The sequence below is a fragment of the Pseudomonas sp. PDM18 genome, assembly GCF_014852585.1.
Lineage (GTDB): Bacteria > Pseudomonadota > Gammaproteobacteria > Pseudomonadales > Pseudomonadaceae > Pseudomonas.
The window spans coordinates 171,068-227,308 of record NZ_JACVBX010000010.1; the positions used below are offsets into that span (position 1 = coordinate 171,068).

The following is a 56,241-nucleotide window of genomic DNA, read 5'->3' on the forward strand; positions in this document are numbered from 1 at the left end:
CTGGGTGCAGACGCCATAGGCGGTCTTGTCCGTCGTGCTGGCCGCGACTTCCTGTTCGCGTGGCAGGAAGCGCTGCCACAGTTGGCCGATGCTGTCGCCCGGCGCACTGCCGCGGTAGTCCATGCCCACTACTTCGAAGGCGGGCAGTTCGATGATGCGGTATTTCATGGGCGACTCCTGAGATGGCTGTAGGGATGATAGACGGCCATCGTGTAGCGGGAATATCCCCGGCGTCGGCGACTATGGCGACGGCCTAATGAAAAAGGCCCCCGCCGTCGGGCGAGGGCCTTGTCGTCACGGAGCAAACGCCGTCACGGCTGGTAGTCGCGCTCGTGGCGATCCAGTTCGGAACAGGTCATGAAGCCCGATCCGTCCACCCGGCCACTGCCGTCGAAGCTCACGTAGAAGGGCTGTTGCTGCCCGTCCTTGCTGAGGATGTAGCTGTTGCAGCTGCCCGGCTTCATCAGGCGCTTCTGGGTTGCCGATGGGGTGCCGCCGATCTTCAGGACTTCTTCCTGGCTCATCCCTTTCTCGACGTTGCGCACCAGCGGCTCATCGCGATAGGTGATGTAGTTGACCGGGTTCTGCACCTTGGTGGAAGCGCAGCCCGCCACCGAAGCCAGTACCAGCAGCGCCAGCAGTGATCGCTTGTACATGGTGTTCTCCTTGGTTGAGCAACTCACTCGCTCAACTTGGAGCCCAGGCCATGATCCGGCGTTCAAGAAATCTGCGGGGAGGGGTTCACTGGGCCTCTTTCACGGCCTCGTCCAGGCGTTGCTGGTTCTGTACGTTAGCCGCATCGATCTGCTGTTTGAGCTGCTGCATCTGCTGCTGGGCCTGTTGCGCCTGTTGCGCCTGCTGGGCCTGCAGGTTGGCAGTGGTGGCCGCCGTGGCGGCAGTCTCGCCCAGGCCGCAGGCGGAGAGGACTGCGCACAGGAGCAGCAGGCTGGTCAGTTGGCAGGGGCGCATGACGGACTCCGGGCGCGAGGGGTATTACCGCCACACTAGCGCATGGCGGCATGTCCGTCAGTGAGCGCCTGCTCAGCCGTAGCGCTTCATCGCCTCGATGGCCAGGCCGTTGCCGATCCCGCCGAAACGGTCGCCGTCGACGTGACGTGCGTTGGGTAGCATCGCTGCCACGCTCTGGCGCAGCGCCGGCACGCCGGAGGAACCGCCAGTGAAGAACACCGTGTCGACCCGCGTCGGGTCCACGTCGGCGGAATTCAGCAGGTCGCTGATGCTGCCGCGCACGCGCTCCAGCAGCGGGCCGATGGCGCCTTCGAACAGCTCGCGGCTCAGCTCGGCGACCAGGCCCGGCTCGACGCGCGCCAGGTCGATGTCGCGGCGCTCGGTGTCGGACAGTTCGATCTTGCTGGCTTCCACCTGCATCGCCAGCCAGTGGCCGGCGCGCTGCTCGATAAGCTTGAACAGGCGGTCAATGCCGGTGGCGTCGACGATGTCGTAGCGCATGTTCTGCAGCGCCAGCTGGGACTTCTGCGCGTATACCGCGTTGATGGTGTGCCAGGTGGCGAGGTTGAGGTGGTAGCTGGTTGGCATGAAGGCGTCGCTCTTCATCTTGCTGCCGTAGCCGAACAGCGGCATCACGCCCTGGATGCTCAGCTGCTTGTCGAAGTCGGTACCGCCGATGTGCACGCCGCCGGTGGCGAGGATATCGCCCTGGCGGTCGGCCACTTCGCGGCGCTCTGGTGACAGGCGCACCAGAGAAAAGTCCGAGGTACCGCCGCCAATGTCGACGATGAGCACCAGCTCTTCGCGCTCGATGCTGCGCTCGTAGTCGAAGGCTGCGGCGAGCGGTTCGTACTGGAAGGACACGTCCTTGAAGCCGAGCTTCTGCGCCACGGCCACCAGGGTGTCCTGCGCTTCCTGGTCGGCCTTGGGATCATCGTCGACGAAGAACACCGGACGACCCAGCACCACGGAATCGAACTCGCGACCGGCGACCGCTTCGGCGCGCTTCTTCAGCTCGCCGATGAACAGCCCTAGCAGGTCCTTGAACGGCATGGCGCTGCCCAGCACGGTGGTCTCGCTTTTCAGCAGCGAGGAGCCCAGCAGGCTTTTCAGCGAACGCATCAGGCGGCCTTCATAGCCTTCCAGGTATTCGTGCAGGGCCAGGCGGCCGTAAACCGGACGGCGTTCCTCGACGTTGAAGAAGATCACCGAGGGCAGGGTGATCTTGTCGTCTTCCAGGGCGATCAGCGGTTCGGCGTCCGGGCGCCACCAGCCGACGGTGGAGTTGGAGGTGCCGAAGTCGATGCCCAGGGCGCGGGCCGCAGTGGTCGGGAACATGGTGCAGGATGTCCGGAGAAAAAACGGCCGCGCAGTGTACGCGAGCGCTGTAGGAAAATCAGGGTATCCGTCGGGAAGCGATGGTGGCAAAGAGGGCTTGGGGAGTAGCTTGTAGTTTTGCTACATTGTGTTCCTGTAGTTTTCCTACAAGAGTTATCCACTATCTGATTTCCGTTCTCCCACCCGTACAAGCAGTTGGATCCCACCATGCACAGAGCCTCCTTCCACGAATTGCGCAAGGATTTCCGCGCCTTACTGAATTCTTCAGCCTGCTATCACACCGCTTCGGTGTTCGATCCAATGTCCGCGCGCATCGCCGGCGACTTGGGGTTCGAAGTGGGCATCCTGGGCGGTTCTGTAGCTTCACTACAAGTTTTGGCGGCGCCTGATTTCGCGCTGATCACCCTGAGCGAATTCACCGAGCAGGCCACCCGCATCGGCCGTGTCGCCCGCCTGCCGGTGATCGCCGATGCCGACCACGGCTACGGCAACGCGCTCAACACCATGCGTACCATCGTCGAGCTGGAGCGCGCTGGCGTGGCCGCGCTGACCATCGAGGACACCCTGCTGCCGGCGCAGTTCGGCCGCAAGTCCACCGACCTGATCCCGGTCGAGGAAGGCGTCGGCAAGATCCGCGCGGCGCTGGAAGCGCGCATCGATTCGGAAATGGCGATCATCGCCCGCACCAACGCCGAAGTGCTGGAAGTGGACGATGTGATCCGCCGCACCCTGGCCTACCAGGCCGCTGGCGCCGACGGCATCTGCATGGTCGGCATCCGCGACTTCGATCACCTGGAAGCCATCTCCCGCCACCTGTCCGTGCCGCTGATGCTGGTGTCCTACGGCAACCCCGAGCTGCGCGACGACGCGCGCCTGGCCGAGCTGGGCGTGCGCATCGTGGTCGACGGTCATGCCGCCTACTTCGCGGCGATCAAGGCCACCTACGACTGCCTGCGCGAGCAGCGCGGCGTGCATGCCTCCGACCTGACCGCTTCGGAGCTGGCCAAGAAATACACGCTGCCCGAGGAGTACCAGATCTGGGCGCGCGAATACATGGAAGTCAAAGAGTAGGACCGCCTGTTCTGTTCTTTTCTGCCCTGGGCCGCTCAGCGACGCGGCAGATGCGCCAGCAGGTATTCGACCTGGGCGTTGAAGGGATAGAGCAGAGTGCCTTCGGGTTTCTCCGCCTTGCGCAGGTAGCTCCAGCGCGAGAGCAGGGAGTCCCGGCTGGCACCGGCGGGTAACGCCGCCAGACGTTCGCCGATCTGTACCTGCAGTTCCCCGATGCGTGCCGCATCCTCCCCGCTTTCCTTCCCCAGCAAACGCCCGTTGGCGCGCCGCGCCTCTAGCAGTGCCAGCTCGCGCAATTCGTCTTCAAGCCCCTGTCGCACCGGCTCCCGCGCGAGGATGAAGGTGTCGAACAATCCGGCCACCTCTCGTGTCTGCGCGACTGCGTTTTGCAGGTCCACGTCCTTCTGCGAGTAAGCCGCGCGCACCTGCTCCAGTGTTTGTCGATAGAGCTGCCAGAGGTCCTTCAGGTTGGCCGCATTCTTCTGCTGTGACAGCTGCTGCTCGAAGCTTGGCGCGAGGCCATCCAGCCGCGTGAGGAAACGATCATCGCCGGTGGCGCTGTACAGCAGCAGGTAGCGCTCCATGTCGCGCAGGCCGGCATCCACGGCGTCGGCATTGGCGGCGCGCGGCAACAGGCCGGCGAGCAGGAGGCTGGCGATCAGGGTGCAGGCTTGGCGCATGGCGGGGTTCCGATAGTCAAAGGTCTCCCAATTCTCGGCAGGCATGCCTGTGCGGGCTATCAGACGTATCTGGTTCACCAGCGACGCGTTCGTCGCTTAGCGCGCCATCGCCCTTGCAATCACCAATGCCGCCCTGCATATCTTCTGGAAAACACGACTATTCCACGGGAGGTTGCCATGGCCAGCGGCTGGGCAAACGACGGAGCGGTTCAGGAGCAGATCGACAGCACCATCGAGGACGCCATCGCACGGGCGCGCAACCAGATGCCAAAGGGCGAGAGTCTGACCCATTGCGAGGAATGCGATGCGCCTATCCCCGAGGCGCGGCGCAAGGCTATCCCCGGCGTGCGCCTGTGCGTGAAGTGCCAGGCCGAGCACGACAAGGAGCAGGCCAACTACGCCGGCTACAACCGCCGCGGCAGTAAGGACAGCCAGTTGCGCTGACGCACTTTGGCTGGATATGAAAACGGCGCCCTTGGGCGCCGTTTCGATTTTTTGAATCGCGGTATTGCTGGCGAGCCTGGAGTTCCCTTGTAAGAGCACTTGTCTGCTTTCCGGCGAGTTTGTGCCGACGTTTCCCCCTCACCCCAGCCCTCTCCCCGAGAGAGAGGGAGCAGATTGTGCCGGCTGATGCGGTAGTTTCATCCTGCACCGAACGGTCCCTTCTCGCTCAGGGGCGGGGTCCGCAGCCAGGCTGAAGGCAGTTCCGAGCCCTGGAGTACCACTGTCAGCGAGCCATGCCCGAGATCGCGCGCATGGCACGCTTCTACAGGCGTGTGCCCGGATCGAGCGGCACCAGTACGCTGAAGGTGATGATGCCGTCGGCCTGCTCCACCTCGATGCGGCCGCCGTGGGCGCTGACGATGGCCTGGGAGATGTACAGGCCGATGCCCAGCCCGCTCTTGTTGCGGCCATGGCCACCGACGTCCTGCTTGAACGGCTCGAAGAGGTTGGCGATGCGCGGCTCGTCCAGCGCTTCGGCTTCGTTGAGGATGCTCAGCCGCGCCAGTTCATCCTGGCGGCGCAGCTCCACCAGCACCGGGCGACCGGGACGGCCATGGTGGCGGGCGTTGCTCAACAGGTTGGCGATCACCTGCAGATAGCGGTCCGGGTCGACCTGCGCCTGTACGTCATCCTCGATGGCGGTCTCGATGGACAGGCCGGGATAGGCCACGTCGGTTTCCTGGACGATGTCGCGCACCAGTCGCGAGAGGTCGGCGGCCACCGGCTTCACCGTCATTCCCGCGCCGCTCTGCAGCCGGCTCATTTCCAGTATCTGGCTGATCAGGCGTTCCATACGGGTGCTGGAATAGGTGATGTGCTGGCGCAATTCGGCGTTGCGCACGTCGCTGGAGGAAAGCATCGCTGCCGCCATGGAAATCGATTGCAGCGGGTTGCGCAGGTCGTGGCCGAGTACGGCGATCAGGCGCTGGCGCATGCGGTCGATTTCGCCGGCCCGGTTCAGGCACAGCTCCACCAGTTCAGTGCGCAGCTTCTCGGCGATGGAGAGGTCGATGCCGGTCCAGGGCATGGAGCGCCCGCGAACCACTTCCTCCCAGGCTTCGAACGAGCCGCGGGGAGTCAGGCGCGCTCCGGAGGGCCCGGTCTTGATGATTTTCTCCGGCTTGCCGCCCCAGCGGATGCGATGTACCTGCTCCAGGCGCAGCCAGACGATCCAGCCCGACTCCTGGCGATGGAAACGGATGGCCATGACGCCGCAATAGCGTGGGTCGTGCAGATCGTTGGGCAGTACGAGGCGCTGGTCGCTGTGGAACAGATCCAGCTCCTCGTTCTGCTGCAGTTGGGCGACGATCGCCACTGCCAGGTCGTCGAAGTCACCACCGATGCTGCTGGCGCGCCCGCCGAGCATCACCACCGCGCCATCGCACGGCAGCAGGTCGGCGATGTTGGCGCCGGGGCGCGACAGGGCGCTGAGCAGGTCGTCGGAGTCGCGGGTGCGGCGCAGCAGCGCCTGCTGGCGCTCGGAGGCCTGGCGCAGCAGTTCGCTGACGCGGCTCTGCTCCAGGCGCTCGACCATGGCGCTGCACACCTGGGAAAACACCTGGAAGGACATGCGGATCGGATAAGGTACTACCTTCGGGCTCATGTGGTGACAGGAGAACAGCCCCCACAGGCGCCCGCCGACCACGATGGAAATGCTCATCGAGGCGCGCACGCCCATGTTGGCGAGGTACTCGCAATGGATCGGCGAGACGCTGCGCAGGGTGCTGAAACTCAGGTCGAACGGCTTGCCGCTGCGCGGGTTCAGCGTGGGGCGCACGGCCACCGGCTGGTAGGCCGCATCGCCGATCAGGCGCACCGGATTCTGCAGGTACAGGCGCCGCGCCTGGGCGGGAATGTCCGAGGCCGGGTAGCGCTGGCCCAGGTAGCTTTCCAGGTCCTCGCGGCGGGATTCGGCGACCACTTCACCGGAGTCGTCCTCGTTGAAGCGGTAGGCCATGACGCGGTCGTAGCCGGTCATCCGCCGCACTTCCTCGGTGACGCTGACCAGCAGACTCTCTACGTCGTTGCGCAGCTGCAGCTGGCTGACCAGGCGCTGGGCGTTGAGGGCGAAGGTGGTGAAGGACGCGGTGCCGGCGGCGCGCCGCTCGAATTCCAGGTAGCGCACGCCGTCATGGCTGTGGCCGATCACGTCGAAGAAGCGCCGGTTGATCCGCGCTTCCACACTGTTGACCCAGGGAACTTCGTCGCTGAGCCCTTGGGCGAGCATTGCCAGCACGCCGGGGCCGACGTCGGCCTCCGCCAGCGGCTCGCCCAGCGTCGGGGCGATGCCCAGCAGGGGGCCGAGATTGTCGCTGAAGCCGAGCACGTTGCCCTGCTCGTCGAGGGCGATCAGCGCGCCGTGGGGCTGGATCGCGCCGGGCACATGGATGGGTTCGTCCTCGCAGTTGGCGAGGGTGACCGTCTGTTCGCTCATGTCGGGACCGCCTGGCGCGGTGCGGTGTCCAGCACCCAGTCGCGGAACGAGGTGAAGGCGCGCACCGCGGCAGCCTGGGCGAGGGCAATCTCTTCGGGCGTAGTGACATGCTCGGCCAGCAGGCGCTGGAAGGCGGCCCAGCGCTCGCCGGTGTGTTCGCCGTAGCCTTGCAGCCAGCGCAGTGGCAGAGGTTCGAGAGGGGCCTTGAGGCGCTTGTAGAGCACCCGTCCGCCCAGGGTCGCGCCCTCAGCGACATAGGCGATGCCGAAGGCTTCGGCGAGGTTGTTCGCCACCGGTGCAGCGGGGCAGTCGGGCCGGTCGGCGGTGACCTGCGGGCCTGCCTGCAGGTCGGCTTCCAGCCATCGGCTCTTGCCGCGACGCAGGAGTGCATCTTCGGCGTCGGGCCAGTGTGGCCAGAGAGCTTGCTCCAGCGGCCGCATCCAGCCCAGCACGCGTGCAGCGTGGTCGAGGTAGTCGGCACGGGTCAGTGCGAAGGTAAGCGGCGAACGGCTGTCTAAGTCGGCATGCAGTTCATGGGTGGCGGCGCGCAAGGCAGCCAGCGCGGGCGAGATGCCCGGGCGTTCGTTCGGTTGCGAAGTCATCGCCGTCATCGCGGGTCCACCTTTTCTTCGAGCTGCGAAGCATAGCAGCTCGTGCTGCGCGACCAGGGCGGCGAGAGAAAAATTGATCGAATAGTCAGGAGCGTCGCGTTGACGGCGACTTGTTTGATCGCGAGTGGGCGACAGCGCCTGTACAGCAGTGCGCGGTGCGCATGAAAAAAGGCCGCCGCAGTTCGCTGCGGCGGCCCTGGTTCACGGCGGGGTCAGAAGTTGACCTTCAGGCCCAGCGTCACCGCCTGGTCGCGGTAGCCGTTGTCGCCGAACTGTTTGCCCACTTCACCCCAGACGTTGACCCGGCTGTTCACCTTGCTGGTGGCGCCGAGTTTGACTTCGAAGATGTCGCTGGCGCCGTCCATTTCGAACTTGGTGCTGCCCATCTTCGCGCCGAAGTCGTCGGTGTTATGGATCCAGTTGGTTTCCACATAGGGCTCCACACCATAGGTGTTGGCGAAGCCGCCTTCCTTGTTGCTGCGCACGGCGGCGCGGGCACCAAGCCGGGTCATGATGTTGCCGTCGCCCTGGCCGGTGACCTTGGTGCCATTGGCCTCGCGGTGGCTGTCGGCCTTCACGCCCATGTAGACGACCTGTGCCTGCGGCTGGACGTAGTAGCTGGCGCTTTCGGTCTTCGCCACGGTGAAGGTTTTGCCGGCCTCGATGGAAGCGGTGATGCCCTTGGCGTCGTATGTCTCCTTGGCCAGTTGCTCGCCGCGAACTTCGGCATCGAAATCATTCCACAATATCCAGCTGTCGACGTAGGCGCCGTTTTCATCGTCCTTGTTCTCGTACCAGGTGCCATAGACGCCCAGGCTGTAGCCGTCGATCTCGCCGCGCGAGCTGTAGCCGGTGATGCGCGACTTGGTCGTGGAGTTGCCGTTGGCGTAGCCGGCCATCACGCCGACGACCCAGTCGCCGTTGTCGGTCTGCTTGCGGTACAGGTCGCTGCCCAGTTGCAGCACGTAGCGGTTGGATTCGGTCTTCAGTTGCCCGCTGTTGTCTTCCCAACGGCTGGAGCCGTCGACGTTGCGCATCCAGAGCATCGAGGTGACCTGCTTGCCGGTGTCCGGATCGACGTAGGTCAGGTTGCCGGTGCGGTCATGCAGGCGGTGCAGGAACATTGTGTTCGCCGCCGCGAGGTTGGCGGTGTAGCTGCCGCCTTCGGGCTGGCGCACGCGGTCCTTGTCGTTGGGAGTGGGTTTCTCCGGCACCGGGGCGGTCGGGCCCGGATCGACCGGGCCGGGATCTTCCGGACCCGGATCAACGGGACCTGGGTCTTCGGGACCGGGATCGACGGGACCGGGGTCTTCGGGGCCTGGGTCGACAGGATCGGGATCTTCCGGCTCTGGTTCGGTCGGCCTGTACGAGGTCAGGTACCAGTCGCTGTCCGCGCCGGTCGAGCCGACGAAGCTGCCGCCGCGGCGCAGCATGTACTCGTAGCCGCCCTCGGTCACCCGGTCGGATTTGAACTCGCCGGCCGAGGTACCGCCGACGGTGATCATCTGGATGCCTTCCAGGGTCTCGGCGCCGGGGCCGTCGGTATTGTTGACGGTCACGCGGGTCTCGCCCGAGGTGTTACCGGCCACCGCCAGCTTGTCGGTCTCGGAGGTGTCGTCACCCAGATAGGTGTTCATCACCAGGTGGCCGCCGCCGCTGAAGTCGCCATCCACTGTCAGGGTCTTGTAGGTGTAGGCACCGTGTTCGTCGTGGCGGTCGTAGACCAGTTGGGCTCCGTCGGTGAGAGCCAGGTTGGTGAGGTTGGAGTTGCCGGTCATGAACCAGTGGCTGCTCGCGCCGTCCATCGCCAGGTTGATCACGCCGTCGGTGGCGGTGCTGGTGGTGCCGTTGAGGTAGGAGCCGGCGGCCATGTTCAGGTCGATGACGCCGGTCTTATCGGCATACAGCCACATGCCCTTGCGGTTCTGTGCATCGGCTGCAGCGCTGCTGTCGAGGTGATACACGGAGGCGGCTTCCGAGCGGATGAGCGAATCTGCTCCGGAAGCGTAGAGCGCGCGATTGCCGTCTGCGACAGTGACGCTGGTATCGCCCTGCAAGTACACCTGCCCACCGCGATCGCCGTTCTTGTCCGCTGCCGTCTGGGCATAGATGCCGTAGGCGTTGGTCTTTTCGGTGGTGATGCTGGTATCGCCCAGGCGAATCACGCCGCCGCGATTGGCATACACCGCGTGCGCGGAGCTGCCCTTGGAGACAATGGTGCTGCCGTCGCCGAGGATCACCTCTGCGTCGCCCCAGTAGGTGTTGGCCGACAGCGAGCGGTTGCCGGCGTAGACCGCGTATCCCGTACCATCCAGCGAGTTGGCGCCGCTGCCGTTGGTGGTGATCTGTGCACCGCTGCCCAGCTCGATGAGGTTCTTGCCACCGTTCTTCGATGTGTTGGCGCGTACGCCCATGCCCGAACCTTCGGCGGTGATGATGGCTCCGTCACCGACCCGTACCTCGGAGTTCAGCGCGTTCTCGGTGACGTTGATGCCATCGGCCGAGCTGCCCTTGGTGACGATGTGCAGCTTCTCGATGTTGATCTTGCTGCCGCCGTTGTTGGCCTGGATCGCGTCCGATTTGCTGGATGCGGTGGTGATCGACACGTCCTTGAGGTTGTACTTCGAGCTGTTGCCATAGATGCCGAAGCCGGTGGGCGTGAAGGACTGATCTTCACCCGTGGTGTCGATCACGATTTTCTCGTAGGTCGATGTATCGCCGGGTGCCCAGTAGATGGTGGTCGTGCAGTTGAGGGTCGTGCCATTTGCGGCACAGGAGCCCGCGGTGGCGCCGCCGCTGTGGGCGAGCATGCTGGCGGCCAAGGCGATATGGGCGGCCAACAGAGTCTTCTTGAAGCGCATTGCAAACCTCCTTGCCTCCGTCGCCACGTGACGATTCGGGGCATGTTTCCAGCGCCTGGAGCCGTTCTTGGCTGGTGATCGCAAGAGCTGGCTTGCGGATCGGTTCCTGCTTTCGCTGGACGATGGCGCCTGACGAGTCAGGCCTGGGGAGGGCAAGGCCGTAAATGTTCGAGCCCTGCCCAATCCGCTGCGGAGGGGGCGCGTCGGATCAGTGGACTCATTGTTCAGAAAGCGTTCAGCTAGCCGAATAAGACGAATCTCAATCGGCCTGGAGCAGAGCAGGGGAACGAGAGAAGCTTGATTTATCGCAATGGACAAACGCCGGACCGGGCATTGCGCACCGGTTCGCCGTTAGTAGTTGGAATGGGTCAGAAGAGGAAGTACCGCTGCGCCATCGGCAGCACCTCAGCCGGTTCGCACCAGAGCAACTGCCCATCCGCGCGTACCTGATAGTTCTGCGCATCGACCTCGATGTGCGGCAGGTAGGCGTTGTGGATCAGGTCGGTTTTCTGCACCGTGCGGCAGCCCTTCACCACGCCGATGGCCTTGTGCAGGCCCAGCTCGTGGTGCACGCCGAGCTCGAATGCCGCCTGGCTGAGGAAGGTCAGGCAGGTGGCGTGGCGGCTGCCGCCGTAGCTGGCGAACATCGGCCGGTAGTGCACGGGCTGCGGCGTCGGGATCGACGCGTTGGCGTCGCCCATCAGGCTGGCGGCGATGGCGCCGCCCTTGAGGATCAGGCTCGGCTTCACGCCGAAGAAGGCCGGGCGCCAGAGCACCAGGTCGGCAAGCTTGCCTACTTCGATGCTGCCCACTTCATGGGCCACGCCGTGGGTGATCGCCGGGTTGATGGTGTACTTGGCGATGTAGCGTTTCGCGCGGAAGTTGTCGTTGCGCGCGCCGTCGCCGTCCAGTGTCCCGCGCTGCTGCTTCATCTTGTCGGCGGTCTGCCAGGTGCGTGTGATCACTTCGCCGACGCGGCCCATGGCCTGGCTGTCGGAACTGATCATGCTGAAGGCGCCGAGGTCGTGGAGGATGTCCTCGGCGGCGATGGTCTCGCGGCGGATGCGCGACTCGGCGAAGGCCACGTCTTCGGCGATGCTCGGGTCCAGGTGGTGGCAGACCATGAGCATGTCCAGGTGTTCGTCGATGGTGTTGCGGGTGAAGGGCCGGGTGGGGTTGGTCGAGCTGGGCAACACGTTGGCGAAACCGCAGGCCTTGATGATGTCCGGCGCGTGGCCGCCACCGGCGCCCTCGGTGTGGTAGGTGTGGATGGTGCGGCCCTTGAATGCGGCCAGGGTGGTTTCGACAAAGCCGGATTCGTTGAGGGTGTCGGTGTGGATCGCCACCTGCACGTCGAGGCGGTCGGCTACCGAGAGACAGTTGTCGATGGCCGCCGGGGTGGTGCCCCAGTCCTCGTGCAGCTTCAGGCCGATGGCGCCGGCGCGCACCTGTTCTTCCAGCGGCAGCGGCAGGCTGGCGTTGCCCTTGCCGGTGAAGCCGATGTTCATCGGGAAGGCATCCGCGGCCTGGAGCATGCGCGCCATGTGCCACGGACCGGAGGTGCAGGTGGTGGCGTTGGTGCCGGTGGCCGGCCCGGTGCCGCCACCGATCATGGTGGTGACCCCGCTCATCAGCGCCTCTTCGATCTGCTGCGGGCAGATGAAGTGGATGTGCGTGTCGATACCGCCGGCGGTGAGGATCATGCCCTCGCCGGCGATGACTTCGGTGCTGGCGCCCAGCGCGATAGTCACGCCGGGCTGGATGTCCGGGTTGCCGGCCTTGCCGATGGCGGCGATGCGCCCGTGCTTGAGGCCGACGTCGGCCTTGACGATGCCCCAGTGGTCGAGGATCAGCGCGTTGGTGATCACCGTGTCGACGACGTCGGCCGCGCAAAGCTGGCCCTGGCCCATGCCGTCGCGGATGACCTTGCCGCCGCCGAACTTCACTTCCTCGCCGTAGACGGTGAAGTCCTGCTCCACCTCGATCCACAGGGCGGTATCGGCCAGGCGCACGCGGTCGCCGACGGTGGGGCCGAACATGTCGGCGTAGGCTTGGCGGCTTATTTTCATCGGGGCTCCTTGGCGGTTGGCGTTATTCGTTTTCTTCCTGGGCTTTGTACGTGGGGCTTAACCCTCTCTCTAGCCGTGGCAAGGAGTTACAAAGAGCCCATCACCCGTCCGGCAAATCCATAAACCTTGCGGTCGCCGGCCAGTTCGACCAGCTCCACCTCGCGGCTCTGCCCCGGCTCGAAGCGCACGGCGGTGCCTGCCGGGATGTTCAGGCGCATGCCGCGCGCGGCGTTGCGGTCGAACAGCAGCGCATCGTTGGTCTCGAAGAAGTGGTAGTGCGATCCGACCTGGATCGGTCGGTCGCCGCTGTTGGCCACCGTCAGCGCGAGGGTGCGACGGCCGGCGTTGAGTTCGATCTCGCCGGGCTGGATGTCGTATTCGCCAGGGATCATGGGGAGCTCCGTGGGTCGAGGATCAGTTGCATGAAGGTCAGGTCCAGCCAGCGTCCGAACTTCTGGCCCACCTGCGGCATCTGCCCGGTGGTAGCGAAGCCCAGGCGTTCGTGCAGGCGGATCGACGCCGTGTTGTCACTTTCAATGGCCGCGACCATCACATGCAGGCCCTGGACGCGGGCACGCTCGATCAGCGCCTGCATCAGTAGCGGACCGAGGCCCTTGCCGCGCTGGTCGGCACGCACGTAGACCGAGTGCTCGACCGTCTCGCGGAAGCCGTCGAAGGCGCGCCATGGGCCGTAGCTGGCGTACCCGACCACTTCGCCGCCGTCCTCGGCCACCAGCACCGGGAAGCCCTGCTGTGTGCGCATTTCCAGCCAGACGCGGCGGTTCTCCAGGTCGATGGCGACCTCGTTCCAGATCGCGGTGGTGTTGAGCACGGCGTCGTTGTAGATGTCGCGCAGACTGCCGAGGTCGGCTTGGCTGGCGTCGCGGATGAGCATGTCGGTTCCTCAGGTTCGCAGGGCGAATGAAGCGGCACGCTTCATCGGCCATAGTCTTTGCGCCGCCGGTTGAGCGTGCGCGATCAGGCGATGGGCTGGTGCACAGTGACCAGCTTGGTGCCGTCCGGGAAAGTGGCTTCCACCTGGATCTCCGGGATCATTTCCGGCACGCCCTCCATCACCTGTTCACGGGTCAGCAGCGTGGTGCCGTAGTGCATCAGGTCGGCGACCGTCTGGCCATCCCGCGCGCCTTCGAGCAGGGCTGCGGAGATCAGTGCCACGGCCTCCGGGTAGTTGAGCCTTACACCACGGGCGAGGCGGCGCTCGGCGACCAGGCCGGCGGTGAAGATCAGCAGCTTGTCCTTCTCGCGAGGGGTCAAATCCATCTCAGGTGCTCCAGATACGGGGAGGAACGGCCTCGCGGCCGAGCAGCGCCGGCCGCAACCGGCGCCAGAGTTCGATGAGCCAGGCACGGGCGTGCAGCGCCTCATGGGCGAGGCAGCGGGCGACTACCAGGCCGGGCAGTTGGGTGAGGTTGCCGCGCCCCTGGCAGGGGATGGCGCGGCAGGCTTCGATCAGCGTCGCGTCGATCTGTCCGCTGGCGATCAGCGTCGCCATCACTGGGTGGCCGGCAAGGCCGATGGGTGAGTCGAGCAGGCGGTCGTTGCCGGTCACGCGCTGGCGCTCGTGCCACAGGCGCTGGCCGTCTCGGCGGATGTCCAGAGCGGCGGCGAAGTGGCCGTCTTCGAAGCGCTCGCGGCTGGCTGGGCGGCCGAGGGCGACGACGTCCCAGTAGAACAGCCGGGCGGTGGCTTCGAGGTCGATGCGAGTCGTCAGCTCGGCCTGCGCGCCGGAGTAGACGATGGTTTCCTGCGGCAGCCATTCCAGCGTGGCGCCAGGGCCAACGCGGATGTCCAGCTGCTGCTTCGCCGGGCAGCCGGCGCGGTACCACTTGGCAGCGCCGGGGCTGGTGAGCTGTACCCAGCTGTCCTGGCTGGCATGGATATCGATGTCGAGCGTATCGCCACCGGCGATACCACCGGGCGGATGCACGACGATATGTTGGCAAACCTGCGGCCCTTCCGCGTACAGGTGCTTCTGCACCCGCAGCGGCCCGAGGTGACGCCGGGTGACTGGCCGCGTGCTGTCGCCGGTGCGGGCATAGGCCAGCTCCAGCTCGGCGTGCCAGGCGGGGTGGAAAAGGATGGCCGGTGCGTTCATGGGCAGCTGCAAAACCAGGGATGCTCAGGACAGAGCAAGCAGCGTGCCGGGATGCGCCAGGATAGTGCGTGGTGCTCTCCAGACGTGCGGCAAGACAGCGTCGGCGCGGGTTCGACGACAGTCGAGACGATTGTCCGATCGGTCAGGTATGGGCGCGGTTGCGGTGCATTGAGGGGTTCGGCGCACCGCATTGGTGCGGATTTTCCTGTAGGACCGCCAGGCCGTGGGGGCTCAGCCCAGCTGCTTGCGCATGTATACGCGGCGGAAGCCGTTTTCCAGCCGGCGCGCATATTCCTGGTAGCCGTTCTTCGCGTACAACTCGATGTTTTCCACCATGCGCTCGTTGGTGTAGAGGTACAGCGACTGGTAGCCCAGTTGCACGGCAGCCTCTTCGGCATGCACCAGCAGTTCGCGGCCGATGCCTTGCCCTGCGCACTCGGGTAGCACAGCGATGTTGTCGAGCAGGAAGCCCTCGTCGGTCTCGCGCATCACCAGCAGGCCGACTGGCGCGCCGTCCTGTTCGGCGATCAGCACGCGGTCCTCGGCGATCACCGCGTGGTAGTCGTCGAGCATCGGCCCTGGCTTGCGGCCCAGCTTGGGAATCCACTGGGCGTAGGCTGCCGCCACGCAGACCGCGGCGAATCCGGCGTCGTCGTTGACGGCGGGGCGCAGGGTGATCGGCATGGGAGGCTCCAGGAAAAACGAATACGGGGCCTGGCAGCTTGCCACCCGCTGCCATCATTCGCCAGTGACAGGTCGTCTCACGAGCTTGCTGGCGAACCCGCCGACAGGTCGGCTCAGATCGTCACCAATCCACGTACACCGTCGCTTTCCATGTCTGCGCCGCGGCCCTGCTGGACTATCTCGCCACGGGACATCACCAGGTACTGGTCGGCCAGGTCGGCGGCGAAATCGTAGAACTGCTCCACCAGCAGGATGGCCATGTCGCCACGTTCGGCGAGCTTGCGGATCACCGCGCCGATCTCCTTGATTACCGAGGGTTGGATGCCTTCGGTGGGCTCGTCGAGGATCAGCAGGCGCGGCCGGCTGGCCAGTGCGCGGCCGATGGCGAGCTGTTGCTGCTGGCCGCCGGAGAGGTCGCCGCCGCGACGCTGCTTCATCTCCCGCAGCACCGGGAACAACTCATAGATGAACTCCGGCACGGCCTTGGCTTCGCCGGCGCTGAACCGCGACAGGCCCATCAGCAGGTTTTCTTCCACGGTGAGACGAGGAAAGATTTCCCGCCCCTGGGGCACGTAGGCGATGCCGGCGTGCACGCGCTGGTGCGGCTTGAAACCGGTGATCGGCTTGCCCTCCCAGCTGACCTTGCCATCCTTGGCCGGCACCAGGCCCATCAGGCAGCGCAGCAGGGTGGTCTTGCCCACGCCGTTGCGTCCGAGCAGGCAGGTGACCTCGCCGATCTTCGCGTCGAATGACAGGCCACGCAGGATGTGGCTGCCGCCGTAGTACTGGTGCAGTTTGTCGACTTGCAGCATGGATTGGTTCCTAGGCTCTTGGCTTTGAGAGCGCCGTTGTAAAGGGCCGTGATCGCGCCTGTGGATGCAAGGCGCCGGATACTTCACCCAGCGGAGTTGCCGACTGGCAATGAGCATGGGGGAAGTGTCCGGCAACGCCGCAGACGCGGGTGCGAGCGCGGTCAATTCAGAACTAGCGCCCCAGATAAACCTCTATGACCTGCTCATTCGCCTGTACGTCCTCCAGCGAACCCTCGGCAAGCACGTGCCCCTGGTGCAGCACGCTGACGTGGTCGGCGATGCTGCCGACGAAGCCCATGTCGTGCTCCACCACCATCAGCGAATGCTTTCCGGCGAGGGACTTGAACAGCTCGGCGGTGAACTCGGTCTCGGCGTCGGTCATGCCCGCCACCGGCTCGTCCAGCAGCAACAGTTGCGGCTCCTGCACCAGCAGCATGCCGATCTCCAGGAACTGCTTCTGCCCGTGGGAGAGCAGCCCGGCGGGGCGGTTGCGCGACTCGCGCAGGCGGATGGTGGTGAGCACCTCCTCGATGCGGTCCTTCTGCTCGCCGGAGAGCTTTGCCCGCAGGCTGGCCCACACCGACTTGTCGGTCTTCTGCGCGAGCTCCAGGTTCTCGAACACCGAGAGCGCCTCGAACACCGTGGGCTTCTGGAACTTGCGGCCGATGCCGGCCTGGGCGATCTCCACCTCGCTCATGCGGGTCAGGTCGAGGGTTTCGCCGAAGAAGGCCTTGCCATTGTCCGGACGGGTCTTGCCGGTGATCACGTCCATCAGCGTGGTCTTGCCCGCGCCGTTGGGGCCGATGATGCAGCGCAGTTCGCCGACGCCGATATACAGCGTGAGGTCGCGCAGGGCGCGGAAGCCATCGAAGCTGACATTGATGTCTTCCAGGGTGAGGATGGTGCCGTGGCGCACGTCCAGCTGGCCGCTGGCGCTCGAACCGATGCCGATGGCATCGCGGCTGGCGCCTGGGTCTCGGTTGGGATCGTAGGCCGGTTCCAGCATCAGGTGGGGGACCGCTCTCATTGCTCTTTCTCCCGCTTGATCAGGCCGAGGATGCCGCGCGGCAGGTACAGGGTGACGACGATGAACAGCGCGCCGAGGAAGAACAGCCAGTACTCGGGAAAGGCCACGGTGAACCAGCTCTTCGCGCCGTTCACCACGCCTGCGCCGAGCAGCGGGCCGATCAGCGTGCCGCGCCCGCCGAGGGCGACCCAGACGGCGGCCTCGATGGAGTTGGTCGGCGACATTTCGCTGGGGTTGATGATGCCCACCAGCGGCACGAACAAAGCGCCGGCCAGACCACAAAGCACCGCGCTGAGGGTCCAGACGAAGAGCTTGTAGCCGCGCGGGTCGTAGCCGCAGAACATCAGGCGGTTCTCGGCATCGCGCAGGGCGGTGAGCACCCGGCCGAACTTGCTGCGCGCCAGGGCGAAACCGATGGCCAGGCTCGCCGCCAGCAGCAGGACGATGGCGATGAACAGTGCCGCGCGGGTACCCGGTGCGGTGATCGGAAAGCCGAGGATGCTGCGGAAGTTGGTGAAGCCGTTGTTGCCGCCGAAGCCCGTCTCGTTGCGGAAGAACAACAGCATGCCGGCGAAGGTCAGCGCTTGGGTCATGATCGAGAAATACACGCCCTTGATCCGCGAGCGGAAGGCGAAGAAGCCGAACACCAGCGCCAGCAGGCCGGGCGCCAGCACCACCAGGCACAGCGCCCAGAGGAAATGCTGGGTGCCGGCCCAGTACCAGGGCAGCTCGGTCCAGGAGAGGAAGGTCATGAACGCCGGCAACTGGTCGCCGGCCGCCTCGCGCATCAGGTACATGCCCATGGCGTAGCCGCCGAGGGCGAAGAACAGCCCGTGGCCCAGCGACAGCAGGCCGGCGTAGCCCCAGACCAGGTCCAGCGCCAGGGCGACGATGGCGTAGCAGAGGATCTTGCCGGTGAGCGTCAGCCCGTAGGCGGAGAGGTGCAGCGCGTGGCTCTCCGGCAGCAGGTGCAGCAGCGGCAGGATCAGCAGCGCGACGAGGGCGGCGCCGACGAGGCCGGCGGTGAGTTTCGGGCCGGCCTTCTGCGCGGCCGTCACGGTGAGTGGCTGGTTCAATCGATGACCCTCCCTTTCAGAGCGAAGAGCCCCTGCGGACGTTTCTGGATGAACAGGATGATCAGCGCGAGGATCAGGATCTTGCCCAGCACCGCGCCGATCTGCGGTTCGAGGATCTTGTTCGCGACGCCCAGGCCGAAGGCGGCGAACACGCTGCCGGCGAGCTGGCCGACACCGCCGAGCACCACCACCAGGAAGGAGTCGATGATGTAGCTCTGGCCTAGGTCCGGGCCGACGTTGCCGACCTGCGACAGCGCCACGCCACCGAGGCCGGCGATGCCCGAGCCGAGGCCGAAGGCGAGCATGTCCACGCGGCCGGTGGGCACGCCGCAACAGGCAGCCATGTTGCGGTTCTGGGTGACGGCGCGGACGTTCAGGCCCAGCCGTGTACGGTTGAGCAGCAGCCAGGTGAGCGCCAGCACGAACAGCGCGAAGCCGATGATGACGATGCGGTTCCACGGCAGCACGAGGTTGGGTAGTACCTGGATGCCGCCGGACAGCCAGGCCGGATTGGCCACCTCGACGTTCTGCGCGCCGAATAGGACGCGCACCAGCTGGATCAGCACCAGGCTGATGCCCCAGGTGGCGAGCAGGGTTTCCAGCGGACGACCGTAGAGATGGCGGATCACCGTGCGCTCCAGTGCCATGCCGATGCACGCGGTGACCAGGAAGGCCACCGGTAGCGCGAGCAGCGGGTAAAGCTCCAGTACGCCGGGCGCATAACGCTGGCAGAGCAACTGCACCACGTAGGTGGAGTAGGCGCCGAGCATCAGCATTTCGCCGTGGGCCATGTTGATCACCCCGAGCAGGCCGTAGGTGATCGCCAGGCCTAGCGCGGCGAGCAGCAGGATCGAGCCCAGCGACAGGCCGCTGAAGGCCTGGCCGAACAGGTCGCCCATCAGCAGCCGGCGCTTGACCTGGCCGAGGCTGGTGGCGGCTGCGGTGCGCACTGAGTCGTCGGGTTCGACGGCGGGATCGAGCAGGTTCTCCAGGCGAGTGCGTGCCTGCGGATCGCCGGATTCCCCCAGCAGTCGCACGGCGGAGAGGCGCACCGCCGGAGCCGGGTCGGCCAGCTGCAGGTTGGCCAGGGCCAGTTGCAGGGCGGCCTTGACGTCGTCGTCGGATTCCTCGTTGAGGCGGTATTCGAGCAGCGTACGTTGCGCCGGGCGAGCGCTCTTCTGCAACTGGCGCGCGGCGTCCAGGCGCACTTCGACGCTGTCGGCGACCAGCTGGTGGCTGGCCATGGCGGTGTTCACCAGGCCGCGCAGGCGGTTGTTCAGGCGCAGCTTGTCGGGCTCGCCGACCGGCGCGGCGCCGCCGTCCGCGGGCTGGTATTGCCCGGCGTCACCGAGGAGGAAGGCACGGCCCTGCGCATCGACGGCGAGACGGCCTGACTGGATGGCTTCCAGCAACGGCAGGCGGTCGGCGTCGGGCGCGGCGGCCCATTGTTCGAGCAGTTTGGCGCGGGCGTCGTTGTCGGCGCTGGCGAAATCTTGTGCAGGGCCGGCGAAGGCGAGCTGCGGCAGCAGCGCGACTAGCGTCATGGCGCAGAGGCGGAGCAGGTGGAGCAAGGCAGTGGGCATCTTCGGAGTTCCCTGGGCAGCCGTGTGGGGCGGTTTGCCCTCTCCCTGCCCCTCTCCCTGAAGGGAGAGGGGACGTTCAGCCGACCTCGGGAGTGGTCGATTGCGCCGTGCCATCGGCTACGCGCCGAACGGCTCCCTCTCCCTTCAGGGAGAGGGCTGAGGAGAGGGCCTTTACAGGCGGGTACTCAGTTACTGCGCACCGCGTAATCCGGCTTCTTGTCGTTGCCCGGAATGAACGGGCTCCACGGTTGGGCGCGGATCGGCTCGGGGGTCTTCCAGACCACGTTGAACTGACCGTTATCCTCGATCTCGCCGATCATCACCGGCTTGTGCAGGTGGTGGTTGGTTTTGTCCATGGTCAGGGTGAAGCCCGACGGCGCCTTGAAGGTCTGCCCGCCCATGGCTTCGCGGACCTTGTCGACGTCGGTGCTGCCGGCCTTCTGCACGGCCTGCGCCCACATGTGGATGCCGACGTAGGTGGCCTCCATCGGGTCGTTGGTCACGGCGGTGCTGTAGTTGGGCAGGTTCTTGGCCTTGGCGTAGGCCTTCCAGTCAGCGACGAACTTGCTGTTCTCCGGGTTCTTCACCGATTCGAAGTAGTTCCACGCGGCGAGGTTGCCCACCAGCGGTTTGGTGTCGATGCCGCGCAGTTCCTCCTCGCCCACGGAGAAGGCCACCACCGGCACTTCGGTGGCTTCCAGGCCCTGGTTGGCCAGCTCCTTGTAGAACGGCACGTTGGAGTCGCCGTTGACGGTGGAGATCACCGCAGTCTTGCCGCCGGCGGAGAACTTCTTGATGTCGGCGACGATGGTTTGATAATCGCTGTGGCCGAACGGCGTGTAGACCTCCTGGATATCCTTGTCGGCCACACCCTTGCTGTGCAGGAAGGCGCGCAGGATCTTGTTGGTGGTGCGCGGGTAGACGTAGTCGGTGCCCAGCAGGAAGAAGCGCTTGGCGGCGCCGCCGTCCTCGCTCATCAGGTATTCCACCGCCGGGATAGCCTGCTGGTTCGGCGCGGCACCGGTGTAGAAGACGTTGGGCGACATTTCCTCACCCTCGTACTGCACCGGGTAGAACAGCAGGCCGTTGAGCTCCTCGAACACCGGCAGCACGGATTTGCGCGACACACTGGTCCAGCAGCCGAAGACCACCGCGACCTTGTCCTGGGTCAGCAGCTGGCGCGCCTTCTCGGCGAACAGCGGCCAGTTGGAGGCCGGGTCGACCACCACCGCTTCGAGCTTCTTGCCGTTCACCCCGCCCTTGGCGTTGATCTCGTCGATGGTCATCAGCGCCATGTCCTTGAGCGAGGTCTCGGAGATCGCCATGGTGCCGGACAGCGAGTGCAGGATGCCGACCTTGATGGTCTCGGCGGCCTGGGAGCTGAACGGGAACAGACCGGTGAGCAGCAGGGCGCTCATGGCCAGCGTACTTTTCAACAGCGGACGACGTTTCATCGCGGCAGCCTCCTTGGCTATTCAGGGGCGGGGAGTTGCCGGTGCGGCAGCTTCCCCGGAAATGGGGCGATCCCGCGCGGGATCGAAGCTGCCATCGCAGCATCCGTGCCAAACAGGCAAAAGCCTTGGCGCAGATGGGCTGCACGCGATTTTCTGTCGTAATGGTGAGGTTTTTCAGTGCGCAGCTTTGGTGCGCCGAGCGCCCTTTGGTGCGTGGCGCTCACCAAAGGAGCGCGTTATTGCGGGAGGAAGTAGCCGCGCACGCCGGTCATGATGATCTGCGCGGCAAGGGCGCAGACGAACAGCCCCATCAGGCGGCTGACGATCATCAGGCCCTGTTCGCCGAGGACTTTCTCGATCTTGTCCGAGAGGTAGAGCGTGACGCCGACGGTCAGGCAGGCGAGGAGGATTGCTGCCAGGGCCGACAGCTTGTGCTCCCAGTCCTGGTTCACGCCCATCACCAGCAGCGCACCGATGGTGCCGGGGCCGACGGTGATGGGGATGGTCAGCGGGACGATGGTGACGTCCTGCTGCACGTTGTCCGCCTGCACCGCCGAGCGCCCCTGGGCCATGCCCAGCGCAGAGATGAACAGCACGCTGCCCGCGCCGATGCGGAAGGCGTCGGCGGTGATGCCGAACAGAGTGAAGATGTAGCGCCCGAAGAGGTATAGCAGCACGCTGGCGATCAGCGCCGCCAGGGCCACGCGCCAGGCCATGCGCTTGCGGTCGCGCGGGGCGAAGCCGCGGTTGAGGCTGATGAAGCAGGACAGGACGAAGAAGGGGCTATAGAGCACCAGCATCTTCAGGTACACGCTGAACATCACTTGCATGGGAGCGACTCGTCCGGATTGAGAGGGCGCGGCAGGGCAAAGCATAGCGGTTGAGGCGGCGGGTGGCATTGCGGCGGGGCAAATGCCAGAACGGGTTTGCGTCAGTGCAGGATATCGGAGCGAGTGTGGAAGTTGCCGGAGTAGCGGACCAGGGCCGGATGCTCCGATGCTTCGAACTTGAAGATGACGGACCCTTCAAGAAACGTGTCAGGGCAGTCTGCCACTTTGGATACGTAGTACCGCAGATTGTGTTTACGGAAGGCTTCCCGAAGAGGCTCAGGTAGCGTCTCTGCGGATTCGTTGCTGATGAGGAACTTCTCGCCGTACTGCGCCTGGAACAGTTTTATTCGCCAGTAGCTGCTCTGACTGAAGTCGATCATGACGTCGTCGATGTACTCGGCGTGTTTCTTTTCGCCCATGGAGTTGGTGCTGCCCGAATCGCTCATCAGGGATCAGGAAGGCAGCGCGTCGCTCTGCTGGTGCAGGCGGCGCTCGCGTTCGCCGACCCAGTAGGCCACCAGTTCGCGCAGCTGTGACAGCTCCACCGGCTTGGCCATGTGGCCGTCCATGCCGACCAGTCGCGCGCGCTCCTTGTGCTCGCTGAGGATGTGCGCGGTGAGTGCCACCACCGGGGTGTGCGGGCGCTGTTCGCTGGCTTCCCAGGCGCGCAGGCGCTCGGTGGCGGAGAAGCCGTCGAGCACCGGCATCTCGCAGTCCATCAGCACCAGGTCGTACTGGGTCGCCTTCATCGCGGCCAGGGCTTCCTCGCCGTTGCTGGCGGTATCGGGCTGCAGGTTGAGCTTGCTCAGCATGCCGCGGATGACCTTGGTGGAGATGCTGTTGTCCTCGGCGACGAGGATGCGGAAGTCGCTGGGCGGCACGTTCGAAACCGGCTCGCTGGCCGGCGAAAGGTAGTTGCTCACGCCGCTCGGGCCACGGCGGGACAGTTCCTCGGCCAGGGTAGCCTTGAGCGTGTAGCCGGCCACCGGCTTGGCGAGGATGCGCTTGATCCCGGCGTTGCGCGCGATGATCTTGCTCGGCGCGTTGCTGATGCCGGTGAGCATGATCAGCAGGATGTCGTGGTTGAGGTTCGGGTCTTCCTGGATCTTGGTCGCCAGCTGCATGCCGGTCATGCCAGGCATATCCTGGTCCAGAAGGACCACATCGAAGTATTCGCGCAGGTGCGCCTTGGTGCGCAGCTGGGCCAGCGCTTCCTTGCCCGACGACACCGCGCTGACGTTCATGCCCCAGGCGCTGCATTGCTGCACCACCACCTTGCGGCAGGTCTGGTTGTCGTCCACCACCAGCAGGCGCGCGCCCTGCAGCGGGCTGTCGAGGTCGGCGCCGGCCTGGTCGATCTGCTGCGGGTCGAGCGGCAGACTGAGCCAGAGCAGGTTGCCCGAATCGCCACCGCTGTCGCCGCTCTCTATTCCAAATTCCCCGGACATCAGGCGGATCAGCTGGCGCGCAATGATCAGGCCGAGGCGGCTACTGATGCGGGTGGCGGAGAGGAAATCGCGGCTGTGCAGCTCGGCGGTGAGCAGGGCCTGGCGGTCGGCGCTGTCCAGCGGACGGCCGCTGTCCTGCACGGCGATGCGCAGGCGCGGACGGTCGGGCGGGCCGTCGAGCGCGACGACGAGGAGGATCTCGCCCTCGTCCGTCTGCTTGAAGGCATTGTCCAGCAGGCTCAGTACGGCTTGGCGCAGGCGTGTCGGGTCCCCGCTGACGATGCGTGGCACCTGCGGCTGGGTGAAGCTGATCAGCTCGACCTTCTGTTGCTCGGCCTTGGCGCGGAAGATCGCCAGGCAGTCCTCGATCAGCGCGCCGAGGTCGAACTGCACCTCGTCCAGTTCGATCTGCCCGGACTCCAGCTTGGAAATGTCGAGAATCTCGTTGATCAGCGAGAGCAGTTCGTTGCCCGCGCTGTGGATGGTCTGCACGTAGTCGCGCTGCTTGGCCGAGAGCGGAGTGCCGAGCAGCAGCTCGGTCATGCCCAGCACGCCGTTCATGGGGGTGCGGATCTCGTGGCTGATCTTGGCCAGGAAGTCACCCTTGGCCTTGAGTTCGGCGACGTTGGCGGCGCGCTGGCGGCTGGCGGCGAACTGGTCGTTCTGGATTTTCCGCTGGCGTTCGGCGAGCGCCAGGCTGAGCAGGAAGCCCACCACTGCCGAGAGCCCGAGCAGGCCGCTGCCGAGCCATTCCGCGCGCGTCGCCACGTAGCCCAGCAGCGACGGCAGGCATAGACACCAGGCCACCACGAACAGGCCCATGCCGATGGCGAACAGGCGCGCCGGCCGGTACGCATGGATCCAGTAGTAGACCGCCACGCCGAGCATGCCCAGGGTCACCAGGGTGATAAGCCCGTACACCAGGCTGCTGATGGACAGCCCCAGCAGCAGGTTGAGGGCGACGCACAGGATCGCCAGTGTGGCGGTGCCGCCCAGCAGCAGACGCTTGAGTGGCAGGCGCGGGGTAAGGTCACGGAAGAAGCTGGCGGTGTAGCCCAGCGCGCAGAACAGTGTCACTACCAGGCAGGCCAGCGCGACCATCGGCTGCAGCGATTGGTTGTTTCCGTACCAGGGGCTGAGCAGACCGAACAGGTTCAGGCAGGCCAGCAGCAGGCTGGCGTGTACGCCGGCGAGCCACAGTCCGCTGGCGACGCGTGTATAGGCGAAACGCACGAGGTTGTAGAGCAGCAGCATGGCCAGGCAGCCGATCAGTACGCCGAAGTGCAGCGGGCGCTGGTCGTTGCTCGGCTGGCCGGCGGCCTCGATGCTGATGTTCGGTCGCAGCGGCATGGCCGACGACAGGCGCAGGTAGAGGTCCAGCGGCTCGGCGGCGGTACGCAGGGGAATCACCAGGTCGCTGCTGAGCAGTGGGCGCTGCACTGGGGAAAGATTGCCGGCGCTCTTCTGCTCGAGGACTTTCTGCCCGTCGAGGATGAACATCTCGAAGCTGTCCAGGCTTGGCGCGAACAGGCGCAGTTGCTGGGGCTCGTCGTTGGCGGGGAGGCGGACGTGCAGCCAGGTCGCGCCGGGGCCGGCGGGAGCGTGCAGGTCGTTGATGTCGAGGGGGCTGAAGAGGGTACGGTAGCGCGGGGAGATCACGTCCTGCAGTTGCAGGCGGGCGTCACTGTCGTGGAGCTGGGACCAGCCGGGATCCTGGCTTGCCGCGTAGGTCGGAAGACAGACCAGAGCGGCCAGCAGCAAGCTGACGAGGAGTCCTGTGGCAGTCCAGAGCCGACGCACGGCGAAGTCCCTTCGGTAGTGAGTGGGCGGATTATAGCCAAGTGTGCTGAAGGCCGTAATCCACCCGTGCACGCCGGGACCGGAGTGGCGGAGGCGTCCGACGAGGGACGCGTCCGCCCGTCGGATCAGCCCTCTCCGCGCTCGCGGGCAATGGCGCGATAGCCGATGTCCTTGCGGTAGAAGCTGCCGTTCCAGCGGATCTTCTCGGCCAGCCGGTAGGCCTGTTCCTGGGCCGAGGAGACGGTCGGGCCGATGGCGGTGGCGCACAGTACGCGGCCGCCGGCAGTGACGACCTGGCCGTCCTTGAGCGCGGTGCCGGCATGGAACACCTTGCCGTCGAGCTGGGCCGCAGCGTCCAGGCCTTCGATGACGTCACCCTTGGCGTAGTCGCCCGGGTAGCCGCCGGCGGCGATCACCACGCCCACGGTGGGACGTGGGTCCCAGGTGGCTTCGACCTTGTCCAGCGCCTTGGCCAGGGCGGCTTCGACCAGTAGGACCAGGGACGATTCTAGGCGGACCATGATCGGCTGGGTTTCCGGGTCGCCGAAGCGGCAGTTGAACTCGATGACCTTGGGCTTGCCGCTCTTGTCGATCATCAGGCCGGCATAGAGGAAGCCGGTGTAGACGTTGCCTTCCTCGGCCATGCCGCGCACGGTCGGGTAGATCACTTCGTCCATCACGCGCTTATGCACGTCGGCAGTCACTACCGGAGCGGGGGAGTAGGCGCCCATGCCGCCGGTGTTCGGGCCGCTGTCGCCGTCGCCGACGCGCTTGTGGTCCTGGCTGGTGGCCATGGGCAGCACGTTCTGGCCGTCGACCATGACGATGAAGCTGGCTTCCTCGCCGTCGAGGAATTCTTCGATCACCACGCGCGAACCGGCGTCACCGAAGGCGTTGCCGGCGAGCATGTCGCGCACGGCTTCCTCGGCTTCGGCCAGGGTCATGGCGACGATCACGCCCTTGCCCGCGGCCAGGCCGTCGGCCTTGATCACGATGGGCGCGCCTTTCTCTTTCAGGTAGGCCAGCGCCGGCTCGACTTCGGTGAAGTTCTGGTAGTCGGCGGTGGGGATCCGGTGGCGTGCGAGGAAGTCCTTGGTGAAGGCCTTGGAGCCTTCCAGCTGGGCGGCGCCAGCGGTGGGGCCGAAGATGTCCAGGCCACGGGCGCGGAACAGGTCGACCACCCCTTTGACCAGCGGAGCCTCGGGGCCGACGATGGTCAGCTGCACGTTCTTCGCGGCGAAATCGGCCAGTTCTTCCAGGGCCAGCACGTCGATGGCGACGTTCTCGCACTTGGCTTCGGTGGCGGTGCCGGCGTTGCCCGGCGCGACGAAAACCTTCTGTACGCGCGAATCCTGCGCGACCTTCCAGGCCAGCGCGTGCTCGCGACCGCCGCTGCCGATGATGAGTACGTTCATTGGAGTTCTCCTGAACAGTTCCGGCTTTGCCGGATTGTTGGGTATCGCTTCGCTCCACCCAACCTACGAGAGCTTTTTTCCAGCCTGTGCGAGGGCGCAATGGAGTGGCTGGATGCAAGGCGCGGACGGCTTAGACAAGCGGAGTTGCCTATTGGCAATGAGCATTGGCGAAGTCGTCCGCAACGCAGCAGACGGCCGCTACAGTGCGGCCGTCCCGGTTAATGCCTAAAGTGGCGCATGCCGGTGAACACCATTGCAATGCCGGCTTCGTCGGCAGCGGCGATCACTTCGTTGTCGCGCATCGAGCCACCCGGCTGGATCACCGCGGTGATACCGGCCTTGGCAGCGTTGTCGATGCCGTCGCGGAACGGGAAGAAGGCGTCCGACGCCATGACCGCACCCTTCACTTCCAGGCCGGCGTGCTCGGCCTTGATGGCGGCGATGCGGGCGGAGTTCACGCGGCTCATCTGGCCGGCGCCGACGCCGACGGTCTGGCGCGCCTTGGCGTAGACGATGGCGTTGGATTTGACGAACTTGGCGACTTTCCAGGCGAAGATCAGGTCGTGGATTTCCTGCTCGCTCGGGGCGCGCTGGGTAACGATCTTCAGGTCATCGGCAGTGATCATGCCGATGTCGCGGCTCTGCACCAGCAGGCCACCGTTGACGCGCTTGAAGTCCCAACCCGGCGCACGCTCGGCCGGCCACTCGCCACATTCGAGCAGGCGCACGTTGGCCTTGGCAGCGACCACGGCACGGGCGGCTTCGGAGATTTTCGGGGCGATGATGACTTCGACGAACTGGCGCTCGACGATGGCCTGGGCAGTCTCGCCGTCCAGCTCGCGGTTGAAGGCGATGATGCCGCCGAAGGCTGACTCGGTGTCGGTGGCGTAGGCCAGATCATAGGCCCTGCGGATGCCGCCTTCGTTTTCCGGAACCACGGCCACGCCGCACGGGTTGGCGTGCTTGACGATGACGCAGGCCGGCTTGACGAAGCTCTTCACGCACTCCAGCGCGGCGTCGGTGTCGGCCACGTTGTTGAACGACAGTTCCTTGCCCTGCAGCTGGATGGCGGTGGAGACGCTGGCCTCGCCCTTCTTCGCCTCGACGTAGAAGGCCGCGCTCTGGTGCGGGTTCTCGCCGTAGCGCATTTCCTGCGCCTTGATGAACTGGCTGTTGAAGGTGCGCGGGAAGGCGCCGCGAGCTTCGGTGGACAGGGTGTCGCGCGCCTGGTCGATGGTGCCCAGGTAGTTGGCGATCATGCCGTCGTAGGCCGAGGTATGCTCGAAGGCCTTCAGGGCCAGGTCGAAGCGCTGGGCGTAGGTCAGGCCGCCGGCTTTCAGGGCGCCGACGATGCTGGCGTAGTCACCGGCGTTGACCACGATGGCAACGTCCTTGTGGTTCTTCGCCGCGCTGCGGACCATGGTCGGGCCGCCGATGTCGATGTTCTCGATGGCGGTCGGCAGGTCGCAGTCGGCCTTGGCCACGGTCGCTTCGAACGGGTACAGGTTGACCGCCACCAGGTCGATCGGCTTGATGCCGTGCTCTTCCATCACCGCGCCGTCGAGGTCACGACGGCCGAGGATGCCACCGTGGATCTTCGGGTGCAGGGTCTTCACGCGGCCGTCCATCATTTCCGGGAAGCCGGTGTAGTCGGCCACTTCCACGGCGGCGATGGCGTTGTCCTTGAGCAGCTTGTAGGTGCCGCCGGTGGAGAGGATCTCCACGCCAAGGGCAGCCAGCTCACGGGCGAAATCGACGACGCCGGTCTTGTCGGAAACGCTGATCAGCGCACGGCGGACGGGCAGGCGGGTGGTTTGGTCGGTCATAACGGCTTCCACAAAGGCTTCGGGCTTTTCGCGTGTCAGGCGTGGGCCCGGCTGACCTTGAGGTCGCGGGCCCGCGCCTGCCACCTGTCAGAGAAGATCGTACTGCTTGAGTTTCTTGCGCAGGGTCCCGCGGTTCAGCCCCAGCAGTTCGGAGGCTTTGGTCTGGTTACCCTTCACGTAGTTCATGACGGTTTCCAGCAGCGGCGCTTCGACTTCGCAAAGCACCATGTTGTACACGTCCGTGACCGGCTGCCCTTCGAGATGGGCGAAATAGTTGTGCAGTGCCTTTTCCACGCTGTCGCGGAGGGTCTGACCCTCCTGCGTCGGAGTGGTCAGGTGCTGTTTAAGGTTGGCGTTGTCGCTCACGGGTGTCATTCCACTCACTAATGTCTCGGTCATCGTTGTCATGCGGCCACCCCTTCTCCGTTATTGTGGCGCTCGGCGAAGAACTGCCTGACGCTGGCGCTCTGTGCATCCGTGTCCTGCAAACGATTGAACTGGGAACGGAACTCCGCCGCTCCCGGTAGGGTTGCGAGGTACCAGCCCACATGCTTGCGGGCAATTCGCACACCCATTTCCTCCCCATAAAACGCATGCAATGCAGCGAGGTGCTCGAGCAGGATGCTCTGTACCTCGTGCAGACTCGGCGCCGGCAACAGCTCGCCGGTGCTCAGGTAATGATCGATCTCGCGGAAGATCCAGGGATTGCCCTGGGCGGCGCGGCCGATCAGCAGGGCATCCACGCCCGTCTGCTCGAAAACCTGCCGTGCCTTGCGCGGTGAATCGATATCACCATTGGCGAAGACCGGAATCGAAACCGCCTGCTTGATCGCCGCGATGGTTTCGTACTCCGCCTCGCCGGTGTAGAGGTCGGCACGGGTCCTGCCGTGTACCGCCAGCGCCTGGATGCCCGACTGCTCGGCGATCCGCGCCACCGTCACGCCGTTCTTGTTCGACCGGTCCCAGCCGGTGCGAATCTTCAGCGTGACGGGAACCTCTACCGCCGCGACCACCGCCTCGAGGATGTCGGCAACCAGCCGTTCATCCTTCATCAGCGCGGAACCCGCGGCCTTGTTGCAAACCTTCTTCGCCGGACAGCCCATGTTGATGTCGATGATCTGGGCGCCGAGCTCCACATTGCAGCGTGCAGCTTCCGCGAGCATCTGCGGGTCGCCGCCAGCGATCTGCACCGAACGCGGCTGATCCTCGTGGTCGTGCTGCAGGCGCAGGCGCGACTTGCGGCTGTTCCACAGGCGGACGTCGCTGGTGACCATCTCCGACACCACCATGCCGGCGCCGAGGCGGCGACAAAGCTGGCGGAACGGACGATCGGTGACGCCGGCCATCGGGGCCAGGATCAGTCTGTTGGGCAGTGTGTAGGAGCCGATGCGTACCACCGACTGGTTTTCCATGGTCAATGGGGCGGGAACACCGAGGCGCCGCGCGTTACAAGACTCGCGGGTGCTTTCGGGGCCTGCCACCGGTGCTAGCAAAAAAGGGAGGGCATGATACCCGCTCTCGATGACCGGATAAAGGCGATTTTGGATAAATTCTGAACAATCCCGGGCTTAGTACCCCAGGTAGGAAGACGAGCGGAACTGGCGCTCTCAGGCGCTTTGAGCTACCCGCCGGGTCATTCCGGCGAGTGGAAGCTCAGGCTGTAGTTCACCGCTTTGGGACCCGGATCGAGGATGTCCAGGGAGATGTGGATCGGCGTCTGCGGCGGCATCTCGCTCTGCCCGGCCAGTTCGCCCGAGAGGTACTCGCTGGGCTTGAAGCGGCGGCTGGCGATCAGCTGGCCGTTCAGATCGGCGAAGCGCATTTCCAGCAGCGGGAAGGGCTGGGAGAAGTTGGCGCGGTTGTAGATGATCGCGTCCACCACCAGCGCGCCGCTGAAGTCCGGGTGGCTGCGCACCACCAGGTTGCTGCTGCGGATCTGCTCCACGTCGACCTTGGAGGGCAGGGTGCAGCCCAGTTCCGGGCAGGCCTGCGCGAACCAGGGGCGGTATTGGTCCTGGCGAGCCAGTTCGTCGAAGTGATAGGCGATGTACTGCCCGGCGAGACCGGCCAGGGCCAACAGCACCAGAAGCAGCCAGAACAGGCGGCGGCCCCAGCGGCGCTTGGGCTTCTGCCAATCCAGTTGCAGGGGTTCGTCGCTCAGGTCGTGCAGGCCGCCATCGTGCAGTCCGGGTTCGGCGCGGCGATTATCGCCGCGCTGGTCGGCCAGCGGCGGCTCCTCGTCTTCATCGTCAGGCTCATCGTCATCGCGCCGGGCGCTGAAGGCGGGAAGTGTCTCGTCGTCGCTGGCTACCCTCAGAGGCTCGGCGCGCGAGGGCTCGACACGAGGGGGAGTTGGGTCGATACGCGGCTCATGCTCGGCGTCGTCCTCTGGCTCTTCCGGCTCCGGCTCCGGTTCTCTGTCGGCCACCAGGCGTGCGCTGGCGTGCGGCTCATCCGGCTCTTCCGCAGAAAGCTGGCCGAGTCTGGGTTCCTGGCGGGAGGCACGGCTGGTGCCTTTCTGTTCCTCTTCGATCAGGGCTTCGGCCCAGCGCTCGTCGTGCGGGTCGCGCTTCTCTTCCTGGCGGGTCTGCAGGGCCTCGCTGGGACGCGGCGCGCGGTCGATGCTGAGGAATTCCTGGGACAGCTCGAACTCGTCGAGCTTGGCCAGTTCCTCGTCGAGGTTGAGGCTGTCCAAGTCGAGATCGTCGTGAATCCACAGTGTCTCGTCTTTCTTTCCTGGTGCGGGCTTTCCTGGTGCGGGCGTCGGCGCAGGCTGGGGCGGCTCGCTGGACACGGTTGCCGTCGGGGCGATCACCGTGGCCGCAGCAACGGCCGGGGCGGGTTCGGTAACCGGTGTCGGTTTCGCTTCCACCTTCGTTTCGGCGATGGCGGGCTTTTCTGCCACATCGCTGGAATGCCGCGCTGCATGGGGTGCCAGCGGCCAGCCGAGGGTGGCGGTGCCGGGGGCGCTCGGTGCGGCGGGCTTTTCAGGCGTGAAGGTGCGGAAGGCCGGCGCGGGGACGGGCGCGGCTGCGATCGGCTCTTGGGCTTTAGGTGGCGCGATCGGCTCCGCTGCCGGGGCAGGCTTCGGCGCTTCGACGGGCGGAGTTGTAGTGACGGCCGGCGACGGAACCTGGGTCGGCTCGCCGACCATGTTCTGCGGCGCACTGAAGACCTTCAGGCAGGTTCCGCAGCGCACAGCACCGCTGGCCGCGCCCAGTTGCGCCGAGTTGACGCGGAAACGGGTCTGGCAATGGGGGCACTGGGTGATGAAGCTTTCGCTCATGCGGCGGTCCGGCGGAAAAATCTGGCGGTTAGTCTAACTCAAGCCCCGTACGGCGGGCACTCAGCGGCGGCGGCCGCTGATGCGGATCCAGCCATCGCGCTCGGCGGTCGGGTCGAGGTCGAAGGCGTCGGCGTAGGCAGCGCGTACTTCCTCGGCCTGCTCGGCGAGGATGCCCGAGAGAGCCAGCAGGCCACCGGATTTCACCAGCCCGGTGAGCTGCTCTGCCAATGTGACCAGCGGACCGGCCAGAATGTTCGCCACCAGGACGTCCGCCTGCGCCGTGGGCAGATCAGCGGGCATGTAGACGGGGAATTTCGTCGGGTCGATGCCGTTGCGCGAGGCGTTGTCGCGGGAGGCTTCCAGCGCCTGCGGGTCGATGTCGGTACCAACTGCCTGTTTGGCGCCCAGCAGCAGTGCGGCGATGGCGAGGATGCCCGAGCCGCAACCGAAATCCAGCACGTTCTGGCCGGCCAGTTCCTGGCCGTCGAGCCATTCCAGGCACAGCGCAGTGGTCGGGTGGGTGCCGGTACCGAAGGCCAGGCCCGGGTCGAGCAACAGGTTCACCGCTTCCGGTTCCGGGGCATCGTGCCAACTGGGGACGATCCACAGGCGCCGGCCGAAGCGCATCGGCTTGAAGTTGTCCATCCAGCTGCGTTCCCAGTCCTGGTCTTCGATGCGCTCGATCTGGTGCTCCGGCAGCTCGCCGCCGGTCAGCAGGGTCAGGTGGGCGATCAGCGAGTCTTCGTCGGTGTCCGCTTCGAACAACGCGAGCAGGTGGGTGTGGCTCCACAGTGGGGTGGTACCCAGGTCCGGCTCGAAGATCGGCTGGTCTTCGGCGTCCATGAAGGTCACGGAGACGGCGCCGACTTCCAGCAGCGCATCTTCATAGGTTTCCGCCTGATCCGGGGTGATGGCGAGTCGGACTTGAAGCCAGGGCATGGGGCGGTACCTCGATCGTGCCGGGATGGAGCTGGAAAAGACAACGGACCGCCTGGGCGGCCCGCAGATAAAGGCGGCAAGCTTACTGCACGGCACCTTGCCATGCCAGCGCGCAGGGGCCGCAAAGCACAAGGGCCGCCCAGAGGCAGCCCTTGTAGTGGAGCGAGGCGGGGCAGGCTTAGTGCTTGTCCATGCCCAGCTTCTTCTCCAGGTAGTGGATGTTCACGCCACCCTTGCAGAACTCTTTATCGCGGACCAACTCCTTGTGCAGCTCGGTGTTGGTCTTGATGCCATCGACGATCAGCTCGTCCAGCGCATTACGCATGCGCGCCAAGGCTTCATCGCGGTCCTTGCCGTAGGTGATGATCTTGCCCACCAGCGAGTCGTAGTTCGGCGGTACGGCGTAGCCGCTGTACAGGTGCGAATCCACACGCACGCCGTTGCCGCCCGGTGCGTGGAAGTGCTTCACCTTGCCGGGGCTGGGCATGAAGGTCTTCGGGTCTTCGGCGTTGATCCGGCATTCCAGCGCATGGCCACGGATGACCACGTCTTCCTGCTTGATCGACAGCTTGTTGCCCGAGGCGATGCTGAGCATTTCCTTGACGATGTCGATACCGGTGACCATTTCCGACACCGGATGCTCCACCTGCACGCGGGTGTTCATCTCGATGAAGTAGAAGCGGCCGTTCTCGTAGAGGAACTCGAAGGTGCCGGCGCCACGGTAGCCGATTTCCACGCAGGCCTGGACGCAGCGGGCCAGCACTTCGGCGCGGGCCTTCTCGTCGATGCCCGGTGCTGGGGCTTCTTCCAGCACCTTCTGGTGACGACGCTGCAGGGAGCAGTCGCGGTCGCCCAGGTGGATGGCATTGCCCTGGCCGTCGGAGAGGACCTGGACTTCCACGTGACGCGGGTTGGTCAGGAACTTCTCCAAGTAGACCATCGAGTTGCCGAAGGCCGCGCCCGCTTCGGTGCGGGTCAGCTTGGCGGACTTGATCAGGTCTTCTTCCTTGTGCACGACGCGCATGCCGCGACCACCACCGCCACCGGCGGCCTTGATGATCACCGGGTAGCCAACCTCGCGGGCGATGGCCAGCGCGGTTTCTTCATCTTCGGGCAGCGGGCCGTCGGAGCCCGGTACGGTCGGCACGCCGGCTTTCTTCATGGCGTCCTTGGCGGACACCTTGTCACCCATCAGGCGGATGACGTCGGCGCTCGGGCCGATGAAGGTGAAGCCCGAGCGCTCGACCTGCTCGGCAAAGTCGGCGTTCTCGGCGAGGAAACCGTAGCCGGGGTGGATACCCACGGCGCCGGTGACCTCGGCTGCGGCGATGATCGCCGGGATGTGCAGGTAGGACTGCGCGGCCGGGGCCGGACCGATGCAGACCGCTTCGTCGGCCAGCGACAGGTGCATCAGCTCGCGGTCGGCGGTCGAGTGCACGGCCACTGTCTTGATGCCCAGCTCCTTGCACGCGCGCAGGATGCGCAGCGCGATTTCGCCGCGGTTGGCGATCAGTACTTTTTCCAACATCGCAGGTTCCCCGCGGTTTAAACGATGGTGAACAGGGGCTGGTCGAACTCGACCGGCTGACCGTTCTCCACGAGGATCTGACCGATCACACCGCTGGTCTCGGCCTCGATGTGGTTCATCATCTTCATGGCTTCGACGATGCAGAGGATGTCGCCTTTCTTCACGCTCTGGCCGACTTCGACGAAGTTGGCGGAGGTCGGCGAGGCAGCGCGGTAGAAGGTGCCGACCATCGGCGAGCGCACGGCGCCGGCGAGGTTCTGGGCAGCCGGGGCGGCTTCGGCGGCCGGGGCAGCAGCGACTGGAGCGGCGGCCGGGGCCGGGGCCGGAGCCGGAGCGTAGGCCGGGGCGGCAGCATAGATCGGCTGGGCGGCGGTCTTGCTGTGACGGCTGATGCGTACGGACTCTTCGCCCTCTTTGATCTCCAGTTCGTCGATACCGGATTCTTCGAGCAGTTCGATCAGTTTCTTGACTTTACGGATGTCCATCAGTGTTCGCTCTCCCAGGTGAGGTCACGGGCGTTCAAGTTGTTCAAGGGCGGACTCCAGGGCCAGGCGATAGCCTGTGGCTCCCAGGCCGCAGATCACCCCTACCGCCACGTCGGAGAAGTAGGAGTGATGCCGGAAAGGTTCACGTTTGTGCACGTTGGAGAGGTGCACTTCGATGAATGGGATGCTCACTGCGAGCAATGCGTCACGTAGCGCGACACTTGTATGCGTGAAAGCGGCCGGATTGATGAGGATGAAGTCCACGCCTTCGTTGCGCGCGGCGTGGATCCGGTCGATCAATTCGTACTCGGCGTTGCTCTGCAGGTGCAGCAGGTGGTGGCCGGCCTCGCGGGCGCGGCGCTCCAGGTCCTGGTTGATCTGCTCGAGGGTGACGGAGCCGTACTTGTCGGGCTCGCGGGTGCCCAGCAGGTTGAGGTTGGGCCCGTGCAGTACCAGTAAGGTCGCCATCTGGATGCGGTAGTCCTTGTTCTTGGCGGGATAAAGATAGGGCGGGACTATGCCGGAAAGTCGGCGTGACTGTCCAGTCATGCTGGTTTTGCCGTAGATGTCAGCATGTTGCCAGCTGATTACGGCAAAACCACTGCAATCAAACTGTGATCAGGAGCGCGTTCCAGCCTGTTTCAGGCGGTCGGCCAGGGTGGCAGCGTCGGTCTCGCCGATGATGCGCAGATCGCTCCATTCGTCGCCTTTAGGCGAGAAGAACAGCAAGGCGGGTGGGCCGAACAGGTTGTAGCGGTCGAGCAGGGCGCGCTGTTCCTCGGTGCTGGCCGTCATGTCGAAGCGCAGCAGGACGAAGCCGGGCAGTTGCGACTGGACTTCCGGTGCCGGTAGCACCTGGCGCTCGATGATCTTGCAACTGATGCACCAGTCGGCGTACCAGTCCAGCAGCACCGGCCGACCGGCGGCCTGGGCGCTGGCTAGCGCGGCGTTGAGCTGCGCCGGGGTGGTGACGTTCTGCCAGTCGCCAGGGGTGGACGTCGGTGGGCCCGCATGCAGACCTGGGGTGTTGCGGCCCAGCGGGTGCAACGGGTCGGACTCGCCGCGCAGGGCGCCGGTCCAGGCGGCCACGGCGTAGACCAGCAGCATCAGGCCGAACAACTGGCCGAGGCGCTGCAGCGGCTTCTTCGGTCCCAGTTCGAGGGTGCCGATGGCCAGGGCGACGCCGCCGGCCAGGGTACCCCACAGGGTCAGTGCCACCGGTCCGGACACCAGGCGTTCGAGCATCCAGATGGCCACGGCCAGCAGCATCACGCCGAAGACGTTGCGCACGCCGTTCATCCAGGCGCCGCTTTTGGGCAGCAGCGCGCCGCCACCGACAGCGAAGATCACCAGCGGCGTGCCCATGCCCAGGCCCAGGGAGAACAGCAGCAGGCCGCCGCCCACCGCGTCGCCGGTGCTGCTGATGTACAGCAGCAGGCCGGCCAGCGGGGCGGTCACGCAGGGCGAGACCAGCAGGCTGGAGAGCACGCCCAGGGTCGCTGCGCCGGCAATGGAGCCGCCGCGGGTGTTGTTCGCCACGTTGTCCAGGCGTTCGCGGATGAAGCCCGGCAGGCGCATCTCGAACACGCCGAACATGGCGATGGCGAAGACCACGAAGAAGGCCGCGAAGGGGATCAGCACCCAGGGCGACTGCAGCATCGCCTGCAGGTTGAGCTTGGCGCCGAACAGGCCCATCAGGGTGCCGAGCACCGCGTAGCAGGCCGCCATCGGCAGCACGTAGGCCAGCGACAGCGCCAGGCCGCGCATGCCGCCCGGACGGCCACGCAGCACGACGCCGGAGAGGATCGGCAGCATCGGCAGCACGCAGGGGGTGAAGGTCAGCGCCAGGCCCAGCAGGAAGAAGATCACCAGCGCGCGGCCGAGCTTCTTGATCTTGCCCGGCTCGTGGTCGCCCAGCAGGCTGGCCAGCGGGTTGCTCGAAGCGGCGGCGGACTTGGCGGCAGCAGAAGGCGCGGGACCGGTCAACACACTGGCGGCCTGGCCGTCGGCGATCTGCAGGCGAGTGGTTTCCGGCGCGTAGCACAGGCCCTTGTCGGCGCAGCCCTGGTAGCTGACGACCAGGGTGAAGGGCTTGTGCTGCGGGTTGACCAGCGGCACGTCGATGTCGGTGATGGCGTAATACACCACCGTGTCGCCGAAATAGTCGTCGTGATGCTGCTTGCCCGGTGGCAGCTTCACCTCGCCAATGCTCACGCCGCTGTCGGCGGGTTCGACCTTGAAACTGAAACGGTGCTGGTAGAGGTAATAGCCGTCGGCATTGATGAAGCGCAGCTTCACCTGCTGACTGTCGCTGTCCTCGACGCTGACGCGGAAGGCCTCGGCCACCGGCAGGAAGTCGCCCTTGGCCGGTTGCCCGACGGCGAAGCCGCCCTTGTCGGCGGGTTTGTCGAACAGGCCGGCGGAAGCGGGCAGGGCGATCAGCAGCAGGAGCAGGGTGAGCAGGCGGCGCATGGACATCTCGCGGACTACGTAATGGGCGGGCATAGGGCTGGCGGGCATGATAGCGGAAAGCTTCCGACGCGGCCCGAGGCGTTGCCGGAAGAGCTGTCACAAGACGTGATAGAGGCTGTGGGACTGCGCCTACGAGCCCCAGTTCCCCAGGCTCCGCTGCGTCAATCGGCCGCTCGCTGGCCGAAGGCCGCCAGCAGGTCGCTGACGAAGGCCTGTTCGGCGTCGCCGGGATGGCGTCCGCGGTGGCGGGTCAGGCTGAAGGCCACGTCGAAGCCCAGCTCGCCGGGCAGCAGTTCGCGCAGATGGCCACGCTCGATCCACGGTTGGGCGACATGCTTGGGCAAGTAGCCGATGTGTGCACCGGAAAGGATGAATGCCAGGCTGCCGTCCACCTGCTCGCAGCGCGCGCTGCTGCGACTGGTTTGCAGCGGCTCGTCGGCGGCGATGAAGCGGTAGGGGTGCAGGACCTGGTCGGCATCGGCCAGGGAGTCGCGGGTCGGTTTCTTCTCGAGGAAGGCCGGATGCCCGGCGCCGCAGTAGAGGCCCTGGGGTTCGACGAACAGGGTGTGATGTTCCAGCGCCGCCTGGGTGCCGGCGAAGTAGCCGACCGCCAGGTGCAGGCGGTCCTGCAGTAACTGGCGCTCCAGCTCGGCGGGCGTGGCGGTGATCAGTTCCAGGCTGACCGCCTCGTTGCGCTGGCGGAAGCGGCGGATCGCCCCGGACAGCTGCGCCAGGACTTCCACATCCAGCCCCTCGGAAAGTCCGATGCGCACCTCACCCAGCAGCTTGTCGGCTACGCCGCGCGCTTCGTCGCGAAATCCCTCGATGGCGACGAACAGGCGCCGCGTCGATTGCAGCAGGTGCTCGCCCTTGGGCGTCAGGCGGAAGCCGCCCTTGCCGCGTTCGCACAGGCGGTAGCCCAGGCGCGTCTCCAGCTTGGCCATCTGGATGCTGATACTCGGCTGGCTCAGCCCCAGTTCGCCCTGCGCGGCGCTGAAGCCGCCGCATTCCACCACGGTGACGAACAGCCGCAGCAGTTGCAGGTCGAGGTCGCGCAATTGGCTGAGCATGGCTGTCTCCAAACATTGCTTTGGTGAAATGCCAAAGTAATTAACTTTGTATTTTTACAAAGTAAAGCCCGCCCCATGCTCGCCCTATAACGACAACAACCTGAGGCGATGATCATGCGTGCGTTCTTCCAGGCTTCTCTCACGGTGCTGGCCGTGGCCCTGGCCATGCCCCTGCCGGCGCAGGAGCGGGTGCTCAACCTCTACAACTGGGCGGATTACGTCGGCGCCGATGCGCTGCAGCGCTTCCAGAAGGAAACCGGTATCCGCGTCAAATACGACACCTTCGACAGCGCCGAGGTGCTCGACAGCAAGCTGATGACCGGCCGCAGCGGCTACGACGTCGTGTTCCCCGCCAGCAGCGGGCTGGCCCGCGCCATCCAGGCCAAGGCGGTGCAACCGGTGGACGCCGCGCAGCTGAAGAACTTCGCCAACCTCGACCCGGAATTGCTGGCCAAGCTGGCCGCCATCGACCCCGGCAATCGCTTCGGCGTGCCCTACACCTGGGGCACCGTGGGCCTGGCGATCAACAAAAACGAGGTGCTCAAGCGCATCCCCGACGCCCCGCTGGACAGCCTCGACCTGCTGTTCAAGCCCGAGTACGCCAGCCGCCTGGCCGACTGCGGCGTCTCGCTGATCGACTCGCCCCAGGAAGTCATCAGCGTGGCGCTCAACTACCTGGGCAAGTCGCCATACAGCACCGACTCGGCGGACCTGGCCGAGGTCCGCCAGTTGCTGGAGAAGCTACAGCCCAGCGTGCGCTACATCGCCAGTGGCAAGCACATCAACGACCTGGCCAACGGCACGCTTTGCGTCGCCCTGACGTACACCGGCGATGCACTGATGGGCGCCGCCCAGGCCAAGCAGGCGAACAAGCCGTACGAGGTGATCTACCGGATTCCCAAGGAAGGCACGCTGATCTGGTTCGACACCATGGCCATCCCGGTGGACGCGCCACACCCGCATGAAGCCCGCGCCTTTATCGACTTCATGCTGCGCCCGGAATCCATCGCCGAGCTGACCAACACCCTGTACTTCGCCAACGCCAACCTGAAGGCCACGCCATTGCTGAATGCCGACGTGGCCGGCGATCCGGACATCTACCCGGCGCCGGCCATGCGCCAGAAGCTGTTCGGCGAGCAATTGCTGACCTTGAAGCAGCAGCGCGAGCGCACCCGGCTGTGGTCGGCGTTCCGTACCCGTAGCTGATTCGTGTGCGCTTGCCCTCTCCCTAACCCTCTCCCTGAAGGGAGAGGGGACCGTTCGGTGCAGGTTGAAGCCGTAGCGTCAGCCGGCACAGGCAGCTCCCTCTCCCTTCAGGGAGAGGGCGGGGGAAGAGGGTGGTCCCGCAGGCACCGAACCATCAGAACAACACAACAAAGACATTGATGAGGACACCATGGATCTCGCCCAAGACAACGACCAGGCCATCACCCGCGACAGCCTCTACGGCACCGCCGCCGAATCCACCTACGCCGGCATCACCAGCTTCATGCGCCGCCGCTACAGCCGCGACCTGAACGGCGTCGACCTGGTGGTCAGCGGCGTGCCCTTCGACACCGCCACCACCAATCGCCCCGGCAGCCGCTTCGGACCGCGGGCGATCCGCGCCGCCTCGGTGCAGATGGCCTGGGCCCGGCACTTCCCCTGGGAGTTCGATCCCTTCGACCACCTGGCGGTGATCGACTACGGCGACTGCTCCTTCGATCACGGCGTGCCGCAGGAAACCCCGGAAGTCATCGAAGCCCACGCCGCGCGCATCCTCGATGCCGGCTGCGCGTTGCTGACCCTGGGCGGCGACCACTTCATCAGCTACCCGCTGCTCAAGGCCCACGCGAAGAAGCACGGCCCGCTGTCGTTGATCCACTTCGACGCCCACAGCGACACCTGGCCGGACGAGGATTGCCAGCGCATCGACCACGGCACCATGTTCTACCACGCCGCCCGCGAGGGGCTGGTCGACCCGGCGCGCTCGGTGCAGGTCGGCCTGCGCACCACCAATGACGACGTGATGGGCTTCCAGGTGCTGGACGCCCGCGAAGTGCATCGCAACACGCCGCAGGCCATCGCCGAGCGCATTCGTGCGCGTGTTGGCGACCACCCGGTGTACCTGACCTTCGACATCGACTGCCTCGACCCGGCCTTCGCTCCGGGCACAGGTACACCGGTCTGTGGCGGACTGAGCTCGCACCAGGCGTTGGAAATCCTCCGCGCGCTGCGCGGTATCAACCTGGTGGGGATGGATGTGGTGGAAGTGGCGCCGCCCTACGACAGCGCCGAAATCACCGCCTTGGCCGGCGCGACTTTGGCGATGGAGATGGTTTGCCTGTACGCGGCTCGTCACAAGCTCGGCGAGCGTTGATGAGTTGATCTTGCCGGAGTGCTGGCGGGGCGCTTCGACAAGATCAAAGGCCCCTCACCCTAACCCTCTCCCACAAGCGGGAGAGGGGACTGTTCGCTGCAGGATGAAGCCGTTGGGGCAGCCGGCACATATGGCCCCCTCTCCCTCCGGCGTCCCTGCACGAAAAATTGATCCGACGGATACGGAGCCATCAGACGCGAAACGCCCTGACGGCGGTGTGCAACGCACCGCCCAACTCCTGCAACTGCTCACCGTGGCTACGCCCCTGGCCGATCAGGCGCAGGTTTTCGCTACCCAGTTCGTGGATGCGCTCGCTGTGGGAGCGAATTTCGCTGACCGCGCCGCTCTGCTGAGCGGAGCTTTCGGCGATGCGCTGGGCCATGCTGGCAATGGTGCGGATGGAGCCGACCACCTCGTCCAGTGCGCCCTCGGCGGCGCCGGCCTGGTTGGCGGTGACTTCCGCGTGTTCGACCTGGCTGCGCATCGCCTCCACCGACTGCCGCGCAGCCTGCTGCAGACGCGCGGTGAGCTGCTGGATTTCCTCGGTGGCGCCGGTGGTGCGCAGGGCCAGCGAGCGCACTTCCTCGGCGACCACGGCAAACCCGCGGCCCTGTTCGCCAGCCCGCGCGGCCTCGATGGCGGCGTTGAGCGCCAGCAGGTTGGTCTGGTCGGCAATGGAGCGGATCACCCCCAGCACGTTGCCGATCGTGGCCGACTCCTCGGCGAGGTTCTCGATGGCCTGGGCGTTGCTCTGCACTTCGTCCACCAGCGCGCGCATGCCGCTCAGGCTGTTGCCGATCACCTGCTGGCCCTGTTCGACGGCCGTACCGGCCGCGTGGCTGGCCGAAGCGGCCTGGCTGGCGTCGCCGGCCACCTGCTGGATCGCCGCTTCCATGTGGCCCAGCGCGTCACGGATTTCCCCGGTGTCGCTGGCCTGGCGCTCGGCCCCCGCGTGCAGGCCACCGCTGAGTTCGGCCAAGGCGCGGCTGCTGCCGGCCACTTCCTCGGCGCGCTGGTGGATGGTGCCGACCAGGGTGCCGAGGAAATCGCGCAGGCGGTTCAGCGATTCCTGCAGTTCCAGCAGGTCGCGGGTGCGGGTTGCCAGGGCGATGGGCTTGGCGAAGTCGCCACGGGCCCAGGTCGAGAGCGCCGGGACCAGTTGGCCAAGAACGCGCGCCAGGCGGCGTTGCAAGGTGTCGATGAGCAGGGCGGTGGTGAGGATCAGGACAATCAGCGCGCCCTGGATGATGCGCACCTGGGCCTGGATCTTCGAGCGCTCCTCGCGTACCTGTGGCTCCAGGGTCGCCAGCGCCTGCTGCACGGCGCCCAGGCGCTGGGCGGTGGCGTTGGCCAGCTCCTGGCGCTGGGCGATCAGCTGGCGGGTGCGGTTGAGTTCATCCGGGTAGCGGCGCAGCACGCTGCTGAGGTCGCGCTTCAAGGCGACGCCACGGTCCTCGCTCTGCGTCTGGGCGGCCGGCTGCGATTCCAGACCCATCATGGCGGCGAAGTCGTCGGAGGCGGAGGCTTGTTGCTCCAGCACGCCGAGCAGCGGCAGGGCGTCGATGCGCTCGGCCAGCTGGCGCAGGGTTTCCAGCTCGCGCTGGATATCCTCGGCGAGCGCTGGGTTGCCGCTCTCCACCAGCTTGGCACGGGCGTGGGCCAGGCGCGTCAGGTGCAGGCCGGCTTGCAGCAGCGGGGGGCGGTACTCGGCGGCGGCGGGGTTCTGGCTGGCATCGGCATAGGCGCCGAGCTGGTCCAGCGCGGCCAGCAGGTCACGCTCGGCCTGCAGCAGCAGGCCCTGTGGGTCGCCGGCCAGCTTGCCGGCGGCAAGCAGCTGGTTGCCGCTGAACTGGTGCAGTTCGTCGAGGCTCCGGCCGAGAAGCTGGCTGAGGCTGTCTGGCAGTTGCGGCAGCTCCTGGGCGAGTTCGTCCAGGCCCTGCTGGGCGGCTTTCTGCTTGAGCGCGTCGCCGCTGGCGAGGTACGCCTGGATGTTCTGCGCGACCTTGCGCTCGAAGCCCTGGGAGAGCTCCAGGTAGCGGTCCATCAGCGTGAACGGGCGCTCCAGGGCGCGTTGCGACCACCACAGAGTGGCGCCCAGCGCGAGGCACACGAGCAGGAGCAGGAAGGTGTTGAGGTTGGTGAGCAGCTTGAGGCGCATGGCAGGTCTCGACCGACAGCGAAAAAACGGCGAGCCCTGAACCTATTGCAGTTTCGTTACTGGCTGATGACACGGTGCCAGCATCTGGTCGGGAAATGGCGCGGCAGAGCGCCGCGTCGGACCGCTGGCGGGTGTTACTTGTAGACCTCGACGCGATTGCGGCCGCCGTGTTTGGCGGTGTACAGCGCCTCGTCGGCCTGCTTGGCGAGGGTCTTGATGTCCATCTCCTCGCCCAGTTCGGCGATGCCGCAGCTGAAGGTGCAGGACAGGTCGTGGGGCTGCGCCGGGTAGTGGATTTCGGCGAAGCGCTGGCGGATCTCCTCCAGCACCTTGTGCGCCGAGGCGGCATCGGTGTCCGGCAGCACCACGGCGAACTCCTCGCCGCCGTATCGGCCGATGTGATCGGTCTTGCGCAGGCGCTGCTTGAGGAACAGCGCCAGGCTTTTGATCACGCGGTCGCCCATGGGGTGGCCGTAGGTGTCGTTGACCCGCTTGAAGTGGTCGATGTCGAGCATCGCGAAGGTCAGCGGACGTTCCTCGCGGCGCGCGCGGAAGCGCGCATCGTCGAGCAGTTGCAAGGTGTGGGTGTGGTTGTACAGGCCGGTGAGGCTGTCGCGCACCATCCGCGCCTTCAGGCTGCGCGCTCGGGCGGCGCGGTTGCGCACGGTGGCGATCAGGTGGCGCGGCTTGATCGGCTTGGTGAGGAAGTCGTCGCCGCCTTCGCTCATGGCGTCGAGCTGCTTGTCCAGATCGTCCTCGGCGGACAGGTAGATGATCGGCACGCTGACGTAGCGCTCGTGCTGGCGGATCACCTTGGCCAGCTCGGTGCCCAGGCACTCGGGCATGTACATGTCGAGGATGATCAGGTCCGGCTGGAATTCGGCCAGTTCGGCCATCACCGACAGCGGCGCGGTGAGCGCGCGGGTAACGATGCCGGCGCTGTTGAGGACCATCTCGGTATGCGCGGCCTGGGCGCGGGAGTCGTCGACGATCAGCACGCGAAACGGCTCGTAGTGCGCCACGCGAGTCAGTGTCTCGATTTTCTCCAGCAGGCCGGAGGCGTCCAGCGCGCCGCTGAAGAAGTCCTGTCCGCCCGCGCGGGCAGCGGCCAGGCGGGTCGGGGTGTCGGTTTCTTCATGGCTGAAGAACAGCACCGGCAGCTTCTGCTTGAGGCCGGCCTGGGCCTCGTCGGCCAGCGCCAGGCCCTGGCCGTTGGCGAAGTCGATTTCCATCACGATGGCCGCCGGATGGCGGTCGGCCATGGCGGCGCGGAAGGCGTTGGCGTGCTCGCAGGGCTGCGCGGCCATACCGAAGAACTCCAACTGCTGGGCCAGGCGCTCGGCGCGCTCCTGGTCCTGCAGGGCCAGGTAAACCGGCTTGCGCAGGGGTGGCAGGTGGGTCTGCTCGAACTGGTCGCCGTGGCGCAGGCCGGTGCGCGACAGGCGCTGCATCAGGCGGTTGAGTTCGGTGATCAGCTCGCTGGAGAGACGCCCGCGGTTGTCCTGCACGGCGCGCAGGCACTGGTCGATCGCCTTGGCCAAGTCCGCATGCTCGGCCTGCTCGAAGCGTTCGGCGTAGCGCTGCAGGCGCAGGCAAGCCTCGGCGAGCTCCGCCATACCCGCGCTGTTCCACTCCGAGCGCGACAGGCGCTGCCAGACTTCCAGCAGGTGACGTGCCTGGTGGATCACCCGCTGGGCGAAGTGATGCTTGAGGCGGTCGAGGGATGGATCGTCGAGCTCGGTCATCGCGCGCTTCTTTATAGAGCCGTACCGGCGGCCTGCGGGGCGAAGATGTTTCCGCCGTGATACACAGTGGTGGCCCTATGCTACCAATCCTTGATGGCAATAACAGTGCCTTCGGTCAAACATCCGAAGCTTTGTATTTCGCAGCATTAACCAGCACCATGCGCAGGGTAGGCTGCGCTGACCCGCCTGCGTGCGGCATGCTTGCGCAGTGAGGCCTAAAATCCCGGCACCCTGGGGCCGGTTGCGGGTCCAAGCTATCTTCGAATTCGGGACATCAAGGAACTTGCCATGTGGAACTGGAAGAAACGCGGCTCCGTACGTGATCGCGTGAACGACTCGGTGGACGACGCGCGCGCCTACTTCGGCGGCCCCTGGCTGGGCCGCGTGCTTGGCGGTCTGCTGGGCGTCTATCTGGTGATCTGCGGCGCGATTGGCTGGTACTGGAGCCAGGAGCCGGACCTCTTCCCCGTGCAGCAGAACGCCCAGGCCTCCGCCGAGCGCGCCGGCCGACAGATGGTGGTGGGCTACACCACGGTGGAAACCCTCAAGGAAGTGGTCGCCACGCTGCTCAACAAGCCGGGCGGCTACCTGTCCAACGACATCTTCCCGCCGGGCGTCTGGCTGGACAACATGCCCAGCTGGGAATATGGCGCCCTGGTCCAGGTGCGTGACCTGTCCCGTGCGCTGCGCAAGGACTTCGCCCGCTCCCAGTCGCAGTCCACCGAGGACGCCGACCTGGCGCGTGCCGAGCCGCGCTTCAACTTCGACAACAAGAGCTGGGCGCTGCCGTCCTCCGAGTCGGAATACGCCGAGGGCATCAAGTCCCTGGACCGCTACCTCGGCCGTCTCTCTGCCGATCCGGCCGGCGCGCAGTTCTATGCCCGCGCCGACAGCCTGAACAACTGGCTGGGTGACGTTTCCACCCGCCTGGGCTCGCTGTCCCAGCGTCTCTCGGCCAGCGTCGGCCGGGTCAAGCTGAACACCAACATCACGCCGATGCAGCCGGTCACCCCAGGCCAGGCGCCGGAAGTCGAGGAAGTGATCCAGGAAACCCCCTGGATGCAGATCGACAACGTGTTCTACGAAGCCCGCGGCCAAGCCTGGGCGCTGTCGCACATCCTGCGCGCCATCGAGGTGGACTTCGCCGACGTGCTGGCGAAGAAGAACGCCACCGTCAGCGTGCGCCAGATCATCCGCGAACTGGAGGCCGCCGAGGCGCCGCTGTGGAGTCCGATGGTCCTCAACGGCAGCGGCTTCGGCGTGCTGGCCAACCACTCGCTGGTGATGGCAAACTACATCTCCCGCGCCAACGCCGCGATCATCGACCTGCGCCAGCTGCTGGCCCAGGGCTGATCCATGGCTGGCATCAGCGACAAGGAGGCCGCCCACCGGGCGGCCTCGGACGCCGAGAAGATCGCCTGGGTCGACGAAGACGACCAACTGCTGGGCAGCCTGCCGCGCGCCGAACTGCGCGCGCGCGGGCTGATCGGCCGCGGCACCTTCATCCTGCTGTTCAACTCCGCCGGGGAGCTGTGCGTGCACCGCCGCACCTTGAGCAAGGCCGTCTACCCCGGCTACTGGGACCCGGCCGCCGGCGGCATGGTGCAGGCTGACGAGAGCTACGCCGAGTCCGCCGCCCGTGAGCTGGAGGAAGAGCTGGGCATCGCTGGCGTCGAATTGCGCGCCCACGGCACCTTCTTCTTCGACCAGCCGGACAACCGCCTGTGGTGCGCGGTGTTCTCCGCAGTGTCCGATGCGCCGCTGACCTTGCAACCCGAAGAGGTGCTGGAAGCGAAATTCATCGACCCGCACCAGGCGCTGGCCGAGGCCAAGGCCGGCACACCTTACTGCCCGGATTCGCTGGCGGCGCTGCGCAAGTACCTCGTGAGCTTCTGACGCTCTGACCCGCTGCGGGCTGCTCTTCGTAGGAGCGAGCTTGCTCGCGAATGGCTTCGCAGCGGGGCTTGTTCGCGAGCCAGCTCGCTCCTGCAACAACCCTGCTGCGCCGGCATGTCGCCAAACCACCGATCAATGACGCATTTTCGCTCTTAGCATTTGCCTTCAATGCTGCTAAATTGCGCGACCTTTCCGGCAGGGTCCTCCGCCGGGAATTGCGCAGCCCCTGCCTGAGTGGGGCGTCGCGGTCGGCGCCAGCCGGCCATTCGTTGACCTGGCCCGAAGAGGCCAATCCTGGGGAAACGCCCGGTGGTCAAGAAAGCATCCTCCCTGTCCGCCCTCGGCGGGCTTGTCTATTCCACTGATTCCGGCCGGCATTGCCCGGACTGCAATCAGCCCATTGGCGCATGCATCTGCAAGCAGGCCGAGATTCCGGCCGGCGACGGCATCGCTCGCGTGCGTCGGGAAACCAAGGGCCGCGGTGGCAAGACCGTGACCACGGTAACCGGCGTGCCGCTGGCGGCCGATGCGCTCAAGGACCTGGCCACCGCGCTGAAGAAGCGCTGCGGCACGGGTGGCGCGTTGAAGGACGGCATCATCGAGATCCAGGGCGACCACGTCGACCTGCTGCTCGAAGAGCTGACCAAGCGCGGCCTCAAGGCGAAGAAATCCGGCGGCTGAGCCGTCTTCTGTGTCCTAAGCGACTCTCCCCTGTCGAGAACGGGTTCCAGGCGATGCGCACGCGGTGCATCGTCGGCAAGCCCTTTCCCTAGATGGGAGATTTATCGGCGCGCCCCTGGCGTGTCGTCGGATTTTCCTAAACTTACCGCCAAGCCCGGCGGTCAACACGGCAACGTCACGAGGCCCGGCTAGGTTTACACCACCAGGCCTTGACGACTCACCCGCACGCCGGGCGGGCGCCTGCACACATTCGCGCAATCTGAGGAGACCACCCCGCATGGCCGCTAGACGGACCCGCAAAGACGACGGCAGCAACTGGACCGTGGCTGACAGCCGCAGCATCTACGGAATTCGCCACTGGGGCGCTGGCTACTACGCCATCAACGACGCCGGTAACGTGGAAGTTCGCCCGCAGGGCGCCGATGCCCAGCCGATCGATCTGCATGCGCTGGTCGAGCAGCTACGTGAGGCGGGCCTGTCGCTGCCGCTGCTGGTGCGTTTCCCGGACATCCTCCAGGACCGCGTGCGCAAGCTCACCGGTGCCTTCGACGCCAACATCGCGCGCCTGGAGTACACCAGCCGCTACACCGCGCTGTACCCGATCAAGGTGAACCAGCAGGAAGCGGTGGTGGAAAGCATCATCGCCACCCAGAACGTCTCCATCGGCCTGGAAGCGGGCTCCAAGCCCGAGCTGATGGCCGTGCTGGCGCTGGCGCCCAAGGGCGGTACCATCGTCTGCAACGGCTACAAGGACCGCGAGTTCATCAAGCTGGCGCTGATGGGACAGAAGCTCGGCCACAACGTGTTCATTGTGATCGAGAAGGAATCCGAGGTGCAGCTGGTGATCGAGGAAGCCGCCGTCATTGGCGTGCTGCCCCAGGTCGGCCTGCGCGTGCGCCTGTCCTCGCTGGCTTCCTCCAAGTGGGCGGATACCGGTGGCGAGAAGGCCAAGTTCGGCCTGTCCGCCGCGCAGCTACTATCGGTGGTCGACCGCTTCCGCGCCGCCGGCCTGGACCAGGGCGTGCGCCTGCTGCACTTCCACATGGGTTCGCAGATCGCCAACCTGGCTGACTACCAGCACGGGTTCAAGGAAGCCATCCGCTACTACGGCGAACTGCGCGCCCTCGGCCTGCCGGTGGACCACGTGGACGTCGGCGGCGGCCTGGGCGTGGACTACGACGGCACCCACTCGCGCAACGCCAGTTCGATCAACTACGACATCGACGACTACGCAGGTGTGGTGGTGGGCATGCTCAAGGAGTTCTGCGACGCGCAGGGCCTGCCGCATCCGCACATTTTCTCTGAGAGCGGCCGTGCGCTGACCGCGCACCACGCGGTGCTCATCACCCAGGTCACCGATGTCGAGCGCCACAATGACGAAGTGCCGAAGATCGGCGACCTGGCCGAGCAGCCGGAGATCGTCCAGTGGCTGGCCGACCTGCTCGGCCCGACCGACGCCGAGATGGTCACCGAGACCTACTGGCGCGCCACCCACTACATGAGCGATGCCGCCGCGCAGTATGCCGAGGGCAAGATCAGCCTGGCACAGAAGGCCCTGGCCGAGCAGTGCTATTTCGCCATCTGCCGTCGCCTGCACAACCAGCTCAAGGCGCACCAGCGTTCGCACCGCCAGGTGCTCGACGAGCTGAACGACAAGCTGGCCGACAAGTACATCTGCAACTTCTCGGTGTTCCAGAGCCTGCCCGACACCTGGGCCATCGGCCAGGTGCTGCCGATCCTGCCGATCCACCGCCTGGGCGAGGAGCCGACCCGCCGCGCGGTGCTGCAGGACCTGACCTGCGACTCCGACGGCAAGATCACCCAGTACGTCGACGAGCAGAGCATCGAGACCAGCATGCCGGTGCACGACGTGAAGGAAGGCGAGGACTACCTGATCGGCACCTTCCTGGTCGGCGCCTACCAGGAAATCCTCGGTGACATGCACAACCTGTTCGGCGACACCGACTCGGTGAACGTCTATCAGAACGCCGACGGCAGCTATTACCACGCCGGTATCGAGACCCACGACACCATCGAGGACATGCTGCGCTACGTGCACCTGTCGCCCGAGGAACTGATGACTCACTACCGCGACAAGGTCGCCGGGGCCAAGCTCACCGCGCGCGAGCGCACCCAGTTCCTCGACGCGCTGCGTCTGGGGCTGACTCGCTCGGCGTACCTGTCGTCCTGATAGTTCGCAGTCCGCGTGATGAAAGCCCCGCTTCGGCGGGGCTTTTTCTTGTTCTTCGTAGGAGCGAGCCTGCTCGCGAAAAAACTCCGCAGGATCGTAGGGCGGATAACGCGCCAGCGTTATCCGCCGTGAGGCAATCGGCGGATAACCCGTTCCGGGTTATCCGCCCTACGGTGCCCGAGTGTCGTTCAGGCGTCGCGCAGTTCAAAGGAAGGGAACAGTGCGTGCAGCTCCCGCCACAGATCGGGCGCGCCATGGGGCACGGGTGTGGCGATCAGGCCAGGATCGAGCTGCCGGCCGTTGCGGGCCAGTTGTACCACGAAGTGGTCCACGCCCATTGCGCGCAACCCTGTGGCCAGCCGGCGCAGTCGTTCCAGGTCAAACAACTGCCAGTGCACGGTGGTTCGGCACTCGTGGCCGACGCCGCTTTCCAGCAACAGCTCCAGGCTGCGCCAGTTGGCCAGCCCGCTGCGCTTCACGCCGGTAATGGCGTCCATGTCCTCGGCCAGCCCCTTGACGTCGAAGCCGACCCAGTCGGCATGGGGCAGCGCGCGGGCGAAGGCTTCCGGACGGATGCCGGCGCTGTGCAGCCCGGCGCGGAAACCCATTTCGCGCACGCTGGCCATGGCCCCGGGCAGCGCGTTCTGCAACGTCGCCTCGCCGCCGCTGAACACCACTGCCTGCAGCAGGCCCCGGCGTCGCCGGAGGAAGGCGCGGATGTCGTCCCAGTGGATCTCCGTTTCACCCCGCGACGCAATCAGCTCCGGGTTGTGGCAGTAGCGACAGCGCCACGCACAGCCCTGGCAGAACAGCACGCAGGCGAGCAGACCGGGGTAGTCGAGGGTGGTCAGGGGCACCAGGCCCCCGACCCTGAGCGCACTGCTCATCGCGTCTCGCGGAAGTGACGGCGCTCGCGGTGCTCGGATTGCTTGCCGGCGTTGAACGCCGTCACCGGGCGGTGATAGCCCATCACGCGGGTCCACACCTCGCAGCGCTGGCGCTGGCTTTCGGGCAGTTGGTTGGCGGTCATCGTGTTGCTCCTTTTTTTGCGGGGATGAAAGCGAAGGGGCTCAGCTGCTGCAGCAGTTCCTGGTGGCGGCTTTCTGCAGCGCGGCTTCGTCGCAGCGCGGACAGAACTCGTGTTCGCCGGCGAGGTAGCCGTGTACCGGGCAGATGGAGAAGGTCGGCGTCACCGTCAGGTAAGGCAGGCGGAAGCGTCCGAGGGCGGTGCGCACCAGGGTCTTGCAGGCCTCGGCGCTGGAGATGCGCTCGGCCATGTACAGGTGCAGCACGGTGCCGCCGGTGTATTTGCATTGCAGGGCGTCCTGCAATTCCAGCGCCTCGAACGGATCGTCGGTGAGGCCCACCGGCAACTGCGAAGAGTTGGTGTAGTAGGGCGCGTCCGGCGTGCCGGCCTGGAGGATGTCCGGGTGGCGCTTCTGGTCCTCGCGGGCGAAGCGGTAGGTGGTGCCTTCGGCCGGCGTGGCTTCCAGGTTGTAGAGGTGCCCGCTGTCTTCCTGGAAGCGCACCAGCTGCGCCCGTACATGATCCAGCAGTTCCAGCACGATCTGCCGGCCGGCCTCGGTATGCAGGCCTTCGCGGTCGTCAGTGAAGTTGCGGACCATCTCGTGCAGGCCGTTCACGCCGATGGTGGAGAAGTGGTTGCGCAGGGTGCCCAGGTAGCGCTGGGTGTAGGGGTACAGCCCGGCGTCCATGTGCTGCTGGATGACCTTGCGCTTGACCTCCAGGCTGTCGAAGGCCTGCTCCAGCAGGTAGTCGAGCTGAGCGTAGAGGCCGGCAGCGTCACCGCGATGGCGGTAGCCCAGGCGCGCGCAGTTGATGGTCACCACGCCCAGCGAACCGGTCTGCTCCGCCGAACCGAACAGTCCGTTGCCGCGCTTGAGCAACTCGCGCACGTCCAGTTGCAGGCGGCAGCACATGGAGCGCACCTGGTTGGGCTGCATGTCCGAGTTGAGGAAGTTCTGGAAGTACGGCAGGCCGTAGCGCGCGGTCATCTCGAAGAGGCGCGTGGCGTTGTCGCTGTCCCAGGGGAAGTCGTGGGTGATGTTGTAGGTCGGGATCGGGAAGGTGAACACCCGGCCGTGGGCGTCGCCGGCCTGCATCACTTCGATGTAGGCGCGGTTGATCAGGTCCATCTCGGCCTGCAGCTCGCCATAGGCGAAGGGCATTTCCACGCCGCCGACGTAGGGAATCTGCTCGCGCAGGTCTTCCGGGCAGACCCAGTCGAAGGTCAGGTTGGTGAACGGCGTCTGGGTGCCCCAGCGCGAGGGCACGTTGAGGTTGTAGATGAACTCCTGCAGCGCCTGGCGCACCTGTTGATAACTCAGGCCGTCCTTGCGCACGTAGGGCGCGAGGTAGGTGTCGAAGGAGCTGAAGGCCTGGGCGCCGGCCCACTCGTTCTGCAGGGTGCCGAGGAAGTTGACCATCTGCCCCAGCGCGCTGGAGAGGTGCTTCGGTGGCCCCGCCTCGACCCGCCCCGGCACGCCGTTCAGGCCTTCGCTGAGCAGGGTGCGCAGCGACCAGCCGGCGCAGTAGCCGGCGAGCATGTCGAGGTCGTGGATGTGCAGGTCGGCTTCGCGGTGGGCGACGGCGATGCCTTCGCTGTACACCTCGTCCAGCCAGTAGTTGGCGGTGACTTTGCCGGACACGTTGAGGATCAGCCCGCCCAGGGAATAGCCCTGGTTGGCGTTGGCGCGCACCCGCCAGTCCTCCCGCGACAGGTATTCGTTCATCGACGCGGCGACGTCCACCAGCGTCTTGCGCTCGCGGCGCAGGCGGCCGTGGCGTTCGCGGTAGACGATGTAAGCGCGGGCGGTGGGGTAGTGGCCGGCTTCCATCAGGGCGCGCTCGACGACGTCCTGCACCTGCTCCACATCCAGGTCGTTGCGGGCCGGCAGGCGGGCCAGCACGCGACGGGTCAGCTCCCCGGCGTGGGGCGCGGTGAACTCGCCGCTGGCCTCGCCGGCGGCGGCGATGGCGCGTTCGATCTTGCTCGGGTCGAAGGCGGCTGAGCTGCCGTTACGCTTGCGCAGGCTGGCAGGAAGGGGGACGGTTCGTGACAGGGGCATTGGCTTTATTCCACAACATGCTGTGTCTCAAGTTATTCAAGACAACAAGATGTTGTGGGAATCTAGCGGCATCGGCCGTAGGAAAATTGACCTCGGTCAACGATGGGTGTCAGTCAATTTTTGCCATCGGAGGTATTGACCGGCACACCTCCCGGAATCAGCCGAGCAAGGGCGCCAGCCGCTCTGCCAGGCGCCCGGCGAGCTGCTCGTCGGTGACATTGGTGAAACTCATGATCAGCGCCGGCTCGCGCCTGGCCTCGACGCACCAGGCGTTCAGCGCCTGCAGGCCGAGGCCCTCGGCATGGGCGCGGCGGGCGACGGCGAGGTCGTCCTGGTCCAGCGCGCCGATCAGGTGCAGGCCGCCGGGGGTGTCGGCGAAGCGCAGGCGCTGGCCCAGGCGTTCCTCCAGCGCGCTGCGCAGCCACTGGCGGCGCTTGGCGTAGAGCGTGCGGGTGCGCTTGAGGTGGCGGGCGAAATGGCCCTCCTGCATGAAGTCGCACAGGGTCGCTTGTAGCAGCTCCGCGCAGCCGGAAGGGAACACCTGCTGGGCGCGCACGAAGTCCTCCACCAGATTCGCCGGCACCACCAGATAGCCCAGGCGCAGGGCAGGGTAGAGCACCTTGCTGAAGGTGCCGGTGTAGAGCACGCGGCCGGCGCGGTCGAGGCTCTTCAGCGCCGGCAGCGGGAAGCCGGCGTAGCGGTACTCGCTGTCGTAGTCGTCCTCGATTATCCAGGCGCCGCTGCTGGCCGCCCAGTCCAGCAGGGCCAGGCGGCGCGGCAGGCTGAGGGCAACGCCGGTGGGGCTCTGCTGCGAGGGCGTGACCAGCGCGAAGCGCGCATCCGCCGCGCGGGCGATACCGTCTTCCACCCGCAGGCCATCGGCATCCACCGCGACCGGCACCGGCACGCTGCCGGCGCGGCGCAGCAGTTCGCGGCCGCGCGGGTAGCCGGGGTCTTCATGCCAGAAACGCTGGCCGGGTTCGAGCAGGGTGCGGCTGATCAGGTCCAGCGCGCCCTGGTAGCCGGCACAGACGAAAACCTGCTCCGGGGCGCAGACGATGCCGCGGGAAATCCCCAGGTAGCCGGCGACGGCCTCGCGCAGCGGCCCGTAGCCGCAGGGCTCCGGGTAGGCCAGCATGGACGCGCTCTGCTGGCGCAGGCGTCGTGCGCACAGGCGCGCCCAGAGTGCGCGAGGGAAGGCATCCAGCGCCGGCACGCCGAGCTGGAACGGACGCAGGGCCGGGCCGTGGGCGATCAGGCCGGGCAGGCTGCGCTCCACCGTCGCCGGATCGACCCGGACGGGCGGCGGGGCACTCGTACGTCCCGCCAGTTGCGGTGACACCACCGTGCCTGCGGGCCCGCGCGCCAGCAGGTAGCCCTCGCTGGTCAGCAGCTGGTAGGCCAGCTCCACCGTGCCGCGCGCCACGCCCAGTTCACCGGCCAGCCCGCGCACCGGCGGCACGCGTTCGCCGGGGCGCAGCGCACCGCGGGTGATGGCATCGCGGATGCGCTCGTAGAGCTGGCGGTAGATCGGCAGGTCATGGCTCGGGTCCAGCGGCTGGCGGAGCGGATCGAAGGGCGCGGTCATGGCCTGTCCGGGACGGGGGTAAATGTGGAAGGCGACTATGCCATGACCGGTATCAAGGCGTCCCGGCGGCCGCGATGCAGGATCAGCGTCTAGGCTTGCAGGCAGTGTTGAAAAGCAGGCGCCGCGACTCCATCTGTTGTCGCAGAACCCGCTTTTTCCACCTGTTCGCCTCGCAGTGCGCGCAGCGGCTCCGGCTGCCCGCGCGAATCCCCTTGTCCCAGGCGCCGACAGGACCCACGCATGTGAGGAGTGACCGCTACCGATGGAATTCAAGGACTATTACGCCGCGCTCGGGGTCGAACCCGAGGCCGACGAGAAGGCGATCAAGACCGCCTACCGCAAGCTCGCGCGCAAGTATCACCCGGACGTCAGCAAGGAGCCTGACGCCGAGGCGAAATTCAAGGATGTCTCCGAAGCCTACGAGGTGCTGAAAAGCCCGGAAAAGCGTGCCGAGTACGACGAGCTGCGCAAGTACGGCTCTCAGGGGCCGCAGTTCGAAGCGCCGCCCGGCTGGCAGCCGCGCGGTGGTTTCGACGGCCCGCCGCCGGGGCACGAGCAGGACTTCAGCGACTTCTTCGAGCAGATATTCGGTGGCCGCGCCGGTGGTTTCGGTGGTGCGCGCCAACCGCAGGTCCACCGGGGCCAGGACGTGGAGATGGAAGTCCCGTTGTTCCTGGAGGAAACCCTCTCCGGCGAGAGCCGGCCGATCAGTTTCAGCCTGCCCAGCTATGACGAGTACGGTCGCAAGCTGCCGCCGCAAAACAAGACGCTGAACGTGAAGATTCCCGTGGGCACCGCCGACGGCGAACGTATCCGCCTCAAGGGGCAGGGCGCGCCGGGCATCAATGGCGGGCCGGCGGGCGACCTGTACCTGGCGATCCGCCTGGTGCCGCACCCGCTGTTTGACGTCGACGGCCGCGACCTCATCGTCACCGTGCCAGTGGCGCCGTGGGAAGCGGCGCTCGGCGCCAAGGTGGAAGTGCCCACGCTGGGGGGGCGGATCAGCCTCGGCATCCCGGCCAATAGCCAGGCCGGCCAGCGCTTGCGCATCAAGGGCAAGGGCCTGCCGAACAAGGGCGCTGCCGCCGCCGGCGATCTCTACGCTGTGCTCAAGGTGGTGATGCCGAAGGCCGCGGACGAAGCGACCCGTAAACTCTGGGAAGAACTGGCTGCCAAGGCAGCCTTCGACCCCCGTGCCGATTGGGGTAAACGCGCATGACGACGACAGTGATGGTGGTGGACCTCGACGAGCTCTGCCAGTCGGTGAACCTCCCCCGCGACGTGCTCGTCGAGATCGTCGAGGTGGGTATCGTGGAGCCCCGCGAACAGCGCGCCGGGCATTGGGTCTTCGATTACCAGGCGGTCAGCGTGGTGCGCCGCGCGGTGCGCCTGCGTCGTGAGTTCGAGCTGGATTGGCCGGGCATTGCTCTGGCACTGCGGCTGCTGGAGGAGGTGGATGAGCTGCGAGCGGAGAACCGCTACCTGCGCCAGCGCCTGGCGCGATTGCTCGAGGAGTGATGGACAAGCGCCGGCCGAAGCCGGCGCTTTTGTCGATCAGCGCGGCTGGTTCTGCACGATCCAGCCGGAGAAGGCATCGATGATGCTCTTCAGGAAGGGCTCGGTCTTCTCCGACAGCTTGCCGGATTCATCGAAGAAGCCGCCGGCGCCGCCCAGGTAGGCTTCGGGCTGCTGCAGCACGGGCATGTTGAGGAACACCAGCGACTGGCGCAGGTGGTGGTTGGCGCCGAAGCCGCCGATGGCGCCCGGCGAGGCACTGACCACGGCGCAGGGCTTGGCATTCCAGGCGCTCTTGCCGTAGGGGCGCGAGCCGACGTCGATGGCGTTCTTCAGCACGCCGGGCACTGAGCGGTTGTACTCGGGGGTGACGAAGAGCACCGCATCGGCGCGGGCGATGCGCTCGCGGAAGGCGGTGTAGCTGGCGGGCGGGGTGCCCACGTCGAGCTCTTCGTTGTACAGCGGCAGGTCGCCGATCTCCACGATTTCCAGCTTCAGGTTGGCCGGCGCCAGTGCGGCGAATGCCTTGGCGATCTTGCGGTTCAGGGATTCCTTGCGCAGGCTGCCGACAACAACGGCAACATCGAAGACTTGGCTCATGGCGACTCCTAGGGATCGGGGTAGTGAGCCG

At 66.0% G+C, this 56,241-nt stretch carries 49 protein-coding genes and 1 pseudogene (1 of these 50 running past the window's edge); 10 read left to right on the plus strand and 40 right to left on the minus strand.

The window, feature by feature from the left end; all coding sequences use genetic code 11:
• The 4 genes from IB274_RS20420 to IB274_RS20435 all read right to left on the minus strand — a co-directional run.
• Positions 1-168 carry the 5' end (the start) of a GyrI-like domain-containing protein gene (locus IB274_RS20420; protein ID WP_192434215.1) on the minus strand. Its footprint begins 288 nt before the window's first position, so the window shows 168 of its 456 coding nt (coding positions 1-168); the start codon lies at positions 166-168; its stop codon lies beyond the left edge, outside the window.
• A 143-nt stretch (positions 169-311) separates the two neighbouring features.
• The gene (gene osmE / locus IB274_RS20425) at positions 312-656 is read right to left on the minus strand and encodes an osmotically-inducible lipoprotein OsmE (protein WP_151188470.1); all 345 of its coding nucleotides are present in this window, start codon (positions 654-656) and stop codon (positions 312-314) included.
• A gap of 85 nt (positions 657-741) precedes the next feature.
• Positions 742-969, minus strand: a complete 228-nt coding sequence (locus tag IB274_RS20430) for a hypothetical protein (protein WP_192434217.1) — start codon at positions 967-969, stop codon at positions 742-744.
• Between the two features lie 72 nt (positions 970-1,041).
• Positions 1,042-2,307 carry an Hsp70 family protein gene (locus tag IB274_RS20435; protein WP_192434219.1) on the minus strand — a complete coding sequence of 422 codons (1,266 nt, stop codon included), beginning with the start codon at positions 2,305-2,307 and terminating at the stop codon, positions 1,042-1,044.
• A gap of 207 nt (positions 2,308-2,514) precedes the next feature.
• On the opposite strand from IB274_RS20435, the gene IB274_RS20440 reads away from it, so the two are divergent.
• The gene (locus IB274_RS20440; RefSeq protein ID WP_017518216.1) at positions 2,515-3,378 is read left to right on the plus strand and encodes an isocitrate lyase/PEP mutase family protein; all 864 of its coding nucleotides are present in this window, start codon (positions 2,515-2,517) and stop codon (positions 3,376-3,378) included.
• Between the two features lie 35 nt (positions 3,379-3,413).
• On the opposite strand, the gene IB274_RS20445 is transcribed toward IB274_RS20440, so the two are convergent.
• On the minus strand, positions 3,414-4,058 hold the full coding sequence (locus IB274_RS20445) for a hypothetical protein (protein WP_192434221.1): 645 nt from the start codon (positions 4,056-4,058) through the stop codon (positions 3,414-3,416).
• A 177-nt stretch (positions 4,059-4,235) separates the two neighbouring features.
• Between IB274_RS20445 and IB274_RS20450 the strand changes: the two genes are divergently transcribed.
• Complete coding sequence (locus tag IB274_RS20450) at positions 4,236-4,502, plus strand: DksA/TraR family C4-type zinc finger protein (protein WP_192434223.1); 267 nt, start codon at positions 4,236-4,238, stop codon at positions 4,500-4,502.
• A 322-nt stretch (positions 4,503-4,824) separates the two neighbouring features.
• Here IB274_RS20450 and IB274_RS20455 read toward each other — a convergent pair whose 3' ends face one another.
• The 28 genes from IB274_RS20455 to IB274_RS20590 form a co-directional block, all read right to left on the minus strand.
• Positions 4,825-6,996 (minus strand): GAF domain-containing protein, encoded by a 2,172-nt coding sequence (locus IB274_RS20455; protein WP_192434231.1) that lies wholly within the window; start codon positions 6,994-6,996, stop codon positions 4,825-4,827.
• Positions 6,993-7,598 carry a biliverdin-producing heme oxygenase gene (locus IB274_RS20460; protein WP_192434233.1) on the minus strand — a complete coding sequence of 202 codons (606 nt, stop codon included), beginning with the start codon at positions 7,596-7,598 and terminating at the stop codon, positions 6,993-6,995. The genes IB274_RS20455 and IB274_RS20460 overlap by 4 nt, the downstream gene beginning before the upstream one ends.
• Before the next feature lie 221 nt (positions 7,599-7,819).
• The gene (locus IB274_RS20465; RefSeq protein ID WP_192434235.1) at positions 7,820-10,468 is read right to left on the minus strand and encodes an autotransporter outer membrane beta-barrel domain-containing protein; all 2,649 of its coding nucleotides are present in this window, start codon (positions 10,466-10,468) and stop codon (positions 7,820-7,822) included.
• Positions 10,469-10,836: 368 nt separating this feature from the next.
• On the minus strand, positions 10,837-12,537 hold the full coding sequence (ureC, locus tag IB274_RS20470; RefSeq protein ID WP_192434237.1) for an urease subunit alpha: 1,701 nt from the start codon (positions 12,535-12,537) through the stop codon (positions 10,837-10,839).
• 86 nt (positions 12,538-12,623) lie between these two features.
• A complete protein-coding gene (locus IB274_RS20475; protein ID WP_192434244.1) occupies positions 12,624-12,929 on the minus strand; it encodes an urease subunit beta in 306 nt (101 codons plus the stop codon).
• Positions 12,926-13,432, minus strand: a complete 507-nt coding sequence (locus IB274_RS20480) for a GNAT family N-acetyltransferase (RefSeq protein WP_192434246.1) — start codon at positions 13,430-13,432, stop codon at positions 12,926-12,928. The genes IB274_RS20475 and IB274_RS20480 overlap by 4 nt, the downstream gene beginning before the upstream one ends.
• A gap of 83 nt (positions 13,433-13,515) precedes the next feature.
• Positions 13,516-13,818 (minus strand): urease subunit gamma, encoded by a 303-nt coding sequence (locus tag IB274_RS20485; RefSeq protein ID WP_192434248.1) that lies wholly within the window; start codon positions 13,816-13,818, stop codon positions 13,516-13,518.
• 1 nt (position 13,819) lies between these two features.
• Positions 13,820-14,653, minus strand: a complete 834-nt coding sequence (locus tag IB274_RS20490) for an urease accessory protein UreD (RefSeq protein ID WP_192434249.1) — start codon at positions 14,651-14,653, stop codon at positions 13,820-13,822.
• Positions 14,654-14,884: 231 nt separating this feature from the next.
• Positions 14,885-15,337, minus strand: coding sequence for a GNAT family N-acetyltransferase (locus IB274_RS20495; RefSeq protein WP_138214098.1), 453 nt, complete (start codon positions 15,335-15,337; stop codon positions 14,885-14,887).
• Between the two features lie 113 nt (positions 15,338-15,450).
• The gene (urtE, locus tag IB274_RS20500; RefSeq protein ID WP_192434251.1) at positions 15,451-16,149 is read right to left on the minus strand and encodes an urea ABC transporter ATP-binding subunit UrtE; all 699 of its coding nucleotides are present in this window, start codon (positions 16,147-16,149) and stop codon (positions 15,451-15,453) included.
• Between the two features lie 172 nt (positions 16,150-16,321).
• Positions 16,322-17,176: an urea ABC transporter ATP-binding protein UrtD gene (urtD, locus tag IB274_RS20505; RefSeq protein ID WP_192434253.1), complete on the minus strand. Its 855-nt coding sequence runs from the start codon at positions 17,174-17,176 to the stop codon at positions 16,322-16,324.
• Positions 17,173-18,252, minus strand: a complete 1,080-nt coding sequence (gene urtC, locus IB274_RS20510) for an urea ABC transporter permease subunit UrtC (RefSeq protein ID WP_192434255.1) — start codon at positions 18,250-18,252, stop codon at positions 17,173-17,175. The genes urtD and urtC overlap by 4 nt, the downstream gene beginning before the upstream one ends.
• A complete protein-coding gene (urtB, locus tag IB274_RS20515; RefSeq protein WP_192434258.1) occupies positions 18,249-19,835 on the minus strand; it encodes an urea ABC transporter permease subunit UrtB in 1,587 nt (528 codons plus the stop codon). Before urtB ends, urtC begins: the two co-directional genes overlap by 4 nt.
• Before the next feature lie 185 nt (positions 19,836-20,020).
• Positions 20,021-21,289, minus strand: a complete 1,269-nt coding sequence (gene urtA / locus IB274_RS20520) for an urea ABC transporter substrate-binding protein (protein ID WP_081515601.1) — start codon at positions 21,287-21,289, stop codon at positions 20,021-20,023.
• Between the two features lie 236 nt (positions 21,290-21,525).
• Positions 21,526-22,119 carry a MarC family protein gene (locus tag IB274_RS20525; protein WP_192434260.1) on the minus strand — a complete coding sequence of 198 codons (594 nt, stop codon included), beginning with the start codon at positions 22,117-22,119 and terminating at the stop codon, positions 21,526-21,528.
• 101 nt (positions 22,120-22,220) lie between these two features.
• Entirely contained in the window at positions 22,221-22,565 is a 345-nt protein-coding gene (locus IB274_RS20530; protein ID WP_192434262.1) for a hypothetical protein, read from the minus strand.
• Between the two features lie 6 nt (positions 22,566-22,571).
• A complete protein-coding gene (locus IB274_RS20535; protein WP_225614956.1) occupies positions 22,572-25,328 on the minus strand; it encodes a hybrid sensor histidine kinase/response regulator in 2,757 nt (918 codons plus the stop codon).
• Between the two features lie 164 nt (positions 25,329-25,492).
• Positions 25,493-26,782 carry a phosphoribosylamine--glycine ligase gene (gene purD / locus IB274_RS20540; protein WP_192434266.1) on the minus strand — a complete coding sequence of 430 codons (1,290 nt, stop codon included), beginning with the start codon at positions 26,780-26,782 and terminating at the stop codon, positions 25,493-25,495.
• A gap of 218 nt (positions 26,783-27,000) precedes the next feature.
• A complete protein-coding gene (purH, locus tag IB274_RS20545; protein ID WP_192434269.1) occupies positions 27,001-28,608 on the minus strand; it encodes a bifunctional phosphoribosylaminoimidazolecarboxamide formyltransferase/IMP cyclohydrolase in 1,608 nt (535 codons plus the stop codon).
• Positions 28,609-28,695: 87 nt separating this feature from the next.
• On the minus strand, positions 28,696-29,016 hold the full coding sequence (fis, locus tag IB274_RS20550; RefSeq protein WP_026078947.1) for a DNA-binding transcriptional regulator Fis: 321 nt from the start codon (positions 29,014-29,016) through the stop codon (positions 28,696-28,698).
• Positions 29,013-30,020, minus strand: a complete 1,008-nt coding sequence (gene dusB / locus IB274_RS20555; protein WP_081515606.1) for a tRNA dihydrouridine synthase DusB — start codon at positions 30,018-30,020, stop codon at positions 29,013-29,015. Before dusB ends, fis begins: the two co-directional genes overlap by 4 nt.
• A gap of 221 nt (positions 30,021-30,241) precedes the next feature.
• Complete coding sequence (locus IB274_RS20560; RefSeq protein ID WP_192434271.1) at positions 30,242-31,894, minus strand: DUF3426 domain-containing protein; 1,653 nt, start codon at positions 31,892-31,894, stop codon at positions 30,242-30,244.
• A 60-nt stretch (positions 31,895-31,954) separates the two neighbouring features.
• Positions 31,955-32,833: a 50S ribosomal protein L11 methyltransferase gene (gene prmA / locus IB274_RS20565; RefSeq protein WP_192434273.1), complete on the minus strand. Its 879-nt coding sequence runs from the start codon at positions 32,831-32,833 to the stop codon at positions 31,955-31,957.
• A gap of 178 nt (positions 32,834-33,011) precedes the next feature.
• Positions 33,012-34,361 carry an acetyl-CoA carboxylase biotin carboxylase subunit gene (accC, locus tag IB274_RS20570; protein WP_192434275.1) on the minus strand — a complete coding sequence of 450 codons (1,350 nt, stop codon included), beginning with the start codon at positions 34,359-34,361 and terminating at the stop codon, positions 33,012-33,014.
• Between the two features lie 17 nt (positions 34,362-34,378).
• Positions 34,379-34,846 (minus strand): acetyl-CoA carboxylase biotin carboxyl carrier protein, encoded by a 468-nt coding sequence (accB, locus tag IB274_RS20575; RefSeq protein WP_192434277.1) that lies wholly within the window; start codon positions 34,844-34,846, stop codon positions 34,379-34,381.
• Positions 34,847-34,870: 24 nt separating this feature from the next.
• Positions 34,871-35,314 carry a type II 3-dehydroquinate dehydratase gene (aroQ, locus tag IB274_RS20580; RefSeq protein ID WP_192434396.1) on the minus strand — a complete coding sequence of 148 codons (444 nt, stop codon included), beginning with the start codon at positions 35,312-35,314 and terminating at the stop codon, positions 34,871-34,873.
• A gap of 150 nt (positions 35,315-35,464) precedes the next feature.
• Positions 35,465-37,318 (minus strand): protein-disulfide reductase DsbD, encoded by a 1,854-nt coding sequence (locus tag IB274_RS20585; protein ID WP_192434398.1) that lies wholly within the window; start codon positions 37,316-37,318, stop codon positions 35,465-35,467.
• Between the two features lie 161 nt (positions 37,319-37,479).
• Positions 37,480-38,388, minus strand: a complete 909-nt coding sequence (locus tag IB274_RS20590; RefSeq protein ID WP_192434279.1) for a LysR family transcriptional regulator — start codon at positions 38,386-38,388, stop codon at positions 37,480-37,482.
• Positions 38,389-38,502: 114 nt separating this feature from the next.
• On the opposite strand from IB274_RS20590, the gene IB274_RS20595 reads away from it, so the two are divergent.
• Together IB274_RS20595 and speB are read left to right on the plus strand one after the other, a co-directional pair.
• Positions 38,503-39,594: a polyamine ABC transporter substrate-binding protein gene (locus IB274_RS20595; RefSeq protein ID WP_412548441.1), complete on the plus strand. Its 1,092-nt coding sequence runs from the start codon at positions 38,503-38,505 to the stop codon at positions 39,592-39,594.
• Positions 39,595-39,784: 190 nt separating this feature from the next.
• A complete protein-coding gene (gene speB, locus IB274_RS20600; protein WP_192434283.1) occupies positions 39,785-40,747 on the plus strand; it encodes an agmatinase in 963 nt (320 codons plus the stop codon).
• A gap of 190 nt (positions 40,748-40,937) precedes the next feature.
• Here speB and IB274_RS30185 read toward each other — a convergent pair.
• Together IB274_RS30185 and IB274_RS20610 are read right to left on the minus strand one after the other, a co-directional pair.
• A pseudogene (locus IB274_RS30185) lies at positions 40,938-41,453 on the minus strand (methyl-accepting chemotaxis protein); the annotation flags it as partial.
• 1,586 nt (positions 41,454-43,039) lie between these two features.
• Complete coding sequence (locus IB274_RS20610) at positions 43,040-44,650, minus strand: response regulator (protein WP_192434287.1); 1,611 nt, start codon at positions 44,648-44,650, stop codon at positions 43,040-43,042.
• Between the two features lie 288 nt (positions 44,651-44,938).
• On the opposite strand from IB274_RS20610, the gene IB274_RS20615 reads away from it, so the two are divergent.
• The 4 genes from IB274_RS20615 (at position 44,939) to speA (ending at position 49,418) form a co-directional block, all read left to right on the plus strand.
• Entirely contained in the window at positions 44,939-46,003 is a 1,065-nt protein-coding gene (locus IB274_RS20615; protein WP_192434289.1) for a DUF2333 family protein, read from the plus strand.
• A gap of 3 nt (positions 46,004-46,006) precedes the next feature.
• Positions 46,007-46,546 (plus strand): NUDIX hydrolase, encoded by a 540-nt coding sequence (locus tag IB274_RS20620; protein WP_192434291.1) that lies wholly within the window; start codon positions 46,007-46,009, stop codon positions 46,544-46,546.
• Between the two features lie 309 nt (positions 46,547-46,855).
• A complete protein-coding gene (locus IB274_RS20625) occupies positions 46,856-47,227 on the plus strand; it encodes a translation initiation factor Sui1 (protein WP_015479046.1) in 372 nt (123 codons plus the stop codon).
• Between the two features lie 277 nt (positions 47,228-47,504).
• Positions 47,505-49,418 carry an arginine decarboxylase gene (gene speA, locus IB274_RS20630; protein WP_192434293.1) on the plus strand — a complete coding sequence of 638 codons (1,914 nt, stop codon included), beginning with the start codon at positions 47,505-47,507 and terminating at the stop codon, positions 49,416-49,418.
• Between the two features lie 188 nt (positions 49,419-49,606).
• Here the strand turns inward: speA and IB274_RS20635 are convergent, their stop codons facing one another.
• The 4 genes from IB274_RS20635 to IB274_RS20650 all read right to left on the minus strand — a co-directional run bounded on the left by IB274_RS20635 (position 49,607) and on the right by IB274_RS20650 (position 54,095).
• A complete protein-coding gene (locus IB274_RS20635) occupies positions 49,607-50,305 on the minus strand; it encodes an anaerobic ribonucleoside-triphosphate reductase activating protein (RefSeq protein ID WP_192434295.1) in 699 nt (232 codons plus the stop codon).
• Positions 50,302-50,448 (minus strand): anaerobic ribonucleoside-triphosphate reductase, encoded by a 147-nt coding sequence (nrdD, locus tag IB274_RS29850; RefSeq protein ID WP_015479043.1) that lies wholly within the window; start codon positions 50,446-50,448, stop codon positions 50,302-50,304. Before nrdD ends, IB274_RS20635 begins: the two co-directional genes overlap by 4 nt.
• A 40-nt stretch (positions 50,449-50,488) precedes the next feature.
• Positions 50,489-52,507, minus strand: a complete 2,019-nt coding sequence (locus tag IB274_RS20645) for a ribonucleoside triphosphate reductase (protein ID WP_192434297.1) — start codon at positions 52,505-52,507, stop codon at positions 50,489-50,491.
• Between the two features lie 157 nt (positions 52,508-52,664).
• Positions 52,665-54,095 carry a PLP-dependent aminotransferase family protein gene (locus IB274_RS20650; RefSeq protein ID WP_192434299.1) on the minus strand — a complete coding sequence of 477 codons (1,431 nt, stop codon included), beginning with the start codon at positions 54,093-54,095 and terminating at the stop codon, positions 52,665-52,667.
• 262 nt (positions 54,096-54,357) lie between these two features.
• On the opposite strand from IB274_RS20650, the gene cbpA reads away from it, so the two are divergent.
• Entirely contained in the window at positions 54,358-55,314 is a 957-nt protein-coding gene (cbpA, locus tag IB274_RS20655; RefSeq protein WP_192434301.1) for a curved DNA-binding protein, read from the plus strand.
• On the plus strand, positions 55,311-55,613 hold the full coding sequence (locus IB274_RS20660; RefSeq protein WP_225614943.1) for a chaperone modulator CbpM: 303 nt from the start codon (positions 55,311-55,313) through the stop codon (positions 55,611-55,613). The genes cbpA and IB274_RS20660 overlap by 4 nt, the downstream gene beginning before the upstream one ends.
• 36 nt (positions 55,614-55,649) lie before the next feature.
• On the opposite strand, the gene IB274_RS20665 is transcribed toward IB274_RS20660, so the two are convergent.
• Positions 55,650-56,210, minus strand: a complete 561-nt coding sequence (locus tag IB274_RS20665; protein WP_081515628.1) for an NADPH-dependent FMN reductase — start codon at positions 56,208-56,210, stop codon at positions 55,650-55,652.
• Between the last annotated feature and the right edge of the window lie 31 nt (positions 56,211-56,241).

Bases quoted from the DNA above. Each gene is read 5' to 3' on its own strand.
- osmE (WP_151188470.1), bottom strand. From the start codon at position 656: ATGTACAAGCGATCACTGCTGGCGCTGCTGGTACTGGCTTCGGTGGCG.
- IB274_RS20430 (WP_192434217.1), bottom strand. From the start codon at position 969: ATGCGCCCCTGCCAACTGACCAGCCTGCTGCTCCTGTGCGCAGTCCTC.
- IB274_RS20435 (WP_192434219.1), bottom strand. From the start codon at position 2,307: ATGTTCCCGACCACTGCGGCCCGCGCCCTGGGCATCGACTTCGGCACC.
- IB274_RS20440 (WP_017518216.1), top strand. From the start codon at position 2,515: ATGCACAGAGCCTCCTTCCACGAATTGCGCAAGGATTTCCGCGCCTTA.
- IB274_RS20445 (WP_192434221.1), bottom strand. From the start codon at position 4,058: ATGCGCCAAGCCTGCACCCTGATCGCCAGCCTCCTGCTCGCCGGCCTG.
- IB274_RS20450 (WP_192434223.1), top strand. From the start codon at position 4,236: ATGGCCAGCGGCTGGGCAAACGACGGAGCGGTTCAGGAGCAGATCGAC.
- IB274_RS20455 (WP_192434231.1), bottom strand. From the start codon at position 6,996: ATGAGCGAACAGACGGTCACCCTCGCCAACTGCGAGGACGAACCCATC.
- IB274_RS20460 (WP_192434233.1), bottom strand. From the start codon at position 7,598: ATGACTTCGCAACCGAACGAACGCCCGGGCATCTCGCCCGCGCTGGCT.
- IB274_RS20465 (WP_192434235.1), bottom strand. From the start codon at position 10,468: ATGCGCTTCAAGAAGACTCTGTTGGCCGCCCATATCGCCTTGGCCGCC.
- ureC (WP_192434237.1), bottom strand. From the start codon at position 12,537: ATGAAAATAAGCCGCCAAGCCTACGCCGACATGTTCGGCCCCACCGTC.
- IB274_RS20475 (WP_192434244.1), bottom strand. From the start codon at position 12,929: ATGATCCCTGGCGAATACGACATCCAGCCCGGCGAGATCGAACTCAAC.
- IB274_RS20480 (WP_192434246.1), bottom strand. From the start codon at position 13,432: ATGCTCATCCGCGACGCCAGCCAAGCCGACCTCGGCAGTCTGCGCGAC.
- IB274_RS20485 (WP_192434248.1), bottom strand. From the start codon at position 13,818: ATGGATTTGACCCCTCGCGAGAAGGACAAGCTGCTGATCTTCACCGCC.
- IB274_RS20490 (WP_192434249.1), bottom strand. From the start codon at position 14,653: ATGAACGCACCGGCCATCCTTTTCCACCCCGCCTGGCACGCCGAGCTG.
- IB274_RS20495 (WP_138214098.1), bottom strand. From the start codon at position 15,337: ATGCCGATCACCCTGCGCCCCGCCGTCAACGACGACGCCGGATTCGCC.
- urtE (WP_192434251.1), bottom strand. From the start codon at position 16,149: ATGCTGCAAGTCGACAAACTGCACCAGTACTACGGCGGCAGCCACATC.
- urtD (WP_192434253.1), bottom strand. From the start codon at position 17,176: ATGAGAGCGGTCCCCCACCTGATGCTGGAACCGGCCTACGATCCCAAC.
- urtB (WP_192434258.1), bottom strand. From the start codon at position 19,835: ATGCCCACTGCCTTGCTCCACCTGCTCCGCCTCTGCGCCATGACGCTA.
- urtA (WP_081515601.1), bottom strand. From the start codon at position 21,289: ATGAAACGTCGTCCGCTGTTGAAAAGTACGCTGGCCATGAGCGCCCTG.
- IB274_RS20525 (WP_192434260.1), bottom strand. From the start codon at position 22,119: ATGCAAGTGATGTTCAGCGTGTACCTGAAGATGCTGGTGCTCTATAGC.
- IB274_RS20530 (WP_192434262.1), bottom strand. From the start codon at position 22,565: ATGAGCGATTCGGGCAGCACCAACTCCATGGGCGAAAAGAAACACGCC.
- purD (WP_192434266.1), bottom strand. From the start codon at position 26,782: ATGAACGTACTCATCATCGGCAGCGGCGGTCGCGAGCACGCGCTGGCC.
- purH (WP_192434269.1), bottom strand. From the start codon at position 28,608: ATGACCGACCAAACCACCCGCCTGCCCGTCCGCCGTGCGCTGATCAGC.
- fis (WP_026078947.1), bottom strand. From the start codon at position 29,016: ATGACAACGATGACCGAGACATTAGTGAGTGGAATGACACCCGTGAGC.
- dusB (WP_081515606.1), bottom strand. From the start codon at position 30,020: ATGGAAAACCAGTCGGTGGTACGCATCGGCTCCTACACACTGCCCAAC.
- IB274_RS20560 (WP_192434271.1), bottom strand. From the start codon at position 31,894: ATGAGCGAAAGCTTCATCACCCAGTGCCCCCATTGCCAGACCCGTTTC.
- prmA (WP_192434273.1), bottom strand. From the start codon at position 32,833: ATGCCCTGGCTTCAAGTCCGACTCGCCATCACCCCGGATCAGGCGGAA.
- accC (WP_192434275.1), bottom strand. From the start codon at position 34,361: ATGTTGGAAAAAGTACTGATCGCCAACCGCGGCGAAATCGCGCTGCGC.
- accB (WP_192434277.1), bottom strand. From the start codon at position 34,846: ATGGACATCCGTAAAGTCAAGAAACTGATCGAACTGCTCGAAGAATCC.
- aroQ (WP_192434396.1), bottom strand. From the start codon at position 35,314: ATGGCGACCTTACTGGTACTGCACGGGCCCAACCTCAACCTGCTGGGC.
- IB274_RS20585 (WP_192434398.1), bottom strand. From the start codon at position 37,318: ATGCGCCGCCTGCTCACCCTGCTCCTGCTGCTGATCGCCCTGCCCGCT.
- IB274_RS20590 (WP_192434279.1), bottom strand. From the start codon at position 38,388: ATGCTCAGCCAATTGCGCGACCTCGACCTGCAACTGCTGCGGCTGTTC.
- IB274_RS20595 (WP_412548441.1), top strand. From the start codon at position 38,503: ATGCGTGCGTTCTTCCAGGCTTCTCTCACGGTGCTGGCCGTGGCCCTG.
- speB (WP_192434283.1), top strand. From the start codon at position 39,785: ATGGATCTCGCCCAAGACAACGACCAGGCCATCACCCGCGACAGCCTC.
- IB274_RS20610 (WP_192434287.1), bottom strand. From the start codon at position 44,650: ATGACCGAGCTCGACGATCCATCCCTCGACCGCCTCAAGCATCACTTC.
- IB274_RS20615 (WP_192434289.1), top strand. From the start codon at position 44,939: ATGTGGAACTGGAAGAAACGCGGCTCCGTACGTGATCGCGTGAACGAC.
- IB274_RS20620 (WP_192434291.1), top strand. From the start codon at position 46,007: ATGGCTGGCATCAGCGACAAGGAGGCCGCCCACCGGGCGGCCTCGGAC.
- speA (WP_192434293.1), top strand. From the start codon at position 47,505: ATGGCCGCTAGACGGACCCGCAAAGACGACGGCAGCAACTGGACCGTG.
- IB274_RS20635 (WP_192434295.1), bottom strand. From the start codon at position 50,305: ATGAGCAGTGCGCTCAGGGTCGGGGGCCTGGTGCCCCTGACCACCCTC.
- nrdD (WP_015479043.1), bottom strand. From the start codon at position 50,448: ATGACCGCCAACCAACTGCCCGAAAGCCAGCGCCAGCGCTGCGAGGTG.
- IB274_RS20645 (WP_192434297.1), bottom strand. From the start codon at position 52,507: ATGCCCCTGTCACGAACCGTCCCCCTTCCTGCCAGCCTGCGCAAGCGT.
- IB274_RS20650 (WP_192434299.1), bottom strand. From the start codon at position 54,095: ATGACCGCGCCCTTCGATCCGCTCCGCCAGCCGCTGGACCCGAGCCAT.
- cbpA (WP_192434301.1), top strand. From the start codon at position 54,358: ATGGAATTCAAGGACTATTACGCCGCGCTCGGGGTCGAACCCGAGGCC.
- IB274_RS20660 (WP_225614943.1), top strand. From the start codon at position 55,311: ATGACGACGACAGTGATGGTGGTGGACCTCGACGAGCTCTGCCAGTCG.
- IB274_RS20665 (WP_081515628.1), bottom strand. From the start codon at position 56,210: ATGAGCCAAGTCTTCGATGTTGCCGTTGTTGTCGGCAGCCTGCGCAAG.